The 56,778-nt window shown below is 63.4% G+C and carries 48 protein-coding genes (1 of these 48 cut by a window edge); 24 read left to right on the forward strand and 24 right to left on the reverse strand.

All coding sequences use genetic code 11. The features are described from left to right. Positions 1 to 380, reverse strand: partial view of a Bug family tripartite tricarboxylate transporter substrate binding protein gene (locus ACP92_RS22610; RefSeq protein ID WP_013236454.1) — the beginning only. The gene continues 583 nt to the left of window position 1, outside the view; the window shows 380 of its 963 coding nt (coding positions 1–380); the start codon lies at positions 378 to 380; its stop codon lies off the left edge, out of view. Between the two features lie 263 nt (positions 381 to 643). On the opposite strand from ACP92_RS22610, the gene ACP92_RS22615 reads away from it, so the two are divergent. After that, the gene (locus ACP92_RS22615; RefSeq protein WP_013236455.1) at positions 644 to 1,318 is read left to right on the forward strand and encodes a response regulator; all 675 of its coding nucleotides are present in this window, start codon (positions 644 to 646) and stop codon (positions 1,316 to 1,318) included. Then, entirely contained in the window at positions 1,318 to 2,775 is a 1,458-nt protein-coding gene (locus ACP92_RS22620) for a sensor histidine kinase (protein WP_013236456.1), read from the forward strand. The genes ACP92_RS22615 and ACP92_RS22620 overlap by 1 nt, the downstream gene beginning before the upstream one ends. Positions 2,776 to 2,837: 62 nt before the next feature. On the opposite strand, the gene ACP92_RS22625 is transcribed toward ACP92_RS22620, so the two are convergent. From ACP92_RS22625 to ACP92_RS22635, 3 genes are all read right to left on the reverse strand, one after another. Continuing rightward, positions 2,838 to 4,631, reverse strand: coding sequence for a methyl-accepting chemotaxis protein (locus ACP92_RS22625; RefSeq protein ID WP_013236457.1), 1,794 nt, complete (start codon positions 4,629 to 4,631; stop codon positions 2,838 to 2,840). Positions 4,632 to 4,832: 201 nt separating this feature from the next. After that, the gene (locus ACP92_RS22630) at positions 4,833 to 6,461 is read right to left on the reverse strand and encodes an HAL/PAL/TAL family ammonia-lyase (protein ID WP_013236458.1); all 1,629 of its coding nucleotides are present in this window, start codon (positions 6,459 to 6,461) and stop codon (positions 4,833 to 4,835) included. Positions 6,462 to 6,518: 57 nt separating this feature from the next. Next, positions 6,519 to 7,772: an allantoate amidohydrolase gene (locus ACP92_RS22635; protein WP_013236459.1), complete on the reverse strand. Its 1,254-nt coding sequence runs from the start codon at positions 7,770 to 7,772 to the stop codon at positions 6,519 to 6,521. A gap of 166 nt (positions 7,773 to 7,938) precedes the next feature. Between ACP92_RS22635 and dctA the strand changes: the two genes are divergently transcribed. The 5 genes from dctA to ACP92_RS22660 all read left to right on the forward strand — a co-directional run bounded on the left by dctA (position 7,939) and on the right by ACP92_RS22660 (position 13,357). Beyond that, positions 7,939 to 9,273 (forward strand): C4-dicarboxylate transporter DctA, encoded by a 1,335-nt coding sequence (gene dctA / locus ACP92_RS22640; protein ID WP_041311342.1) that lies wholly within the window; start codon positions 7,939 to 7,941, stop codon positions 9,271 to 9,273. 100 nt (positions 9,274 to 9,373) lie between these two features. Next, a complete protein-coding gene (locus tag ACP92_RS22645) occupies positions 9,374 to 10,060 on the forward strand; it encodes a GntR family transcriptional regulator (protein WP_013236461.1) in 687 nt (228 codons plus the stop codon). Between the two features lie 259 nt (positions 10,061 to 10,319). Further along, complete coding sequence (locus ACP92_RS22650) at positions 10,320 to 12,116, forward strand: methyl-accepting chemotaxis protein (protein WP_013236462.1); 1,797 nt, start codon at positions 10,320 to 10,322, stop codon at positions 12,114 to 12,116. 202 nt (positions 12,117 to 12,318) lie between these two features. Beyond that, positions 12,319 to 12,909, forward strand: coding sequence for a biliverdin-producing heme oxygenase (locus tag ACP92_RS22655; RefSeq protein ID WP_013236463.1), 591 nt, complete (start codon positions 12,319 to 12,321; stop codon positions 12,907 to 12,909). 7 nt (positions 12,910 to 12,916) lie between these two features. Then, positions 12,917 to 13,357 carry a YbaN family protein gene (locus tag ACP92_RS22660; RefSeq protein WP_013236464.1) on the forward strand — a complete coding sequence of 147 codons (441 nt, stop codon included), beginning with the start codon at positions 12,917 to 12,919 and terminating at the stop codon, positions 13,355 to 13,357. 61 nt (positions 13,358 to 13,418) lie between these two features. Here the strand turns inward: ACP92_RS22660 and mgrA are convergent, their stop codons facing one another. The 4 genes from mgrA to ACP92_RS22680 form a co-directional block, all read right to left on the reverse strand. Beyond that, entirely contained in the window at positions 13,419 to 14,453 is a 1,035-nt protein-coding gene (gene mgrA / locus ACP92_RS22665; RefSeq protein WP_013236465.1) for an L-glyceraldehyde 3-phosphate reductase, read from the reverse strand. A gap of 165 nt (positions 14,454 to 14,618) precedes the next feature. Further along, positions 14,619 to 16,148 (reverse strand): ATP-binding protein, encoded by a 1,530-nt coding sequence (locus tag ACP92_RS22670; protein ID WP_041311344.1) that lies wholly within the window; start codon positions 16,146 to 16,148, stop codon positions 14,619 to 14,621. Beyond that, positions 16,132 to 16,845, reverse strand: coding sequence for a response regulator (locus tag ACP92_RS22675; protein ID WP_013236467.1), 714 nt, complete (start codon positions 16,843 to 16,845; stop codon positions 16,132 to 16,134). Before ACP92_RS22675 ends, ACP92_RS22670 begins: the two co-directional genes overlap by 17 nt. A 24-nt stretch (positions 16,846 to 16,869) precedes the next feature. Further along, positions 16,870 to 18,210, reverse strand: a complete 1,341-nt coding sequence (locus ACP92_RS22680) for an ABC transporter substrate-binding protein (protein ID WP_013236468.1) — start codon at positions 18,208 to 18,210, stop codon at positions 16,870 to 16,872. A 421-nt stretch (positions 18,211 to 18,631) separates the two neighbouring features. Between ACP92_RS22680 and ACP92_RS22685 the strand changes: the two genes are divergently transcribed. The 7 genes from ACP92_RS22685 to ACP92_RS22715 all read left to right on the forward strand — a co-directional run bounded on the left by ACP92_RS22685 (position 18,632) and on the right by ACP92_RS22715 (position 26,185). Next, positions 18,632 to 19,951 carry an ABC transporter substrate-binding protein gene (locus ACP92_RS22685; protein ID WP_013236469.1) on the forward strand — a complete coding sequence of 440 codons (1,320 nt, stop codon included), beginning with the start codon at positions 18,632 to 18,634 and terminating at the stop codon, positions 19,949 to 19,951. 186 nt (positions 19,952 to 20,137) lie between these two features. After that, entirely contained in the window at positions 20,138 to 21,052 is a 915-nt protein-coding gene (locus tag ACP92_RS22690) for a carbohydrate ABC transporter permease (protein WP_013236470.1), read from the forward strand. A gap of 16 nt (positions 21,053 to 21,068) precedes the next feature. Then, a complete protein-coding gene (locus ACP92_RS22695) occupies positions 21,069 to 21,971 on the forward strand; it encodes a carbohydrate ABC transporter permease (protein ID WP_013236471.1) in 903 nt (300 codons plus the stop codon). 24 nt (positions 21,972 to 21,995) lie between these two features. After that, positions 21,996 to 23,129 carry an ABC transporter ATP-binding protein gene (locus ACP92_RS22700; protein ID WP_013236472.1) on the forward strand — a complete coding sequence of 378 codons (1,134 nt, stop codon included), beginning with the start codon at positions 21,996 to 21,998 and terminating at the stop codon, positions 23,127 to 23,129. A gap of 2 nt (positions 23,130 to 23,131) precedes the next feature. Then, positions 23,132 to 24,058, forward strand: coding sequence for a glucosamine kinase nucleotide-binding domain-containing protein (locus ACP92_RS22705; RefSeq protein WP_013236473.1), 927 nt, complete (start codon positions 23,132 to 23,134; stop codon positions 24,056 to 24,058). Beyond that, positions 24,055 to 25,182, forward strand: a complete 1,128-nt coding sequence (nagA, locus tag ACP92_RS22710) for an N-acetylglucosamine-6-phosphate deacetylase (RefSeq protein ID WP_013236474.1) — start codon at positions 24,055 to 24,057, stop codon at positions 25,180 to 25,182. Before ACP92_RS22705 ends, nagA begins: the two co-directional genes overlap by 4 nt. Further along, positions 25,175 to 26,185, forward strand: coding sequence for an SIS domain-containing protein (locus ACP92_RS22715; protein WP_013236475.1), 1,011 nt, complete (start codon positions 25,175 to 25,177; stop codon positions 26,183 to 26,185). The genes nagA and ACP92_RS22715 overlap by 8 nt, the downstream gene beginning before the upstream one ends. A 184-nt stretch (positions 26,186 to 26,369) precedes the next feature. On the opposite strand, the gene ACP92_RS22720 is transcribed toward ACP92_RS22715, so the two are convergent. Further along, entirely contained in the window at positions 26,370 to 27,257 is an 888-nt protein-coding gene (locus tag ACP92_RS22720; RefSeq protein ID WP_013236476.1) for a LysR family transcriptional regulator, read from the reverse strand. A 478-nt stretch (positions 27,258 to 27,735) separates the two neighbouring features. Between ACP92_RS22720 and ACP92_RS22725 the strand changes: the two genes are divergently transcribed. After that, positions 27,736 to 29,403: a DUF3300 domain-containing protein gene (locus ACP92_RS22725; protein ID WP_013236477.1), complete on the forward strand. Its 1,668-nt coding sequence runs from the start codon at positions 27,736 to 27,738 to the stop codon at positions 29,401 to 29,403. A gap of 66 nt (positions 29,404 to 29,469) precedes the next feature. Then, positions 29,470 to 29,724, forward strand: coding sequence for a hypothetical protein (locus tag ACP92_RS24780; RefSeq protein WP_156181825.1), 255 nt, complete (start codon positions 29,470 to 29,472; stop codon positions 29,722 to 29,724). 28 nt (positions 29,725 to 29,752) lie between these two features. Here the strand turns inward: ACP92_RS24780 and ACP92_RS22730 are convergent, their stop codons facing one another. The 4 genes from ACP92_RS22730 to ACP92_RS22745 all read right to left on the reverse strand — a co-directional run bounded on the left by ACP92_RS22730 (position 29,753) and on the right by ACP92_RS22745 (position 37,483). Further along, positions 29,753 to 32,902, reverse strand: a complete 3,150-nt coding sequence (locus ACP92_RS22730) for a type I restriction endonuclease subunit R (protein ID WP_013236478.1) — start codon at positions 32,900 to 32,902, stop codon at positions 29,753 to 29,755. Between the two features lie 18 nt (positions 32,903 to 32,920). Then, complete coding sequence (locus ACP92_RS22735; protein ID WP_013236479.1) at positions 32,921 to 34,186, reverse strand: restriction endonuclease subunit S; 1,266 nt, start codon at positions 34,184 to 34,186, stop codon at positions 32,921 to 32,923. Position 34,187: 1 nt separating this feature from the next. Further along, positions 34,188 to 36,869 (reverse strand): type I restriction-modification system subunit M, encoded by a 2,682-nt coding sequence (locus ACP92_RS22740; protein WP_208857377.1) that lies wholly within the window; start codon positions 36,867 to 36,869, stop codon positions 34,188 to 34,190. A gap of 92 nt (positions 36,870 to 36,961) precedes the next feature. Further along, on the reverse strand, positions 36,962 to 37,483 hold the full coding sequence (locus ACP92_RS22745) for a GNAT family N-acetyltransferase (protein WP_013236481.1): 522 nt from the start codon (positions 37,481 to 37,483) through the stop codon (positions 36,962 to 36,964). A gap of 367 nt (positions 37,484 to 37,850) precedes the next feature. Here ACP92_RS22745 and ACP92_RS22750 point away from each other — a divergent pair, with 367 nt between their 5' ends. The 4 genes from ACP92_RS22750 (at position 37,851) to ACP92_RS22765 (ending at position 42,252) form a co-directional block, all read left to right on the forward strand. Next, positions 37,851 to 38,564 (forward strand): gluconate 2-dehydrogenase subunit 3 family protein, encoded by a 714-nt coding sequence (locus ACP92_RS22750; RefSeq protein WP_013236482.1) that lies wholly within the window; start codon positions 37,851 to 37,853, stop codon positions 38,562 to 38,564. 51 nt (positions 38,565 to 38,615) lie between these two features. Further along, positions 38,616 to 40,388 carry a GMC family oxidoreductase gene (locus ACP92_RS22755; RefSeq protein WP_013236483.1) on the forward strand — a complete coding sequence of 591 codons (1,773 nt, stop codon included), beginning with the start codon at positions 38,616 to 38,618 and terminating at the stop codon, positions 40,386 to 40,388. Positions 40,389 to 40,399: 11 nt separating this feature from the next. Continuing rightward, entirely contained in the window at positions 40,400 to 41,671 is a 1,272-nt protein-coding gene (locus tag ACP92_RS22760; RefSeq protein ID WP_013236484.1) for a cytochrome c, read from the forward strand. Between the two features lie 149 nt (positions 41,672 to 41,820). Next, positions 41,821 to 42,252 (forward strand): hypothetical protein, encoded by a 432-nt coding sequence (locus ACP92_RS22765; protein ID WP_013236485.1) that lies wholly within the window; start codon positions 41,821 to 41,823, stop codon positions 42,250 to 42,252. Between the two features lie 23 nt (positions 42,253 to 42,275). Here ACP92_RS22765 and ACP92_RS22770 read toward each other — a convergent pair whose 3' ends face one another. Further along, positions 42,276 to 42,608: an ArsR/SmtB family transcription factor gene (locus tag ACP92_RS22770; protein WP_041311346.1), complete on the reverse strand. Its 333-nt coding sequence runs from the start codon at positions 42,606 to 42,608 to the stop codon at positions 42,276 to 42,278. A gap of 125 nt (positions 42,609 to 42,733) precedes the next feature. Here ACP92_RS22770 and ACP92_RS22775 point away from each other — a divergent pair, with 125 nt between their 5' ends. Beyond that, positions 42,734 to 43,822, forward strand: a complete 1,089-nt coding sequence (locus tag ACP92_RS22775; RefSeq protein WP_013236487.1) for an NADH:flavin oxidoreductase/NADH oxidase — start codon at positions 42,734 to 42,736, stop codon at positions 43,820 to 43,822. 137 nt (positions 43,823 to 43,959) lie between these two features. Next, positions 43,960 to 44,112, forward strand: a complete 153-nt coding sequence (locus ACP92_RS24945; RefSeq protein ID WP_167578399.1) for a hypothetical protein — start codon at positions 43,960 to 43,962, stop codon at positions 44,110 to 44,112. Between the two features lie 243 nt (positions 44,113 to 44,355). Here ACP92_RS24945 and ACP92_RS22780 read toward each other — a convergent pair whose 3' ends face one another. After that, a complete protein-coding gene (locus ACP92_RS22780) occupies positions 44,356 to 44,979 on the reverse strand; it encodes a glutathione S-transferase family protein (RefSeq protein WP_013236488.1) in 624 nt (207 codons plus the stop codon). A gap of 220 nt (positions 44,980 to 45,199) precedes the next feature. Here ACP92_RS22780 and ACP92_RS22785 point away from each other — a divergent pair, with 220 nt between their 5' ends. Continuing rightward, positions 45,200 to 46,096, forward strand: a complete 897-nt coding sequence (locus ACP92_RS22785) for a DMT family transporter (RefSeq protein ID WP_013236489.1) — start codon at positions 45,200 to 45,202, stop codon at positions 46,094 to 46,096. Between the two features lie 111 nt (positions 46,097 to 46,207). On the opposite strand, the gene ACP92_RS22790 is transcribed toward ACP92_RS22785, so the two are convergent. From ACP92_RS22790 to ACP92_RS22825, 8 genes are all read right to left on the reverse strand, one after another. Continuing rightward, a complete protein-coding gene (locus ACP92_RS22790; RefSeq protein ID WP_013236490.1) occupies positions 46,208 to 47,128 on the reverse strand; it encodes an ornithine cyclodeaminase family protein in 921 nt (306 codons plus the stop codon). Between the two features lie 39 nt (positions 47,129 to 47,167). Beyond that, positions 47,168 to 48,100 carry a LysR family transcriptional regulator gene (locus ACP92_RS22795; RefSeq protein WP_013236491.1) on the reverse strand — a complete coding sequence of 311 codons (933 nt, stop codon included), beginning with the start codon at positions 48,098 to 48,100 and terminating at the stop codon, positions 47,168 to 47,170. A 192-nt stretch (positions 48,101 to 48,292) separates the two neighbouring features. After that, a complete protein-coding gene (locus ACP92_RS22800) occupies positions 48,293 to 49,453 on the reverse strand; it encodes a TRM11 family SAM-dependent methyltransferase (RefSeq protein ID WP_013236492.1) in 1,161 nt (386 codons plus the stop codon). Next, positions 49,450 to 50,592 carry a hypothetical protein gene (locus ACP92_RS22805; RefSeq protein WP_013236493.1) on the reverse strand — a complete coding sequence of 381 codons (1,143 nt, stop codon included), beginning with the start codon at positions 50,590 to 50,592 and terminating at the stop codon, positions 49,450 to 49,452. Before ACP92_RS22805 ends, ACP92_RS22800 begins: the two co-directional genes overlap by 4 nt. Positions 50,593 to 50,596: 4 nt before the next feature. Next, positions 50,597 to 51,646 (reverse strand): bifunctional nicotinamide-nucleotide adenylyltransferase/Nudix hydroxylase, encoded by a 1,050-nt coding sequence (locus ACP92_RS22810; RefSeq protein ID WP_013236494.1) that lies wholly within the window; start codon positions 51,644 to 51,646, stop codon positions 50,597 to 50,599. 65 nt (positions 51,647 to 51,711) lie between these two features. After that, positions 51,712 to 53,409: an NAD+ synthase gene (locus ACP92_RS22815; protein WP_013236495.1), complete on the reverse strand. Its 1,698-nt coding sequence runs from the start codon at positions 53,407 to 53,409 to the stop codon at positions 51,712 to 51,714. Between the two features lie 28 nt (positions 53,410 to 53,437). Beyond that, positions 53,438 to 54,640 carry a nicotinate phosphoribosyltransferase gene (gene pncB / locus ACP92_RS22820; RefSeq protein WP_013236496.1) on the reverse strand — a complete coding sequence of 401 codons (1,203 nt, stop codon included), beginning with the start codon at positions 54,638 to 54,640 and terminating at the stop codon, positions 53,438 to 53,440. Positions 54,641 to 54,670: 30 nt separating this feature from the next. Further along, on the reverse strand, positions 54,671 to 55,534 hold the full coding sequence (locus ACP92_RS22825) for a cysteine hydrolase family protein (protein ID WP_013236497.1): 864 nt from the start codon (positions 55,532 to 55,534) through the stop codon (positions 54,671 to 54,673). A 200-nt stretch (positions 55,535 to 55,734) separates the two neighbouring features. Between ACP92_RS22825 and ACP92_RS22830 the strand changes: the two genes are divergently transcribed. Then, positions 55,735 to 56,400, forward strand: a complete 666-nt coding sequence (locus tag ACP92_RS22830; RefSeq protein ID WP_013236498.1) for an NUDIX hydrolase — start codon at positions 55,735 to 55,737, stop codon at positions 56,398 to 56,400. 110 nt (positions 56,401 to 56,510) lie between these two features. Here the strand turns inward: ACP92_RS22830 and ACP92_RS22835 are convergent, their stop codons facing one another. After that, on the reverse strand, positions 56,511 to 56,735 hold the full coding sequence (locus ACP92_RS22835; protein WP_041311347.1) for a hypothetical protein: 225 nt from the start codon (positions 56,733 to 56,735) through the stop codon (positions 56,511 to 56,513). Positions 56,736 to 56,778: the final 43 nt, after the last annotated feature.

A 56,778-nucleotide genomic window follows, 5' to 3' on the forward strand; every position in this document is an offset into this window, starting at 1 on the left:
TCGCTGCGCACGGCGATCATGCCGTGATCGATACCGATGCCGGCGACCCAGCGCACATCATCGGGAACAGCCTTGCCATACTTGCCCTGCGCCAGTCCCAACAGCGATCCGCCGGAAAAGGCCACCAGTGTGTCCGGTCCGCCACGGCGCTGCGAGACCACCGAACTCCAGGCCACCGCGCCGATGCCGCCGGGCAGGTAGCTCAGCTTGAGCGAACGCGGCTCGCCCTCTTCCTGCATGACCCGCTGCAACAGCTTGCAGGAGGCGTCCATGCCGCCACCCGGCTTGGCCGGCACGATGCATTCGGCCGCCAGCGCGCACGGGCCCAGGCACGCCAGCAGGCATGCGGCCAACAGGCTGCGCCAACGCGAGGCCAGCATGGCGCTCAGGGCAGGCAAGAAAACGGTAGCGAGGGAATGAGGGTCATGATGCGTCTCCTACGTGATTTTTTTAATATGGGCGCATCGTACAAGAAAAGCCTTTCAGCCGGCTTTCAGCCAAGCTTTCAATGTCGGATCGCTGCTACGCAGTTTCCGCAGTCGCCGATGTTACCGTGCGCGGGCAGTTCAAAGCACCACGCCCATCTGTTAGCATCCGCGCTGGAGACCAAGGCAACACCCTGACAACGACAAAAGGCCGCAACATGCGCATCCTGCTGGTCGAAGACCATATCGAACTTTCCCGCTGGCTGGCCAAGGCCATGCGCGACGCCCACCTGACAGTGGAGTGCGCCCACAACGGCGCTGACGCCGACAGCCTGCTGCTCACGCAAGACTATGCGCTGGTGATCCTGGACCTGACCCTGCCGCGCATGGATGGCATGGAAGTCTTGAAGCGCATGCGCGCGCGCGGCAACCGCACGCCGGTGTTGATCCTCACCGCCCGGGGCGGCCTGGCCGACCGCGTCAGCGGCCTGAACATGGGGGCCGATGACTACCTGGCCAAACCCTTCGAGCTGGAAGAGCTGGAGGCGCGCGTGAAGGCCTTGCTGCGCCGCTCGCAGAACAATGAAGCGGTCACCGTCAGTTGCGGCGCACTGAGTTTCGATACCGTATCGCGCACCTTCACCTATGGCGGTGAACTGCTGGCGCTCACGCCCCGTGAGCATGCGGTGCTGGAAGCGCTGATCGTGCGCCATGGCCATACGGTCCCCAAGGAAAAGCTGTTCCAGCAGGTCTTTACGCTGGAAGACAACGCCAGCATGGACGCCATCGAAATCTACATCCATCGCCTGCGCAAGAAGCTGGAACACGAAGGCCCTGGACGGGTGGGCATCACCACCCTGCGCGGCCTGGGCTATCTGCTGCAGGCGACGTGATGGCGGGCACGCCGCGCCGCCTGGGCAGCCTGCGCAGCCAGCTGGTGCGCTGGCTGCTCATTCCGCTGACCCTGCTGGTGGCGGTGGATGCAGTCTCGGTCTACTACAACGCGCTGGAAGTGGCCGACCTGGCCTATGACCGTTCGCTGCTGGCCTCCACCCGCGCGCTGGCCGAGCGGGTCTCGGTGGTCGATGGCCACGTCACGGCCGATGTGCCCTATGTGGCGCTGGACAGCTTCGAGACCGACAACCTGGGCCGCATCTACTACAAGGTCACTGGCCTGAACGGCGAGCTGGTGTCCGGCTACGACGACCTGCCGCCGGTGCCGCCCGATGTCAAGCGCTCGGAAGTCTATCCAGCCCTGGTGCGCTTCTACCAGGCCGACTATCACGACCAGCCGGTGCGCATCGCCGCGCTCTTGCAACCGGTGTATGACGACAGCATACGCGGCATCGCCTTGATCCAGGTCGGCGAGACCATGGAAGGGCGCAATGGCATGACCCGCAAGATCCTGTTCGACACGCTATGGCGGCAAGGCACGCTGGTGACGGTGGCGGCCTTGCTGGTGTGGTTCGCGGTGCGCTTCGTGCTGCGTCCGCTGATGCAGTTGAAGGGCGAGGTGGAGTCACGCGCGCCGACCGACCTGTCCGGTTTCGATACGGCGCTGGTGCACAAGGAAATGCGTCCGCTGGTGCAGGCCATGAATGGCTACATGGGACGGTTGCAAGCCTTGATCAGCGCGCAGCGACGCTTCATCGCCGACGCCTCGCACCAGCTGCGCACGCCGCTGACGGTATTGAAGACGCAATCCGAACTGACCCTGCGCGAACTGCGCCGCGAGCAGGTGGACGCCGCCGAACTGCGCGATCTGGTCGAGGGCATGGCGCGCACTACCGACGCCGCCGTGCACCTGGCCAACCGCCTGCTCACGCTGGCGCGCGCCGAACATGGCGCGGCCGAAGGCGGGACCATGCCGCTCTCGCTCAGCGATGCGGCGCGCCAGGTGGCGCTGGAGCTGTCGCAGCAGGCGGTCTCACGCGAGATCGGGCTGGCCTTCGAGGAAGAGGGAGATGTCAGCATAGAGGCCAATGCCCTGCTGCTGCATGAACTGATGGTGAACCTGCTGGACAATGCGATCCGCTATACCCCGGCTGGCGGCCACGTGACCTTGCGGGTACGCGCCCAGAGCAGTCCGGGGCAGCCCACCGTGGCATTGCTGGAAGTGGAAGACAGCGGCCCCGGCATCCCCGCGGCCGAGCGCGAGAAGGTGTTCGAACCCTTCTACCGAGCCGGCGCGACCCAGCACGTCAATCCGGGCGGCACCGGCCTGGGCTTGTCCATCGTGCGCGAGATCGCTGCCATGCACCGGGCCAGCGTGACGCTGGATGCACCGGCGCAGGGATCAGGACTGGTGGTGAGAATCGTCTTTCAGGGTGTGGTGCAGTTGCGGGTGTGACGGGGTGGCAGGATGACGGGGATGAGCTCGCGGCACTGCGGCGAGTTCATCCCCTGCCGGCCTCAGAACTGTTCCCAATCCCCATCGTCCGCCGCCATGGCCTTGCTGCCGGCCTTGGCGCTGGCTGGCGCGGCTGGCTTGGACGGCAGCGCCTTGGGCGTAGTGGAAGCCGGGGAAGCCGGGGAAGCCGAGGAAGCCAGGACAGCGGCCGGCTTGGACGGCGCGGTGCGCACGGTAGCGGCGGCTGCCGGCCTGGACGCAGCCTGCGCCGGCGCAGGCTTGCGCGGTGCGGCCGCATGCGGGGTGTCGTGGCTGCTGAGCTTGAACACGCTGACGGTCGCCGACAGGCGCGTCGATTGTTCCTGCAGCGATTGGGCTGCCGCAGCGGCCTCTTCGACCAGGGCGGCGTTCTGCTGCGTCACCTGATCCATCTGCGTGATGGCGTGGTTGATCTGCTCGATGCCGTCGCTCTGTTCGTTGCTGGCCGCCGAAATCTCGGCCACCACATCGGTGACGCGCCGCACGCTGGCCACCACTTCGGTCATGGTCGTGCCGGCCTGTTCCACCAGGCGGCTGCCATTGTCCACGCGGCTGACCGAATCATCGATGAGGGCCTTGATCTCCTTGGCGGCCGAGGCGCTGCGCTGGGCCAGCGTACGCACTTCGGAGGCCACCACTGCGAAGCCGCGCCCTTGTTCACCGGCGCGCGCTGCTTCCACGGCGGCGTTCAGGGCCAGGATGTTGGTCTGGAAGGCAATGCCGTCGATGACGCTGATGATGTCCACGATCTTGCGCGAAGCGTCGTTGATCTCTCCCATGGTCTGCACCACCTGTCCCACCACGCTGCCGCCCTGCACCGCCACTTCCGAAGCGGTGGCGGCGAGGCTGTTGGCCTGGCGGGCGTTGTCGGCGTTCTGCTTGACGGTGGAGGTCAGCTCTTCCATGGCCGAGGCGGTTTCTTCCAGCGCGCCGGCCTGTTCTTCGGTGCGCGAGGACAGGTCGAGGTTGCCGGTGGCAATCTCGGCCGAAGCGGTATTGATGGTATCGCTGCCCTGGCGCACTTCGCTGACGATGCGGTGCAGGCTGTCATTCATGGACTTGAGGGCGGCCAGGAGCGCACCGGTCTCATCCTTGGAGGTGGCGCCGATCTGCACGGTCAGGTCGCCCGCCGCGACCGCGCTGGCCACACTGACAGCCTCGTTGAGCGGACGGGTGATGGAACGCGTGACCAGCCAGGCGGCGATGACGCACAAGGCGATGGCCACGGCCGACAGGCCCAGCATCATGGCGATGGCGGACTGGGTGGTGTCGCGGCCTTCGGTCACGCTCTGCTCCATCAGCGATTTCTGGAAGGCCACGAATTGGTCGAGCACCTGGAAATACTTGTCCTGGGCCGGGATCACCTGGGTAAACAGCAACTCGACGGCCTCTTCCTTCTTCTGCTGCTTGATCAGCTCGCGCAGCTTGTCGCGCGGCGTGTTGTAGGCCGAGCGCGCCTCCTGGATGGACTGGAACAGCTCGCGACCACGCGCGGTCGACAATATCTTCTCCATCTTGCCCAGCGCCTCGGTCGTCTTGGCGCTGTTGGCGGCGCTGCGATCGAGGTAGCGGGTCGCCTCTTCCAGGTTGCGGCCCAGCAGGGCGTTACGCAGGTTGCGCGCCGCGCCATTGACGTTGTCGCGGATTTCGACGGCCAGGGCGATCTTCTCGTAGCGGTCTTCCACTATCAGCGCAGAGGACTTGCTGATGCTGGAGAGGCTTTTCATCCCCACGCCGGTGATCAGACACATCACCCCAATCAATACCGCAAAGCAAACCGCCAGCCTCACGCTGATCTTGATGTCCTTGAGTTTCATTGCATTCCCCCCGTTGAAATAGAAATAGAAATAGTTGGTCAGTAGTGTCCTCTTCCCTTCGCGTCGTTGGTATCAGGCATATCCTGATGCCTGGCAGCAACATGGCCAGGCAAAACAAAACCGCCGGCCAGCACATGCTGAACGGCGGTTTTTGGAGTGGACTTTAGTTTTTGTTAACCAAGAATCACTGCATGAGAAAGTTCAGACGAATTCCCCTATCGCGGCGAGCACGGCATTGCGCACCGACCCGCTGACCACGAAGCCATGGGCGGCCTGCACATCGTCGTGGAACCAGCGGTCGCCGTCCAGGCAGGCCGGGATCTGGCGGCGGATCTCTGCATAGGCGGCCTGGGTGCCCTGGCCCAGCACGAAGTCCTTGAGCAGCGCTTCAGTCATGGTCAGCGCCTGCGCGGCCAGCAGCATTTCCACGCCAACGATGTACTGGGTGTTCTGCACCACCGTCATGGCCTTGCGGGCGCACCAGGTGGAATTGGAGATGTGGTCTTCGCTATTGCCCTTGGAAGGGATGCTGTCGACGCTGCCCGGCATGCACAGGGTGCGGTTTTCCATCACCAGCGAACTCATGGAGCACTGCACCACCGGGTAACCGGTGTTGACGCCGCGCACGCCGCTCATCAGGTTGCGCGGCAGGCCCCAGGACAGGGTCGGGTCGATCAGGCGCGCAATGCGGCGCTCGCAGATGCTGCCGAGATCGGTGATGGCCATGGCCAGCAGGTCCATGGCCTGCGCCAGGTACTGGCCGTGGAAGTTGCCGCCGGAAATGATTTCGAAACCCTCGCCCTCTTCCTTGTGGAAGATCAGCGGATTGTCGGTGGCGGAGTTGGTCTCCTTCTCGATGATGGTGTCGATATAGTCCAGCGCATCGAAGACCGGGCCATACACCTGCGGCGCGCAGCGCAGCGAATAGACGTCCTGGATGCGCGCGGTGTAAGCAATATCGGTGCGGCGCAGCTCATCGGGCAGCTGCACGGCGCGCGCCGCATGGGTGGTGCGGGTGGAACCCTGCAGGAGCGTGCGGATCACCTCGGCTGTCTTGATCTGCCCCGCATGCGGACGCGCCTGCTGGATGCGCGGATCGAAGGCCGACATCTCGGCGCGCATCGCTTCCAGCGTCAGGCCCAGCGACAGGCACGCGTCGGTCAGCAGGTGGCGGGCGTCATGCGCGGCCAGGATGGCCACGGCCAGCGAGGCCGTGCAGCCATTGATGAGGGCCGAGGCATCCTTGGCCTTGAGGTCGAACTTCACCGGGCCGATGCCGGCCTGTTCGATGGCCTCTGTGGCGCGCATGCGCTGGCCCTGGTACATCACCTCGGCCTCGTCGAAGCCGGCGATGGCGGCCGCCAGATAGGCCAGCGGTGCGAGGTCGCCGGACGCGCCCACCGAGCCCTTCTGCGGCATGATGGGGTGGATGCCGGCATTGATGAAGGCCAACAGGCGGTCCACCACTTCCACGCGCGGGGCCGAGTAGTTCGAGGCGAAGGCGTTGGCGCGCAGGAGCATGGTGGCGCGGCTGACTTCTTCGGAGAAAGCTTCGCCGATGCCGGCGCTGTGGGCGCGGATCAGCTGGGTCTGGAACAGCTCGATGTGCTCGACCTTGATGCGGGTGTCCTTCAACAGGCCCACGCCGGTGTTGAAGCTGTACATCATGGGCGCTTCATCGTGCATCCAGGTGCTTTCGATGTAGTCGCGGCTTTGCTTCAAGGCGGCGCGGGAGGAGTCGGCCAGCGCGACCTTCAGGTGGGGAGCGCGGGCCACGCTGACGACTTGCGCGGCGGTGAGGTTGAATCCGTCGATGGTGATGGTAGACATGTGTGGGAGCTCGCAGGTAGGGACTGGTTCTGTTCTTGGTGATCCTGGGCGCCGGGCTCAGGGCTGGAACTGCTCGACCAGGTGGCTGAAGACCTGGGCCGCAATGGCGGCGTCGGCTTCGGTCATGGTCTCGTCGGGGTGATGGCTGATGCCGCCGTTGCCGCAGCGCACGAACAGCATGGCCACGTCGGCCAGGCCGGCCAGGGCCATGGCGTCGTGGCCCGCGCCGGATGGCAGGTGGCGCACCGGCCAGCCGGCTGCGGCAATGGATTGCGCCAGCGCGGCCTGCAGACGCGGCGCGCACGGCACGCTGGCGGCCTCATGGGTCTGGCGCAATGCAAGCTGCACCTGGCGGCGCGCGGCGATACGGTCGATCTCGGCCTTGACGTCGGCCACCGCGGCCAGGCGGTCGCTATCGTCCTCGGCGCGGATGTCGATGGAAAAGCTGGCCAGTCCCGGCACCACGTTGGCCGCGCCCTGCACCACCTCCAAGAGGCCCATGGTGCCCACCAGCTCCGGCTTGATGCTGCAGCGGCGTTCGATGTAGAGGCCGATCTCGGCGGCGGCCATGGCGGCGTCGCGGCGCAGGTGCATGGGCACGGTGCCGGCATGGCCGGCCAGGCCATGCACCTCGGCCATGAAGCGGCTGGCGCCGGAGATGGCGGTGACCACGCCCACCGGCAGGTCTTCATTGAGCAGCAAGGGACCTTGCTCGATATGCACTTCCACGAAGGCCGCCATGGAACCGGGCTGCCAGGCATCGGCGGCAATCCCGTCAGGGTCCAGCCCGGCGGCGCGGATGGCCGCGCGCATGGTGACGCCGTCGCTGTCGCGGTTCTCCAGCACCGCCTGGTCGAAGGTGCCGGCCACGGTGCGGCTGCCCAGGAGCGTGGCCTTGAAGCGCACGCCCTCTTCCTCGGCAAAGCCGATCACCTCGATGGGAAAGGCAAAGCGCTGACCCTGGCGATGCCAGCGGGCAATACACGCCAGGGGCAGGACGATGCCCAGGTTGCCGTCGTACCAACCGCCATTGCGCACCGTGTCGAAGTGCGAGCCGGTGACGAAGGAGGGAGCGCTTTCATGGCCGGGCGCGGCCTCGTAGCGGCCGATGACATTGCCGGCGTTGTCGCGCCGCACGCGCATGCCGGCCTCTTCCATCCAGCGCGCCAGCGCGGCGGCGGCGGCCTGGTGCTGCGGGGTCAGGTAGGTCCGGGTCAGCATGCCGGGGCTTTCGGTGTGCTGGGCCAATTGCTGCGCCCACTGCATGGCCTGGCGGCCAGCCTGCTGGAACGGCTCTGGAACGGCTTTCATCGCGTCTCCTGGTGACGGCCCGGACCGGAAAGGCTGGGCCTCGAAAATTTCTGATTTTTTGATTGTATTCAAAAATTGTATGCAATATAGTCGCTTCGTGCCAACGCGAATCAAAAAATCACCTGCGCTGGCCATACTTTCCAAGAAAACAAGCCAGGAGACAGTGGTGAGCAAACTATTCAAATCCTTGTTCGGGCAGGTGGTCCTTGCCCTGATCGGCGGGATCATCATCGGGCTCTTCTGGCCGGACTTCGGCCAGAACCTCAAACCCCTGGGCGATGGCTTCATCAAGCTGATCAAGATGATCATCCCGGTGATCGTGTTCTGCGTGGTGGTGCAGGGCATCTGCGGCGCCAGTGACCTGAAGAAGGTCGGCAGCGTGGGCGTGAAGGCCATCATCTACTTCGAAGTGGTGACCACCATCGCCTTGCTGCTGGGCCTGGTGCTGGCGCTGGTGGTGCAGCCGGGCGCGGGCATGAACATCGACCCCAGCAACCTGGACGCCAGCAGCCTCTCGGGCTACATGGCCAATGCCGGCAAGGTCAAGGAAACCGGCTTTGCCGAATTCATCATGAAGCTGATCCCGGCCACCGCCGTGAGCGCCTTCACCTCCGGCGACGTGCTGCAGGTGCTGCTGATCTCGGTGACCTTCGGCTGCGCATTGCTGCTCATCGGTGAAAAAGGCGCGCCCGTGGTGGCGCTGGTGGCGTCGCTGTCGGACGCCTTCTTCAAGTGCATGTCCTTCTTCATCCGCCTGGCGCCCCTGGGCGTGCTGGGGGCGATTGCCTTCACGGTCGGCAAGTACGGCATCGGTTCGTTGAAGCAGCTGGCGCTCTTGGTGCTGCTGTTCTACGGTGCGGTGATCTTCTTCGTGCTGGTGGTGCTGGGCGGCATCCTGCGCGCCAGCGGGCTGTCCATCTTCAAGCTGATCCGCTACCTGCGCGAAGAGCTGGTGGTGGTGCTGGCCACCACTTCCTCGGACAGCGTGCTGCCGCAGATCATGAAGAAGCTGGAGCACATGGGCATCAAGAAATCCACCGTGGGCCTGGTGATCCCGACCGGCTATTCCTTCAACCTGGACGCCTTCTCGATCTACCTGACCATGGCGGCGCTGTTCATCGCCCAGGCCACCAATACCCACCTGTCCATGGGCGACCTGGCCGCCATCCTGGCCATCGCCCTGGTGACCTCCAAGGGTGCGCACGGCGTGCCGGGCTCGGCCATCGTGATCCTGGCGGCCACGCTGACCACCATCCCGGCCATTCCCGTGGTGGGCCTGGTGCTGGTGCTGTCCATCGACTGGTTCATCGGCATCGCCCGCGCGCTGGGCAACCTGCTGGGCAATTGCGTGGCCACCGTGGTCATCGCCAGCTGGGAAAGGGATATCGACAAGGTGCGCGCCCGCGCCGTGCTCAATGGTGAGAGCGTGGCGCCGCTGGTGGAGGAAAACCCGGTCATCGAACTCATGGGCGTGACCGTCAAGCCGGCCCAGCTGGGATGATCGCGAGCCGGGCGGCGGGGATGGTTGCGGCCAGTTGCAATGGTTACAATGTGCTGCGCCGCCCCTGCGCGCCCGTCCTATCTACCCACCCCTGCCAGCCATGACTGATTCCGCGCCCGCTCCCGACAGTTCCGACGCCATCGCCAGCGACATCGCCGCCAATATCGCGGCGCAACGCCTGCCGCCCGGCGCCAAGCTGCCCGAGGAAGCGCTGGCGCGGGTCTACCAGGTCAGCCGCACCAAGATCCGCGCCGCCCTGGTCATGCTGGCCAAGGACAAGCTGGTGGACCTGATCCCCGACAAGGGGGCCTTTGTCAGCAAGCCCACGGTGGAAGAAACACGCAACATCTTCTTCGTGCGACGCACGCTGGAATCGGCCATGGTGCGCGAGTTCGTCGCGCGCGCTACGCCCGAGGACTATGCCCGGCTGGAAGCCCACCTGGAGCTGGAACGCCAGGCTGTCTCGGATGACAACATGCAGGTGCGCTCCACCCTCCTGAGCGACTTCCATATCCTCTTGGCGCGCATCGTGGGCAACGACGTGCTCACCGACATCCTCGAAAAGCTGGCCGGCCGCAGCGCCCTCATCACCATGTTGTACCAGTCCACCCGCGACGCCGCCTGCTCCAGCGAGGAGCACCGCGCCTTCATCGCCGCCGCCCGCGCCGGCGACACCGAGCGCGCCATGGAACTGATGGAACACCACCTGCTGCATGTGGAACAGGCCCTGGCCTTCGAGCCCAAGGCCGGTCCGCGCAAGGATCTGCTGCGCGAACTGCTGTCCTGAGAGTGGAAACGATATCAGGCTGTTACGGATAGATGACTGCAACGGCACGCATCGTGCCGCGATCCCGCGCCGCACAAGGCTTTGCGGGCGATGCAAGGCGTCCGCGCCGGCCCCGGCAAGCCTTTATTAGACGGTGAAATCCCGCTGTATTCGACCATTTCGGCCTTGCGCGCCAGGGCCACACTCATGCACCGGCCCCATCACGTCAACACAACAATTAGCCGGCGCAGCACAACGACACAGTCATCAGGGACTCCACATGTTCAACTCCATCAAAGCACGCATCCTGTTCTATACGATCACCCTGCTCATCGCCAGCCTGGCCGTGGTCGGAACGGTCTCGTTCTTCATCATCAAGCTCGATAACGATCGCGCCATCGAACGCAATGCGGAGTCGGTGGCCAGCGGCTTCGGCTCCACCATCAATGAATGGGTCGCCGCCCGCACCGCCATGACGGTGGCCGCCGCCGATGGGGTGTTGAACGCCGATCCGGTGTTTGTCATCAAGACGCTGCAAAAGAGCGGCGGCTTCTACGTCACCACCCTGGGCAAGGAAGACAAGACCGCTTTCACCTCGGCCGCCGAAGGCCTGCCGGCAGGCTATGATCCGACCGCCCGCCCCTGGTACAAGCAGGCCGTGGCGGCGGGCAAGCCGGTGCTGACCAAGCCCTACACCGACGTTGCGACCAAGAAGCCGATGGTGTCCTTCACCGCACCGGTGATGCAGAACGGCCAGCGCGCCGGCGTGGTGGCGGCGGCCATGTTCCTGGATGGCGTCTCCGATGTGGTGCGCTCGATCCACCCGACGCCGGCCAGCTTCGCCTTCCTGGTGGACCGCGACGGCCTGATGCTGGCCCACCCCGATGGCCAGTGGGTCAACAAGCCGGCCAAGGAATGGAATGCCGAACTCACCCCCGAGCGACTCAACGCCCTGGCCGCGGATGACAAGGCCAGCGAAGTGATGCTCGAAGGCGCAGCCAAGCTGGTCAAGGGCGTGCCCATCAAGGGCACCGAATGGACCCTCATGCTGGCCATGGACAAGGCCGACGTCACCGCCGGCCTGCGCAATGCCTCGCGCTCGGCGCTCATCGCCCTGGTGCTGGTGGCCCTGGTGGCAGCCGGCATCATGAGCCTGATCACCACCGCCGTGTTCCAGCGCCTCTCGCGCGTGCGCCGCGCCATGGACAACCTGTCTTCCGGCAATGGCGACCTGACATTGCGCCTGACCGAAGACGGCAGCGATGAAGTCACGCAGATCTCGCGCTCCTTCAACACCTTCGTCAACCAGATCACCGGCATCCTGCAGGACGTGCGGCGCAGCAGCGACACCGTCAAGATCTCCTCCACCGAGATCGCCACCGGCAACCAGGATCTCTCGGCGCGCACCGAGCAACAGGCCGGCGCGCTGGAAGAAACCGCCTCGGCCATGGAAGAGCTGACCTCGACTGTGCAGCAGAACTCCGAAAACGCCCGCCGCGCCAACGAGCTGGCCGGCAATGCCTCCAAGATCGCCGCCCAGGGCGGTGAAGTGGTCGGCAACGTGGTCTCGACCATGGAAGCCATCAATGCTTCCTCGCGCCAGATCGCCGACATCATCACGGTCATCGACGGCATCGCCTTCCAGACCAACATCCTGGCCCTGAACGCCGCCGTGGAAGCGGCGCGCGCCGGTGAACAGGGACGCGGCTTCGCCGTGGTGGCCTCGGAAGTGCGCTCGCTGGCCCAGCGCAGCGCCCAGGCGGCCAAGGAAATCAAGGTGCTCATCGACAGCTCGGTCTCCAAGGTGGCCGATGGCGGCGTGCTGGTGACCCAGGCGGGCCAGACCATGGAACAGATCGTGGCCAGCATCCGTGACGTCAGCGTGATCGTCAGCGAGATCGCCCATGCCAGCGCCGAGCAGAACGGCGGCATCCAGGAAGTGAACCTGGCCATCACCCACATCGACGAAGGCACGCAGCAGAACGCGGCGCTGGTGGAACAGGCTGCAGCCGCGGCGCGCTCGCTGCAGGATGAAGCGCACCGGCTGTCGGTGCTGGTGGGCGGCTTCAAGATGTAAGGCCCAGGCACATCCCGGCATCCCCGCATTCCCGCATTACGCCAGCGGCCTGGCCTCGCGCAAGCGGGCCGGGCCGTTTGCGTTAAAATGCCCGCTGCAGTCAGCCACCTCCGTCCTGCTTGCAGGCCGGGTCCGCCAGCCGCCACGTCATTGCGCCTTCGTGGCCGCTGACGCCTGTCTGATGACCCGCCCAGGACCACCGATGAAACCAGTCGCCACACCCGCCCCTTCCCTGTCGGCCCGCCTCAAGGCCGATACCGCCGCGCTGCACGAGCAGATGCATGCGCTGATGGAACAGGCCCAGCCCTTCGCCGACCGCGCGCGCTATGCGCAATTCGTGGCCGCGCAATACCATTTCCAGCGCGATGTCGAACATCTCTTCGACGATCCTGCCCTGCAGGCCGCCGTTCCCGACCTGCAGGTGCGCGGTCGCGAGGCCGACGCGCTGGCCGACCTGGCCGACCTGGGTGCCGTGCCCGGCCAGATCGATATCGCCACGGCCACGGTGCGCATGCCCGAGGCGCTGGGCTGGCTGTATGTCTCCGAAGGCTCGACCCTGGGCGCGGCCTTCCTGCTCAAGCAGGTGCAGCAACGCCTGGGCCTGGATGAGCAGTTCGGCGCGCGCAACCTGGCGGCCTATGCAGAAGGCCGCGCGGTGGTGTGGCGTCGCTTTGTCGGTTTCCTCGACCAGGCCGGGGACTCGCCGCAGGTGCAGGAGGCCGTGCTGGCCGGCGCTCGCGCCGCCTTCGAACGCTTCGGCGCCTTGCTGCGCCGCCACTTCGCGCTGGCCTGATCGCGCCATGGAAGCTCCCGAGCAGCGCGCCAGCTCCGCGCCCAGCACCCTGGCCCCGGCGCGCACGCGCTGGCTGTGGCTGCTGCTGGCCTATGCCAGCCTGGGCGTGGGCATCGTGGCGATCTTCATTCCCGGCATTCCCACCACCGAATTCGTGCTGCTCTCCGCCTGGGCGGCCGGCAAGGGATCGCCGCGCCTGCAGCGCTGGCTGGAACAGCATCGCCTGTTCGGCCCGATGATCCACAACTGGCGCCATGGCCGGGTGGTGGCGCGGCGCGCCAAGATCAGCGCCTCGCTGATGATGAGCCTGTGCCTGGTCATCATGCTCTTTACCGTCAAGCGCCACTGGGTGATCGTGCTGGCCACGCTGGGCATGGCGCTGGGGGCGGCCTGGATGTGGTCGCGGCCCGAGCGGGCGGAAGACGCCGAACCCGGCGAGCGTTCATGAAAAAAGCCTGTACCGCGACTGACGGTACAGGCTTGCCAAACGATGCCGCTGCCGCTCGGCTTCAGGTGATCGACGAGGACACCTTCCACAGATCGACATCGCCATCGGTGGCGTGCTTGTCGATGCTGGCCAGTTCTTCCTGGGTGAAATCGAGCTTGTTGACCGCATCCAGCGAATCATCGAGCTGCTCGACCGTGCGTGCGCCGATCAGGGCCGAGGTCACGCGGGCATCGCGCAGCACCCAGGCGATGGCCATCTGGGCCAGCGTCTGGCCGCGCTTGCTGGCGATCTCGTTGAGCGCACGGATGCGCGCCAGGTTGTCCTCCGACAGCATGCGCTGCGGCAGCGAGGGTGCGCGCGTCACGCGTGCGCCTTCCGGCACGCCGCCCAGGTACTTGCTGGTCAACAGACCCTGCGCCAGCGGCGAGAAGCCGATGCAGCCCACGCCCAGTTCTTCCAGCGCCGGCAGCAGGCCGCCTTCGATGGCGCGATTGAGCATGGAATAGTTGGGCTGGTGGATCAACAGCGGCACGCCCTCGCTCTTGAGGATGGCGGCGGCCTTGCGGGTCAGCTCGGGCGAATAGGACGAGATGCCCACGTAGAGCGCCTTGCCCTGGCGATGCAGGTGAGCCAGCGCGCCCATGGTTTCTTCCAGCGGCGTGTCGGCATCGACGCGGTGCGAATAGAAGATGTCCACATAGTCCAGCCCCATGCGCTTCAGGCTCTGTTCGCAACTGGCGATCAAGTGCTTGCGCGCGCCGCTGGGGCCGCCATAGGGACCGGGCCACATCTGCCAGCCAGCCTTGCTGGAGATGACCAGCTCATCACGGTAGGGCAGGAAATCCTTGGCCATCCAGCGGCCGAAGTTTTCCTCGGCCGAGCCGGCTGGCGGACCATAGTTGTTGGCCAGGTCGAAGTGGGTGACGCCACGGTCGAAGGCGCGGCGCAGCACGGCGCGGCCGGTCTCGAAGTTGTCGACGCCACCGAAGTTCTGCCACAGGCCCAGCGAAATGGCGGGCAGCAAGAGGCCGCTGCGGCCAGTGCGGCGATAGGGCATGCGGCCATCGTAGCGGGAGGGTTCGGCGATATAGCTCATGGGTCTCCTTGGAGAAATGTTCTGCGGAAAGAATCGAGGGGGACTGCCACTTCCTGGGTGGTCTGCAGAAGTCTACGCTTCTGGTAGTTATAGGTTCAACGCCAGATTTTGATGCGATTGATCGGTCTGACCGATGAATCTTCTTGCCCGTTCCCGTGGATTTTTTTATCGCGCCGGCAGGATGATGGTGGCCATCAGACCGCCTTCCGGATGATTGCGCAACAACAACTCGCCGCCGTGCGCCTGCACGATGTTGCGCGAGATGCCCAGGCCCAGCCCCATGCCGCCGCTGTTCTGGGCGCGTCCATGCTCCAGCCGCACATAGGGCTGGAAGAGCGTGCCCATGGCGTCTTCCGGCACGCCGGGGCCGTGGTCGCGGATCTCGATTTCCACCAGGTCGCCCTCGGCGCCGGGCGAGGGGCGGATGCTGATCTCCACCTTCTGGCCGTAGTACAGGGCATTGTCGAACAGGTTGCCGATGGCGCGCTTCAAGGCCAGCGGCTTGGCGATGACATTGATGCCGGAAGGCGTGAAGGCGATCTCGTGACCGGCCAGACGGGCGTCGCGGATCATGCGTAGCACCAGCGCATCGAGGCGCACTTCGGTGCGGTTCTCGTGGATATCGCTGTCCTTGACCGATTGCAGGGCACCCTTGACCATCATGTCCAGCTCATCGAGATCGTCATGGAAATCGGTGCGCATGGCGTCGTCATCCATCAGCTCGGTGCGCAGCTTCAGCCGCGTGATGGGCGTGCGCAGGTCATGCGAGATGGAGACGAAGAGACGCTCGCGGTCTTCCAGGTAGCGCTTGATGCGCTCGCGCATGCCGGAGAAGGCGCGCGCGGTCTTGACGTATTCGCGGCTGCCGGTCTCGGGCAGGCTGGGCACGGTCTCGCCCTTGCCGAAGGCTTCGGCGGCATCGGCCAGCGCGGCCAGCGGACGGGTGGTCCAGCGCACCACCAGGATGGTCAGCAAAAGGATTGCCGCCAGCGACAAACCCTGCAGCACCAGCCGGTCCAGCCAGAGCGGATTATCGCTGTCCAGGAAGTAGGGATTGGGCATCAGCGCGGCCAGGTAGATCCAGCGTCCACTCTCGACCTGCATCTGGATCACCAGCACCGGCGCCGAGTTGGGCTTGGTCATCAGGATGTGCTGTACCCAGTTGTCGGGCAGGTCGTTGACGGTGAGGCCATCACTGGCCACCGGCAAGCCATCCGGCCAGGCGAAGGCCAGGCGCGCTTCCGGCAGGAAGGGCAAGTCTTCGCGCAGGGTCTGTGCAGCCACGTCGATGGCCAGCTTGGCCAGGCGACTGTCACCGATCGACTTGACCGCCACGGCGCTGCTGTTGGCGTTGATGAAGAAGCGTGTACCCCCCATTTCGCGCAGCTGCTGGATCATCAGCGGGCGATAGTTGGGCGGCAGCGTCATGAAGTAGCGGATGGCCGAGGCGGCGCTATGGGCCAGGTGCTGCGCGGCGGTGCGGGTCTCGGCCTCGGACTTGCTGCGCAGTTGCACGGCCCAGATCAGGCCGCCGGCCACCTGCGTGACCAGCACGCCGAAGATCATCACCACCGACAGACGGCCCAGCAGGGAATCCGGCAGCAGCCAGTCCAGCAAGGCCGCCAGCCGCCCGCGCGGGCTGGGCGCAGCGGGCTGGGCGGCCGGCTGGGCGAAGGCCTCAGGCGGCTGCGGCACTGACGTCAGCCGAGAAGACATAGCCGGCGCCACGCACGGTCTTGATCAGGTGCGGTTGCCGTCCGCCATCGTTGAGGCGCAGGCGCAGCTTGCTGATCTGCACATCCAGCGAGCGGTCCAGCGGGCCGGCGTCGCGCCCACGGGTTTCTTCGCACAACACATTGCGGTCCAGCACGTCGCCGGGATGCTCGACGAAATACTTCAGCAGCTGGTAGTCCATGCCGGTCAGCGGCACGATATCGCCCTGGCTGTCCACCAGGGTGCGTTCCACGGTATCGAGCGAGAAGCCGGCAAAGCGGTAGTAGCGCGGTGCGGCGCTGCTGTCGATGCCGATGCGGCGGTGGATGGCCTTGATGCGCGCCAGCAGCTCGCGCGGGCTGTAGGGCTTGGCGATGTAGTCATCGGCGCCCAGCTCCAGGCCGACCACGCGGTCGGTCTCATCCGAGCTGGCGGTGAGCATGATGACCGGCACATTGGATTTGCGCCGCACCGCCTTGCACAGCGCAAAGCCGTCCGTGTCGGGCAGCATCACATCCAGGATCACCAGCGAGAGCTCATCGGCCAGGCGCTGGAATTCGGCGAGGAAGGTGGCGCCGTCGTGCGCCAGCCGCACCTCGTACTGGTTCTTTTCCAGATAGGCCTTCAAGAGGGTGCGGGTCTTCTGGTCATCGTCGACGATCAATATCTTGCGCGTCATCTTGCTGCTCCATCTCCGTATTTCTTAATCATTGCGATTGCGCGACAGAGTACGCGCAATCGTGGCAAGCCGTTTCTGCGCCTGTTCCTCGCTGATGCTGCGATCCATGAAGAAGCGCTGCACCTCGGCCACGATGGCGTCCTTGGTGGTGTCGTCGGTGGCCATGCGGTGCACCAGGCTGGGCGCCTGCCACATCGGCCCCTTGCTGAAGGTGCGCCAGGAATCGCGCGCACAGCGGTCCATGTGCGGGTCGGCTGCGCGCAGCACGGGAATCGAACCCTTGATCCTATTGTATTCGGACTGCACGGCCGGCGACATGGTCAGCCGCGCCAGCGTTTCCTGCATCGGCTGGTGCGCGTAGTTGCCGGCGAACATGGCCAGGGTGTCGGTACTGTAGAGGTGGTACTCGCCGGTGCCGGGCGCGGGGGCGCAGCCGAACTGCTGGTCCACTTCCATGCCCCAGGCATTGAGTTCGCCCTTGGCCCAGTCGCCCATGATGAGCATGGCCGCTTCGCCGCTGACCATGCTGCGCGCCACTTCGGTCCAGGGACGCTCGCGCACCGGCTGGGCCATCGCCCCCGCCAGAGCGCGCAGGCGCTTGAGGATGTGCAGCATGCGCGCATCCAGATAGGCGGCCGGGCTCATCTCCACGAACAGCTTGCGGTAATACGCCGGACCGCTCTCGGCCAGCGCCAGGTTCTCGAACAGGGTGGCCAGTTGCCAGGCCTCGGCGCTCTGCGCCAGCGGGACCACGCCGCTGCCTTGCAGCTTCTTGACGATCTGGTCGAACTCGTCCCAGGTCTTGGGCGGGCTGAGGTTGTAGCGCTTGAAGACGGCGACGTTGTAGTACAGCGAATTGATGCGGTGGATGCCCAGCGGGGCGGCCACGACATGACCATGATTGTTGAGCAGCGACCAGACCGTGGGGAACATCTGCTTTTCCCAGTTGCCCTGTACGGCCACATTGTCCAGCTCCAGCAGCAGGCCCAGATCGGCCCATTCGCCGAAGACCACGCCATTCAACTGGGTCACTTCCGGTGCGCGGTTGGCCAGCACCATGCTCTTCAAGACCTTGGCCGCACCCATGCCGGCGCCGCCGGGAATGGCCACGTCGCGCCACTGGATGTCCTGTTTGGCCAGCTGGTTGACCACTACGTTGATGGCCTGCCGTTCGCTGGCCGAGGTCCACCAGTGCAGCACCTGCAGGGAACCCGTAGCGGTCGCCGGCGGGACAGGTGAGGACGGCGACTGCGCCTGCGCCGGCAGTCCGCCCAGCCACAGCGTCAGCGCGCACAGGCAGACCGCCGCCAGCCCGCAGCGGGCCGGGCCGGTGCGTGCATTCGCGGGCCGTTTCGTTCTTGTCATGGGGGTGCCTGTCTCCAAACCGGAACAGACTATAGCCGGGTGCCTGCCAATGCGCAATTTGCAGCTTGCACTGCTGAGCTGTCGAAGCTGTCCCGGACTTCCTTAAAACGATGAACCCGGTTTAGCTCTTGTTAAGAAGTGTAAGACTGGCTCTGCTTATCTTATCCACAGGCCAGCCCGCATGCTGCGCCACCAGCTCCCCCGGTCACGAAGGAAAACGGCCCGCCCGATGCTGCAGGGCCTGTAAGGATATGTAATGGCCGGGCCGCTAGCAGATCCCTGTTTTTCCTTTTGAATCAACAACTTGCAGGAATACGCCAGGTCCGCATGGCCAGGCTCGCATCACATGGGCGGCGCTGCTAATGTCACGGCGTTTCGTCGCGCTCCGCCGTCGGCGATCCCCACAACACCAAGGAGACCCATGATGCAGACCGAACAAAAGGCTGGTGGTTTTTCCCTCTTCTCTGCCCTGCCTGCCCTGCCTGCCTTCCCACGCCGTCCCCTGCTGGCCGCCTGCGCCCTGGCCCTGAGCCTGGGCTCCCTGGCCGCCGCGCCCAGCCAGGCCGGTACGCTGACCATCGAAAGCTGGCGCGTGGATGACCTGCCGCTCTGGCAAGAAGTGCTGATCCCGGCCTTCCAGCGCAGCAATCCGGGCATCACCGTCAAGTTCTCGCCCACCGCCCCCACCGAATACGACTCCAGCCTGGCCGCGCGCATGGCCGGCGGCACGGCGGGCGACCTGGTGGCTTGCCGCCCGTTCGACGTCTCGCTCTCGCTCTACAACAAGGGCCATCTGGAAAAGCTGGACGGCAAGCCCGGCATGGAATTCTTCGCCCCTGCCGCCAAGGCCGCCTGGCAGACCGACGACGGCCGCGATACCTTCTGCATGCCGATGGCCTCGGTGATCCATGGATTCTTCTACAACACCAAGATCTTCAAGGAACTGAACCTGGAGCCGCCCAAGACCGAGGCGGAATTCTTCAAGCTGCTCGACACCGTCAAGGCCAACGGCAAGTATGCGCCACTGGTGATGGGCACCGCCGAGCAGTGGGAATCGCACCAGGTGCTCTTCACCAGCATCGGCCCCAACTACTGGAAGGGTGAAGAAGGCCGCAAGGCGCTCATCGCCGGCAAAGCCAAGTTCACCGATCCGCAATTCGTGGCTGCCTGGAACTATGAAGCCAAGCTCGGCAAGTACCTGCCCAAGGGCGCTTCGGCCCAGACCTACAGCGACAGCCAGAACATGTTCGCCCTCGGCAAGGGCGCGGTCTATCCGGCTGGCTCCTGGGATATCGCCTACTTCAACGGCAAGATGGACTTTGCCGCCTTCCCGCCGCCGGTGCCCAAGAATGGCGATGCCTGCTACATCTCCGACCATAACGACATCGGCATGGGCATCAACAAGAAGTCCAAGAACAAGGAAGACGCCTACAAGTTCCTGGCCTGGCTGGGCTCGCAGGAGTTTGCCGATCTCTATACCAACAAGGTCACCGGTTTCTTCTCGCTGTCCAATCACCTGATCTCGGTGAAGGACCCGATTGCCAAGCAGATGATGGGCTGGCGCAAGAACTGCGCTTCCACCATCCGCGTCAATTCGCAGATCCTCAACCGTGGCACGCCCAGCATGGAAAACGAGATGTGGAACGTCAATGCCCAGGTACTGAACGGCAAGATGACTCCGCAGGATGCGGCGGCCAAGATCCAGAGCGGTTTTGCCAAGTGGTACAAGCCGCAGCAGTAAGGCCGTTTGACTGCGGCACGTCATATTCACCCGTTCGGACTGAGTAGCGGCAATGCCGCGTATCGAAACCTGACCTGAGCCCGTCGAAGGGCGCTCCGTCCGCGCGCCTTCGATACGGCCCTCGCGGGCCTACTCAGTCCGAACGGGAGTAGATGTCCGCGCTCCCCCTTCAGGAACAGGAGACCCATGAAAACCATCCGCGCCTGGCAACTGGCGGTGCTGCTCGCCCCCGCCGTGCTGATCTACGCCCTCTTCAGCGCCCTGCCCCTGCTCGATACCCTGCGCCTCGGTTTCTACACCGCCAATGATGCGGGCGTGCGCAGCTTCGTGGGCCTGGACAACTATCGCACCATCCTCTTCGACCCCGACTGGTCGGCGGCCTTCTGGAATGCGATGTGGAACAACGTCAAGTTCTTCTGCATCCACATGGCCCTGCAGAATCCCATCGGCCTGTTGCTGGCCACGCTATTCAGCCTCAAGGGCCTGCGCGGCGCGCGTACCTACCGCACGCTGATCTTCCTGCCCACGCTACTGTCGGTGGTGATCATCGGTTTCATCTGGCAATTGATCCTCTCGCCGCTGTGGGGCGTGGGCGAGAAGCTGCTGGGCACAGTCGGCCTGGCCGACTGGTTCGCGCCCTGGCTGGGGCAGGAATCCACGGCGCTGCTGACGCTGTCGCTGATCTCGGTGTGGCAGTACGTGGGCATCCCCATGATGCTGATCTACGCTGCCCTGCTGGCCGTGCCCGAAGAAGTGCTGGAGGCGGCCCATGCCGAGGGCGCCAGCGCCATGCGCATCTTCTGGCAGATCAAGCTGCCGCTGATCTATCCGACCCTGGGACTGGTGACCATCCTCACCTTCGTGGCCAACTTCAATGCCTTCGACCTGATCTATTCGGTCAAGGGAGCGCTGGCCGGTCCCAACTATGCCTCCGACCTGCTGGGCACCTATTTCTATCGCACCTTCTTCGGCTACCAGGCGCAGATCGGCAGCCCGACCATGGGCGCGGCGGTGGCGACCCTCATGTTCCTGGTGATCCTGGGCGGCGTGGGCGCCTACTTCGTCCTGGTGCAGCGGCGCTTGACGCGCTACGCCATGTGAGCGGCGGGAGGACGACATGCTGGCCTCTTCTCCCCTCTCGACTTCTTCCACTTCCGCCACCATCATGCGCAAACCTACGCTGATCCAACGCAGCTTCGGCCAGGCCGGCCATCTCTGGGTGCATACGGTGCTGTGCCTGTATGCAGTCATCGCGCTGTTTCCGATTGCGCTCATCCTCATCAATTCGGTCAAGACCCGCAACGCCATCTTCGAAGGCCCGATGGCCTTGCCCACTGCCGAGACGCTGACCTTCGCCGGCTTCCAGAAGGTGCTGGCCGGCACGCACTTCCTGCTCTACTTCGGCAACAGCCTGGCGGTCACAGTGGCGGCGCTTTTCCTGATCGTGCTGTTCGGCGCCATGGCGGCCTGGGCGCTGACCGAGTACCGTTTCTTCGGCAACCGCGCGCTCAATTTCTTCATCGCCATCGGCATCATGATCCCGATCCGGCTGGGCACGGTCTCCATCCTGCAACTGGTGGTGGCGCTGGATCTCATCAATACGCGCACCGCGCTGGTGCTGGTCTATACCGCGCAAGGGCTGCCGCTGGCGGTGATGATCCTGTCCGAGTTCATGCGCCAGATTCCCGGTGAATTGAAGGACGCGGCGCGCTGCGATGGCGTGGGCGAGCTCAGCATCTTCTTCCGCGTGATCCTGCCGCTGCTGCGCCCGGCCATTGCCACGGTGGCGGTGTTCACCATGATCCCGGCCTGGAACGACCTGTGGTTCCCGCTCATCCTCGCCCCCGGCGAAGACACCCGCACCGTGACGCTGGGCGTGCAGCAATTCATCGGGCAATACGCCACCGACTGGAATTCGGTGCTGGCCGCCTTGTCGATGGCGGTCATCCCGGTGCTGCTGCTGTACATGGCCTTCTCGCGCCAGCTCATCCGCGGCCTGACCTCCGGCGCCGTCAAATAATCCCCCGCATCCAAAGGAGACTTCATGGCACACGTCAACATCAAGCAATTGCGCAAGACCTACGATGGCCGCGCCGATGTGCTGGCCGGGCTCAACCTCGATATCCGCGATGGCGAATTCTGCGTGCTGGTCGGTCCTTCCGGCTGCGGCAAATCGACCCTGCTGCGCATGCTGTGCGGACTGGAAGAGATCAGCGGCGGCGAGCTGGCCATCGGCGGCCAGGTGGTCAATCATCTGCCGCCCGCCGAGCGCGGCATCGCCATGGTGTTCCAGAGCTATGCGCTGTATCCGCACATGAACGTGTACAAGAACATGGCCTTTGGCCTCAAGGTGGCAGGCAACAGCAAGAGCGACATCGATGCGCGCATCCGCCATGCCGCCGCCATCCTCAAGATCGACCATCTGCTGCAGCGCCTGCCGCGTGAACTCTCGGGCGGACAACGCCAGCGCGTGGCGATCGGCCGCGCCATCGTGCGCCAGCCGCGCCTGTTCCTGTTCGACGAGCCGCTCTCCAACCTGGATGCGGCGCTGCGTGTGCAGACCCGGCTGGAGATCGCCAAGCTGCACCGGCAACTGGCCGCCACCATCGTCTATGTCACCCACGACCAGGTCGAAGCCATGACCCTGGGCGACAAGATCGTGGTCATGCACGAAGGCCGCATCCAGCAGGCCGGCACGCCGCTGGAGCTGTACCAGCAGCCGCAGAACCTGTTCGTGGCCGGCTTCATCGGTTCGCCGAAGATGAATTTCTTCCAGGGCGTGGTCACCCGCTGCGATGACAGCGGCGTACAGGTCGAGATCGCCGGCGGCCTGCGTCTGCTGGCCGATGTCGATCCGCTGGGCGTGACGCCCGGCGCTGCGGTCACGTTGGGCCTGCGCGCCGAACAGATCCGCGAAGGCCTGGGCGATGGCCAGCCGCTGCACGGCGTGGTCAATCTGGTGGAACACCTGGGCGAGGCCAATTTCCTCTACGTGACACTCGATGGCGGCCACGACATCGTGGTGCGCGGCGATGGTAACCGCAATGTCGATATCGGCCAGCCGATCGCCCTGTCGGTACACAGCCACGCCTTCCACCTCTTCGATGCGCAAGGCCAGGCGCTGCGCCGGCGCACGCCCGGCAACCTGCAGGCGGCGCGCCGCCACGGTCAGGCCTGATCATGGACGGCATCGCCTATCTGGTCGGCGTGGATGGCGGCGGCACCAAGACCCTGGTGCGGCTGGCCAGCCTGCACGGCAAGACGCTGGGGCAGGCCAGCGGTCCCGGCTCGGCGCTGCGCAACGGTGCGGCGCACGCCTGGCGCGTGATCGGCCGGACCATCGAAGCAAGCTTCGCCGCCGCTGGACTCAAGCGTCCCGCCGATCAGGCATTGGCCGTGGGCATCGGCATCGCCGGCGAGAACGTGGCGCAGTGGTCCGCCGATTTCCGCACCATGGCCCCGGCCTTCGGCGCGCTGGACATCGTCAACGATGGCGTGGCCACGCTGCTGGGCGCGCATGGCGGCGCACCCGGCGCCATCGTGGCGGTGGGCACTGGCACCATCGGCCTGGCCCTGGATATCGACGGCAGCCGCCGCGTGGTCGATGGCTGGGGTTTCCCCAGCGGTGACGATGGCAGCGGCGGCTGGATGGGCCTGCGCGCCCTGCATCACGCCCAGCTGGCGCTGGATGGCCGCAGCCCGCGCGGCCCGCTGGCCGACGCCGTGCTGGCGCTGTGCCGCGCCGAACTGCCCGCCCATCCAGGCCAGCCCGCCCGTGACGAGCGTGCTACCCTGCTGGACTGGCTGTCCCAGGCCGACCAGGCCGCCTTTGCCCGCGCCGCCCGGCCCGTGGTGGCGCAGGCCGCCAACGACGAAGCCGCGCGCGCCATCCTGCAAGCGGCGGCGGCCGAGATCAGCCTGATGATCGCCACCCTCGACCCCGCGCAGCGCCTGCCGCTGGCCCTGTGCGGCGGACTGGCGGCGGCCCTGCAAGCCTACCTGGACCCACGCCAGCAGGCGCGCATCGTAGCGCCCCAGGCCGATGCGGTCGACGGCGCCCTGCTGCTGGCGCAGCGCGCCCTGCAAGCAAAGGAAACCCCGGCATGAACACACCGACCGAACTGCACGGCAACGTGCTGACCCCGCAAGGCTGGACCCATGGCAGCATGGTGTTCGACCAGCGCATCCGCTCCATCGACGGCAGGCCGCTGCGGCGCGAACCGCGCCTGATCGACGAGGGCGACTACATCCTGCCCGGCTTCATCGATTTGCACGTGCATGGCGGCGGCGGGCGCGACGTCATGGAAGGCGGCGACGCGGTGCAGGTACTGGCGCGCCTGCATGCGCGGCACGGCACCACCAGCCTGCTGGCCACCACCATGACGGCGCCGCTGGCAGAACTCGAAGTCGCCCTCAAGGCCATCCGCACCTCCACCGATACGCGCCCGCCCGGCCATGCACGGGTGCTGGGCGTGCATCTGGAAGGACCCTACATCAACCCCGGCAAGCTGGGCGCACAGCCCGACTTCGCCATCGAGGCTTCGCTCGAGCAGGTCGATCATCTCAACAGCCTGGCCCCGATCCGGCTCATCACCATCGCCCCGGAAGTGGACGGTCACCTGAAGCTGGTCTGCAAGCTGGCCCATCGCGGCATGAAGGTGCAGATCGGCCACACCGACGGCAGCTATGACGACGGCGTGGCGGCGCTGGCGCATGGGGCTTCGGGCTTCACGCATCTCTTCAACGCCATGAGCGGCTTTCATCACCGCGCACCCGGCATGGTCGGCGCAGCATTGGCCCATGCCCAGTATGCCGAGCTGATCCCCGACCTGCTGCACGTCCACCCCGGCGCGATCCGCGCGGCGCTGCGTTCCATCCCGCGCCTGTTCTGCGTGACCGATTCGACGGCGGCCGCCGGCATGCCCGATGGCGACTATGCGCTGGGCCGGCAAGTGGTCCACAAGTGCGCCGGCGGCGTGCGCCTGGACGACGGCACCCTGGCCGGCAGCATCCTGACCATGGACCAGGCCCTGCGCAACCTCATCTCGCTGGGCATGGACGTGGCCGAGGCATCGCTACGCACCTCGACCTATGCCGCCGATTACCTGGGCCTGGCCGACCGTGGCCGGCTGGCCACTGGCTGCCATGCCGACGTGGTGGTGCTGGACCGGCAGTTCGCCCTCAAGGCTGTCTATGTGGAAGGAGAAGAGATTGACCTCGCTGATGCTTAAGGAAGCCCGCTCCGCCGCCGATTACGTGGCCGTGCAGCTGACCCGCGACCAGGATCGCTATGCCGCGCTGGGAGCGCGCCTGCGCGCCGCGCCACCCGCCAACATCGTCACGGTGGCGCGCGGCAGTTCGGACCATGCGGCGACCTATTGCGCCTATCTCATCATGGCGCGCCTGGGCCGTATCGTGGCCTCGCTGCCGATGTCGCTGGTCACGCTGAACCATGCACCCTTGCAAGTGCGCGATGCACTGGCCATCGCCGTCTCGCAATCAGGCCAGAGCCCGGACGTGGTGGAGCCGATCCGCTACTTCCACGCCCAGGGCGCAACCACGGTGGCGCTGGTCAACCAGGCCGATTCGCCACTGGCCAGCGCGGCGCAATGGAGCCTGCCATTGCATGCCGGGGTGGAGTCCAGCGTAGCGGCCACCAAGAGCTTCATTGCCAGCCTGGTCGCCAGCGCCTTGCTGACGGCGCACTGGCAGGATGACGCCGCGCTGCTGAACGCCCTGGCGCAGTTGCCCGACGCCTTGCGCGCCGCCTGCGCATGTGACTGGTCCGATGCGGTACAGGCGTTGACGCCTGCCGACCGGATCATGGTCGTGGGACGCGGCATCGGCTTCCCGCTGGCGCTGGAAGCGGCCTTGAAGTGCAAGGAGACCTGCGCCATCCAGGCCGAGGCCTTCAGCGGCGCGGAAATCAAGCACGGACCGATAGCCTTGATCGAAGAGGGTTATCCCTTGCTCATGTTCGCCATCCGCGGCCCCTCGCAGGCGGGCATGCTGGCCTTGGCCGCCGAGATGCGGGTACGCGGCGCCAAGGTCTTGCTGGCCGCGCCCGAGGATGTGGTGGAACGCGACCTCACCTTGCCGGTGGCGGCCACGCCGGACCTCGACCCCATCGTGGCGATCCAGGCCTTCTACGTGATGGCGGCGCAATTGTCGGCGGCGCGCGGGATGGATGCGGACCGGCCACGGCATCTCAACAAAGTCACAAAGACGAACTAAGTGCAAACCGGTCACGTTTCGCTCAGACACCCTGACTACCGTTCGGCCTGAGTAGGCCCGCAGGGCCGTATCGAAGGTTCTCAAACCCTTGCACGCAGGCGCGCCCCATCAACAGACTCAGGACAAGCTTCGATACGCTACTGCGCAGCTACTCCGTCCGAACGGAAGGCGAACCGCCCGACGCTCACGCCTGCGCCTGCCGCGCCTCGTCGATAAAGGCGCGCAGGTAATCGATCTCCACATCACTCTCGCGCGCGCCCAGGTAGATGTGCTTGGCAATGCCCTGCTTGCCCAGCCGCACCGGCACCACCTCCATCTGCTCGGCATATTCCAGCACCAGCCAGCGCGGCAGGGCGGCCACACCACGCCCGCTGGCCACCATCTGCAGCATGATGTCGGTGGTCTCTATGGTCTTGTGACGGCGCGGCACGATGCCCGCCGGGGCCAGGAACTGGGTGTAGATGTCGAGCCGGTCCACCGGCACCGGATAGGTCACCAGCACCTCGTTGCTCAACTGCCTGGGCTTGACGTAATCGACATCGGCCAGCGGATGATCGCTTGCCACCACCAGCACCTGTTCATAATCGAACACCGGCTCGAACACCAGGCCCGGCTTGTCCAGCGGATCGGGCGTGACCAGCAGGTCGATCTCGTAGCCGAACAGCGCACCGATGCCGCCGAACTGGAATTTCTGCTTCACGTCCACATCCACATCCGGCCACGCCGCCAGATAGGGCGAGACCACCTTCAACAGCCATTGGTAACAGGGGTGACATTCCATGCCGATACGCAATGCGCCGCGCTCGCCCTGGGCGAACTGGCGCAAGCGCTCCTCGGCCAGGCTCAGTTGCGGCAGCACGCGATTGGCCACGGCCAGCAGGTATTGGCCAGCTTGCGTGAGGCGCAGATGGCGTCCTTCACGCAGCCAGATATCGGTGCCGAGCTGCTGCTCCAGCTTCTTCATGCTGTGGCTCAGCGCAGATTGCGTGACATGCAGCACGCCGGCGGCGGCAGTGAGCGAGCCCTGGCGTTCGACTTCCTGCACGATGGAGAGGTGGATGCGGTCCAGCATAGGATGAATGGAACTCATGAAAGGAGGAGATTGCATCATTTTATGTCATACACCTCACTAGCGGAATCACGTCAATTCCAGAGCGATTCCAGCTAGAAAATCACACCGCTGTTTGCTTTTAAAAACTTAGTTTTCTTTCTTCTCCCTTCTTTCTTCATTGCCGATTGCTACCCACGTCCTTTCTCCCTTCCTTGCAAATCGCTGACAACATCGATTTTCCGCTAGAGCGCTTCTGGTGCGGCTTTGCAGTCAGCGCTCTGTCAGTTTCCCGCACGGCGCGATCCTCGATTTCGAAAAGGCGAGATTCAGAACCTTTCACCAATGCCGTGCTCGAATCCTAACAATGCCCCGCAGCGCCCAGCCAGCGGCGCTGTTACATCCCATCACAATTGCAAGGTCAACTGGGCGTCACCGCGTGCCGTTAGCCAGCTTATCGCAAGCTCATTTCCGGGCTTTGCCTTGGATCGAGGACTTCATCATGACAACAAGAAACAGATCTTCCGCCATCATCGTCTCGGCCTCGCTGCTCGGTGCAGTGCTGGCGCTCTCGGCCTGCCAGAAGCAGGATGCGCCGCCGCCCACGGCCGCCGGTGCGCCGACCGCCCCCACCGCCGCCGCCACGCCGCCTTACACGCCGCCGACCGCCGAGCAGCTTTCGCAGATGGTCGCGCCCATCGCCCTGTTCCCCGACAAGCTGGTGGCGCAGGTACTGGCCGGAGCCACCTATCCGGACCAGGTGGTCGCCGCCAACCAGTGGCTGGGACAGAACAGCGCGCTCAAGGGCGACATCCTCCAGGCCGCCGAAGACAAGCAACCCTGGGACGTCAGCGTGAAGTCACTGACGATGTTCCCGGCAGTGCTCTCGCAGATGGCCGCCAATCCGGACTGGACGCGCGCCCTGGGCGATGCCTTCGTCAACGATCCCAACGACGTCATGAACGCCATCCAGGCATTGCGCCTGAAGGCGCAGCAAGCCGGCCACCTGAAGAGTTCGCCGCAGCTGCGCGTCTCCACCACCGAACGCAGCACCAGCACGGTCCGCTACGAAACACCGCAGCCGGTCTACGCCGGCGCACCAGTGATCGCCCCACCGCCCCAGACCATCGTCATCGAATCCAGCCAGCCCGATACCGTCTATGTACCGCGCTACGACCCGGCCGTGGTCTATGGCGCACCGGTGCCGGTCTATCCCGGCTATGTCTACCGCCCGCCCAGCCATGTGGCCGATGAAGTGGTGGTCGGCGCGCTGTCCTTTGGCGTGGGCGTATTCGTGGGCGAAGCCATCAGCCATCATTCCGACTGGGGCTGGCATGACTGGGGCATGCACTGGGGCGGACCGGTGCAACAGGACCAGCCGGCGGTGGTGTACAAGAACACCAGCTATGTGTCGCATTCGACCACGGTGATCAATCGCGTCACCAATAATGTCATCGTCAATAACAACAACCGCACGGTCAACAACATCAGCAACGTCAACAATGTTAGTAACGTTAATAACGTCAACAACACCCGCAATGTCGTCAACGAGAACCGCGTCGACCGTCGCGTCACCGTCAACAATGTCGACCAGCGCCGCGAAGCCGTGCAGGCAGCCCCGGCGGCCATGAGCATGCCGCACTTCACGGCGAGCGACGCCCGCATGGGCGCCACCCCGCACGCTCCGGCGCCACAGCAGATGGCGGCGCTGCACGAGCATGTTGCGCCGGCTGCGCCGGAACACGCCAGTGCGCAGCATGACGCCAGGGTGATGGCCGAGGAAAAGAAGATGGCGGAAGAGAGGAAGATGCCGCCGATGCAGCAGATGCAGAAGGAAGCGGCCAAGCCTGCCATGACGCGGATGGAGAACAAGGAAGCGCCCGCCGCACACATGACGCCGCCGGTCGCTCATGCGCAGCCAGCGCCGCAACGCGAAGAGAAGATGAGTATGCCTACGCATGCCGCGTCGATGCAACAGCATGAGGCGCAAGCACATGCACCGGCGCCGCATCCGCCTGCGCAGCACGCGGCCGAAGCGCATGAGGTGGAAAAACATGAGGCGCAACAGCACCAGGCGGAGAAGCACGAGGAACAGAAACACGCTGCTGACAAGCATGAGGCTGAAAAGCACGAAGGTGAGAAGCGTGAGGCGCAGCATCACAACGGTTGATGGCACTCAGGCTATCAGAGGGTTGAAAATCCTTGTGTCGGTGATTCGATTTCGCCCCGATCCATCATGAATTTAAGCTTCAATGGAAAATTCCGTAACGAATTCCTGGCGCTCGAGTGCTCCAGGAATCAATTAGAAGCCAACGTGGTGATTGAAGATTCAGACAGACGGGACAGACCGAGAAACCCGGCTGAGCCCCCAAACCTGGCTCAGCCGGCGGAAGGTATCCTGGGTGGCCAGGTCGCCTCGGTGATGTTGCTAAAAAAATGTGTGGGGGAGGAATGGCAGGGATGTCCGCTGGAGCGGGAGGCTATCTCTTAACCTGCACCGTCCCCGTTGCTATTTCGTCTCACGTTTTCTCATTAGACACATCCAGCGCAAAATCACCGTGAACGATAAACATGCGCAGCAAGTTTTCGGTCTTGATATTCACTTTAAAGGCAGGAATGCTTTTCCCTTCCTGCGCCTCAAAATAGGCCTTGGCCTTCTGCTTGTCCACCGTTGCCAACAGCGCATCAAAGCGGCCGAATTCGTTCAAATTGACGTCGGTCGTTTTTGCGTTCATCAAGGCCAGCAACTTGCTCGCATCAATTCCAAGGCCTTCAACGATGGCTTCGATTTCCTTGTTCTTTGCTTGCGCTTGGTAATCAGCAAGGTAATCGCGAAACGTACGATTGGGGTCGATCTGCACATCGCCACGCTGGATGTCGTGCAGAAAAATCTCGGCAATTCTCTGGTCTTCTTGGGAAAGTGACGTAAAGGAGCGGTGCAATTCGGCCAACGTGGCTTCCTTAGCCTGCTCGTCCCCGCCATGCAAAACTTTCAGAAACTTCGCAAAGCGCGAGTTCATGTAATCGGCGTCGATCTTGCCGGTGTCGATTTCGGTGATGTGGCTGTCAATGTCGAAGGGAATGCTCTCACCACTTCCGACGCTACCGCCACCAAGCTCTTTGTAGCGCTGCAACAGCGTCAGATATTGATGATGGCTGATAGTCAGCGTGACTTGCATCTTGGCGTCATCACCAAATTCATAAACTGATTTCTCCCACGTAAAGCCCTGGATTCTTGCCGCTTCCAAAATAGCGCTGAACCGATTGAATTGCTTGGCAAAGGCTGCGCGTGCAGCCAGATCGTCGGGTAGCTTAGAGAAATCCGTAATGCCCGCTGCACTGAAGATGGCGCAGATTTCGACAAAACAGGCGTTCATCCGCTCAAGGTTGATCGGCAAGCGATCAGCAAAGAGCCCAATCGGCTTGTCACCGGAATACAGCTTCACAGCGGCAGCGACGTTGCGCTTCATCGTATGGGGCTTGCGATAATAGCGGATAGTACCAAAAGGCTTATCCGGCCCGAACAGACGGTTTGTGCGTGAAAACGCCTGAATGATGTTTTCGTACGCCAACAGTTTGTCGAGGTAGAGCGTGTTAACCCATTTTGAATCGAAGCCAGTCAGCATCTGATTCACCACAATCAATAAATCGAGCCGCTTCTCGGGCTCAGCTTCAATTCGCTGATAGGGCCTTTTGTGCGCCAAGCGCGCGGCCAGGTCTTTCTTGAAGCCTGCGTGCGTGCCCAAGTCGAACGTCTGCCCATAAGTGGCGTTGTAGTCTCCGATGATTTCGACCAAACCCGCAGTCTTAAACTCAGGATCGCATCCCCCGTCGTCGTCATTGATATTCGGATCAAAGAGCGCAGTGACTTTTAATTGTGGGCACTGCGCCTTCATTAACCGGTAGTAGATTATCGCGTCTGGGATACTGCTGGTGGCCAAGATGGCGTGAAACTTATGACCCTGGCTCAGAGTGACCCAATTATTGGCAATGTCTTGAACGACCGCGTGCCGATGTTCGTCGCACTCATACTGAGAAATAGGCAGATGGTCTTCGATACCGCTTTGATAAACACCGGAGCTATCCCGGTGTCCTGCCATCGGTACCTCATTCATGTAGCGGTTGAAGACTTTCTTTTTCTTTGGGTCGGCAAAGGCTTCTGTGGGTGAAGCAGCTTTGGCCTTTACCAGCGCAACGGCCTGCCGTACATCCTTGTCGCGATAAGTCATCACCATATAGGGGTCGAAGCCCAGGACGTTTTTGTCGCGGATCCCGTCGGCAATGCTGTAACGGTGGAGTTCACCGCCGAAGACATCGATCGTGGTGTTGTCCTTGCGGATGTTTTCCTTATGAATCGGCGTGCCGCTGAAGCCGAAAAACACCGCGCCGGGAAAACTCTCTTTAATATCAATCAACATGTCGCCGAAGGTGGAGCGATGGCATTCATCCACGATGAACACGATGCGCTTGGCGCGCATCTTTTCCAGGTCATCTCCTTTCAGTCCATCCTCCTCATCCTTGAGGCGGCTCATCTTCTGAATGGAGGACACAATCAGCGTATCAGCAGGGTCAGCACTCTTGAGCTTCTTGACCAGTACTTCCGTGTATTCCGTGGCCTGCACCTCGTTGCTATCGCCAGCGAAGTTGCGGTAGTTCTGCAGCGTTTGCGTACCCAGTTCAATACGGTCGAGCAGGAACACTACCTTGTCCGCGTCTTTAGAATTTGCGATGAGCTGTGCCGACTTGAAGCTCGTCATGGTCTTGCCCGACCCCGTGGTGTGCCAGACGTGGCCGCCCAGGCGGTCCGGGTTTTTCCAATCGGTCTTGGCCACCTTGTCCGAGATGGCGTGCGCAGCGTAATACTGATAACTGCGCATTACCTTCAGCACACCGTCTGATTCATCGGCAACGGTGTAAAAGCCGATCAACTGATGCGCCATCGGGATAGAAAGCAGGCTGGCGGTGAAGGTCTTCCAGTCGTTGATAGGCTCGTTATTGTAGTCCGCCCAATGGAAGGCGTAATCCTTGTTGAACTTGCTGTCTGGCCCTGGATTGGCAAAGTAAAGCGCCTCGGCGGGCTCCATTGCCACGAAGATCTGTATGAGCGAAAAGAGCCCGCTGAAAATATTCTCGCGCGAATATTTTTCGATCTGGTTGTAAGCCTGGCTCACCGGCACACTGCTTTTCTTCAGCTCGATGTGAATCACCGGCATACCGTTAATGAGCAGCAGCAGATCGCCACGGCGGTCGTTGAGCAGCGGCGAGCCGCGCACATAGCGCGGTTGTTGCGCGATCTGGTAGCGGCTCTGCCCGGCCGCAATTTCCAACCGGTCGTATATCTTCAGGCTCACTTCCTTGCCCAAGTGCAGCGAATCCGCCGGGTTGTCGCGGGTGATCGATACCGTCTTGCCATTGATAAAGCCATTGAGCTTGAGCGGCGTGCGCAGTGCGGTGATCTGCTCCATGATCTGCTGCATCTCGCTATCCGTGAGCGGCACCTCATTGAGGCTATCCTTGGCGCGATTGTTCTCGAAAAGGATCTGCTTCCAGTTCGCCAGCAAGTCCGCTTCGGTCGGATTCTTGATGACATCCGCGTCGCCCCAGCCGCGCTGGCGCAGTACATCGATCAAGGCGACTTCAAAATCGGATTCTTTGGCAAAGGTAGTCATGGGTGATCAGTAAGCCTTTTAGACAAACATTTTTTCCAGGCAGGCGGATTTGATCTGCTGGAGTTTTTGGAGTTGGGAGGCGTGTTTGGAAATCAGCTCGTCTAGCGTGCGGAAATAGGTGCCGATTTTTTTCTGCTCTTCAAAATCAGGGACTTTGACGACAAATTTCCCAAGAGCACTTCGTGAAATGCGCTGCCTTGTACCGCCACCTAAAAAATCATTAACTGTTTCAAAATAACTATCCAGCGAGCAATGCTGCACTAAGAACGCAGGATCGCAGTTCTTTGCCGTTCGAACTATCGTGCAATCCACTGCCGTAATAACTCTGTGCAGAAGTTTAGGAACTATGCACGCCCGTCCAGCAGGCTCCGGCAATCTTGAGATCAGAATGTCGCCAGCAAACACTTCCTCGCACTTTAAACGCTCAAAAGTATCGATTGAAATCCATCGCGCTTTATCTGCCTTGTCGATGAATTCGTTAATGCCTACATTTCCAGTCTGCAGAAGTCGGATTCCACTTGGGCTTTGATCTTTTGACTCTATCCAGTCGCCGTCTGTAAATAGATCACAAAGCTCCGCCAGAGTCTTCTCTACCCAATCCCCCGAGAAGTTTTTGAAGCGAATTTCCGGAGTGGTCGCACCGGGCTGCGGGAACATCTTTTGCAGCATCGCTTTTTTCAGTGCCGCCAGCTTGTCATGCTTGCGCTGATGCAGCCCAATCAGACTATCCAGCTCGCGGAAATACTCGCCAATTTTCGTTTGCTCTTCTGGATAGCGGGGGAGCATGACAGGTGTACCTTTAGCTTGCTCAACTGTGTAGTGAGCAATTGTGCCAATGTGACTGATGCTTTTAAGGTACTGGCGAAATGGGGCCGAGGAAAGAAAGGTGAAGAGATAGTGGCTATCCACCGCCTCACGAATTTTGAACCAAAGAAGATCTGCGTCCTTGAAGTACAGCGGATCATCGTTTTTGACCAGAAAAGGAATACCGATTGAGCCACCACCAGTGATTAGGATGTCGCCTTTTTTAATACGCCCCACCTTCGCGGAAAGCTCCTCGTAAAGTTCAACGGAAACGAAAGCTTTGACATTGGCTTCGCCTTTGAAGTGAGAGACGACATCGCTAGATCGGAAGAATGGGACTCCCGATTTGGTCCATTCATTTTTATGGACACGTGCAGCAGATGTAATTGGGAACAGCTCACCCAGCTCTCTTTCATCCCAATCGTCACTGAACGCTCCAAACCGAATTCCAGGCAACTTGCGACCAGTTTGCGCCGTCATCTCAATTCCCTGCCAGCAAAGTTTTCAGTTCTGCAAGGCCTTTAAGGTCGAACTCGCTCCCGTCCAATTGTTCAATCATGCCCGCCAGCGTGGTTTCGACCTGTTGGATCTCGTGGGCATTGTCGGCGTAGGTGATGCGATACTTTTCCACGAGGACTTCGAGCTTGCGGACTAAGGTATCAATCTGCTGGTCGGGCAGGCCGTGGAGTTCATCAATGAAAGGAGTAATCCACTTGCGTTCTAGCAGAATGTGGACCTGCGCATCAGTCAGTCCTTCAATCGTTTTCTTGGTCTTGAGGTGCAGAGCTTCGGCCTCTTTCTTGATGGCTGCTTTCAGATTTTTCTCTTCGGCGAACCATTCGGCGACCTGGATGATTTTTGCCTCATAAGATTCAGGCTCGACATCGCCGGATTTCTTTACCTCGGCGAGCAAGAGCTTCGCTTCTTTGGCCACAGCAGCCGGGACGAACTTATCCCCGGCATCGTTGACGGTGTCGTTGGCCTTGTCTTCTTCGCTGAAACTCTCTAGGGTTTCTTCAAGAGAGGCAGTGATTTCGCTAAGACGGTTTTCCTTTTCGCGCAGCGCATCCAGTTCTCGCTTGTGGTGGATCATCTGCACCAGCTCGAAGGGCATGATGCGGCCCCGCCAGCCCTCTTGCACCTCAACTTCTTTGCCATCTTTCTTTTTGATGACGTAATGAGGGTCAACGACGCGAGTAGCCGCGAAACCCTCGGTCTGGATGATTTCCAGATCGACCGCAATCGGTTGCCAGTGATCGTCAAGGATCTGGTAGGCCTGATATTTGTCGATAAGCGGCAGCGGAGTGAGGCGGGCGAATATTTCTTCGCTGATGAGCGCCTCCTGCTGTGGAATCTGCAGGGCAAGCATTTTTTCAAGCAGCGCGCCGCGTAACCAGGGCGTAAAATCGGCAAAGGCGGTGTTGAATGCACCGCCGTAGCGTATTACGTCGGCATGTTCGCGGATGGCTTTGGCAAGCGCTTCCACCCGTGGCGCCACATAGGGCGTGCCATTGTCGATAAACAGAGCTGTGCGCAGAGCGGGGAAGGCGGTCCAGAAATCGGCCAGTGCATCCAGCTCGCTTTGTGGAATGCCCCCAAACATGGAGGCGTACAGGTCCCAGCTTTGCGCTGGCTCAGACGAATCCACATAGCGCGGAATATTAAGGTTGTAGTCCTTGGCTTGCAGCTCGGCCTTGGGAACGAGGCGGCTATAGCCCGGCACATTGAGGCGACCGGTCACGACGTCGGCGATTTTCTTGATATCGCAGGCGCGCAGTTTGTTGTTCTTGCCTTCCTTGGCAAAGCCCTTGGAGGCATCCACGATCAGCACATCACTGCTTTCACGCTTTTGCCTCAGCACGAGGATGATGGTGGGAATACCCGTGCCAAAGAAGATGTTGGACGGCAAACCGATGATGGTTTCGAGATGGTTGTTTTCGATCAGAGTCTTGCGAATCGCGCCTTCTTCACCGCCCCGGAACAGCACACCGTGCGGCAAGACAATGGCCATGATGCCGTCCGGCTTGAGGTGATAGAGATCGTGCAGCAGAAAGGCGTAGTCGGCCTTGGACTTGGGCGCAAGGCCGAAGCGGGCGTAGCGCGGATCAGCCTCTTTGTGCTCTGGGTCCCACTTTTGCGAGTACGGCGGATTGGAGACGACGGCATCGAGGTAGAGCGGGTTGTAGGAATTAACCGGGTCTTGATCGTCGAAGTACGGCCAATCGTCTTCCAGCGTGTCCGCATTGCGGGTAACGATATTGCTGGGCAGGATGCCGCGCATGACGAGGTTCATGCGGGTGAGGTTGTAGGTGTTCTCTTTCAGCTCTTGGGCAAAGTACTTGATGTTGTCCTTGTCCACCATGTGCTTGGCGATGGCTTGGCCGATATTGAGCAGCAACGAGCCTGAGCCGCTGGTGGAGTCGTAAATCTGGATGGTCTTGCGATCCTTGAGATGGTGCGCGATGATCTCGGACATGAGCACGGACACTTCATGCGGCGTGTAGAACTCGCCCGCTTTTTTGCCCGCATTGGCGGCAAACATGCTGATGAGATATTCGTAGATGAAGCCGAGCACATCGTAGCCCTGGCGGCCATCCATGGGGATGTCCTTGATGAGCTGCAGCAGCGCACTGATCGCCTTGGTCTGGCTGGCTGCGGACTCGCCCAGCTTGCTCAAGCCAGTTTCAAGCGTCTTGAAGATGCCGTCAAATAGCCGCTTGTGGTTCGGGTGAATGAGACGGCTAAAGGCAGACAGTGCCACTCGCACATTGGCGACTTCAAAATCGCCACCCAATGCCAGCCAAGTCGAAAACAGATTGGGATAAGAGATGAAGTAACCCAGGTTGCTCTTGAAGAAGTTGACGATTTCTTCGTCATCTTCGGAAAGCCCCTGAATATCCTCTTTGCTGAAATCTTGGCTGACTGCAAAACGCTCCAATTTGTCCGACAAGTACTTATAGAAAATGAAGCCCAGGATGTAGTCCTTGTATTCATTGGCTTCAATTTTGGATCGCATCTGGTTGGCGGATGCCCAGATTTTTGCCGCTAGTTGTTGCTTGTTCACAGTAAGTCCGATGTTTAGAAATTTTTCCCGATTATAAAGTTCTATATGGGGTTCTGACCAAACCGCTTTTTCAGGCTCCCGCCCTGCGTCTGCGGCCATCGGCCGATCTGCCTCTGGCAAGGTCTGGAGTATCTGAACGATCAGTTCCGCTTGATCGTTGGTCCTGGTTCAATCACATCGCCACGTCGCCATCACCCCCCAATACGATCCGGCTCCGTCCGCCCATCCAGCATCAGTTGCAGAAAAGCCAGATCCAGCCACTTGCCGAACTTGGTGCCGACCTGCGGCAGATAGCCCACCTGCTCAAAACCCAGCTTCTTGTGCAGGTTGATGGAGCCGCTATTGCTGGCGTCGATGCCGGCCACCATCACATGCTTGCCCAGCGCGCGGGCGCGGGCGATCAAGGCTTCCATCAGCGCCCGCCCCAGGCCTTCGCCACGATGATCCTTGTGCACGTAGACCGAATGCTCCACGGTGTGACGATAGCCATCGAAAGCGCGCCAGTCGCCAAAGCTGGCATAGCCCAGCACCTTGCCGTCGGCCACCGCTACCAGCACGGGATAGCCGCTCTGGCGGCGTGCGGTCAGCCAGTCTTCGCGGTTGCGGTCGTCAACCAGGGTCTCGTTCCAGATGGCCGTGGTGTTGGCCACCGCGTCGTTGTAAATCGGGGTGATGCCGGCAATGTCGGCCAGCTCGGCGTCGCGGATCTGCATGGTGTCGGGAATGTAGAAGATAGAAAGAAATAGAACGGCGTAGAAGAAAAGCGCAGCGGCACAGTGTAGCCGATGTGGAACAGTCGCATACGTTACCGCCCTTGTGTTAAGACATCTGACATATACATGTGTTACCATTCGGCAAGCCCGTCAGTGGCTTCCCGTGCATGCCTGGCCTGGCCGAGCACGACGGAGAACAAGCATGCCCTCGCATGTCTGCAAGACCGGAGACGAGTTGCGCTGTCTGAACTCCACGATCCCGGCACATGACCATTTCCCCATTGCCCGCCATTGACTTGCTGTCACGCATGACCTTGCGTCATGAGGCAGGCGCTGGTGTCTCCTATCCACCTCCACTGTATTGACCATGACCTCCAAGTTCAGTCCCTCGCGTCGTGCCGTCCTGGCCGCTACCGCAGCGGCCGTTCCTCTCGTCTCGATTCCCTTGCTCAAAGAGGCCCAGGCCGATGGCCTGGAAGGCATCGAGCTGCAGCACTACAAGCCGGTGTTCTTCAACCCTGCCCAATGGCTCTTCATCCTGGCCGCCTGTGATCGCCTGATCCCCGCCGAAGGGCGCGGACCGGGCGCGCTGGAAACCAATGTGCCGGTCTTCATCGACCAGCAGTTGCATGCCGGCCTGGGCAGCGATATCTACCAGCAGGGGCCGCATCAGCCGGATGCGCCGGCCACGCTGGGTTTCCAGATTCCCTATGCGCCGCAGGATGTCTATCGCATCGGTATCACCCTGACCCAGCAGATCAGCCAGCAACAGCATGGCAAGCCCTTCGAGCAGCTGGACGCCAAGGACAAGGACGCCTTGCTGACGGCGCTGCAAAAGAATGGCGTGGATTTCGCTGCGCTGGGCGAGAAGTCGATGCGGCCTTCGCAATTCTTCGGGCAGTTGCTGGGCGATACCAAGAATGGCTACCTGGCCGATCCCATGTACGGCGGCAACAAGGACATGAAGGCCTGGGTCGCCATCGGCTTCCCCGGTGCGCGTGCGGCCTACACCGAATGGGTGGACCAGCACAACGTGAAATACCCGCTCGGTCCGGTCAGCCTGTCGGGCAAACGCGCCTGAAGGGCGCTGCCTGGACTGCTTGCCTCCCTGTCACTCTCTGATTGAATACTCATGCCTGATATCACCAACGACGACGTCGATGTCGTCATCGTCGGCCTCGGTTGGGCCGGCTCCCTCATGGCCATCGAACTGGCCCAGGCCGGCCTGAAGGTGCGCGCCCTGGAGCGCGGCCCGGACCGTCCGCCCGAAGACTTCGCCTATCCCAAGCCGGCCGACCAGTACGGTTACGCGACCCGCAACAAGGTCTTCGCCACGCCGCGCGACGCCGCCCTGACGGTGCGCTACAACACGGCGCAACAGGCGCTGCCCACCCGCAAATGGGGCGCCTTTGCGCCCGGCACCGGCGTGGGCGGCTCGGGCCTGCACTGGACTGCCGTGCTCATCCGCGCTACGCCCACCGACCTCAAGCTCAAGACCTACGCGGATCAAGCCTACAAGCACAGCAATCTCGATCCGGAGATGCGCATCAAGGATTTCCCGTTCACCTGGAACGAGATCGAGCCGCACTACGATTTCTTCGACAAGGTCTGCGGTCTGTCGGGCACCACCGGCAACCTGCGCGGCCAGATCCAGCCGGGCGGCGATCCCTTCGAAGGTCCGCGCTCGAACCCCTATCCGCTGCCGGCGCTGCACGATACCTACAACAACACCTTGTTCGCTGACGTGGCGCGCAAGCTGGGCTACCATCCCTTCCCCAATCCCTCGGCCAATGTCTCGCAGGCCTGGACCAATCCGTATGGCGCGCAGATCGCGCCTTGCAACTACTGCGGTTTCTGCAGCAAGTATCCTTGCCTGAACTACTCCAAGGCCTCGCCGCAGACCACCATCCTGGATGTGGTCAAGCGCCTGCCCAACTTCGACTACAAGGTCAACGCCAATGTCATCCGTGTGGACCTGCACGCCGACAAGAAGACCGCGCGCGGCGTGACCTATGTCGATGAGAACATGAAGGAGGTGTTCCAGCCGGCCAAGATCGTGATCCTCTCCAGCTTCCAGTTCGCCAATGTGCGGCTGATGCTGCTCTCGGGGATCGGCAAGCCCTATGACCCGATCACCGAGACCGGCGTCATCGGCCGCAACTACGCCTTCCTCTCCAATGGCGGGGCGACGCTGTTCTTCAAGGACAAGCACTTCAATTCCTTCGCCACCGCAGGGGCCACGGGCGAAATGTTCAACGATATCTCGCCGGGCAACTTCGACGATGGCGTCAAGCTGGGCTTCATCGGCGGCGCCAAGATCCACAGCTCGCAGGCGTCGGGCGCACCGATCGGCACCGCGCTGCCGCCGGGCACGCCGAGCTGGGGCCGGGGCTGGAAGGAAGGCATGATCGACTGGTACGACCATTCCATGAAGATCAGCATCACCACCACTTGCATGTCCTATCGCGGGCACTTCCTGGACCTGGACCCGAACTACAAGGACCCCTGGGGCCAGCCGCTGTTGCGCATGACCTTCGACTGGCGTCAGAACGAGCTGAAGCTGCAGCGCTACCTGCGCGACATCGTGCTGAAGATTTCCAAGGAGCTTAATCCCGACCACATGTCGGAAAGCTTCCTGGCCCTGGATTCGCACTGGGACATCACCAAGTACGTCTCCACCCACAACGTCGGTGGCGCGATCATGGGCGATTCGCCGCGTGACTCGGCGTTGAACAAGTACCTGCAATCCTGGGATGTGCACAACGTCTTCGTCCCTGGTGGCAATGCCTTCCCGCAGAACTTCCAGGCCAACCCGACGGCCACCATCGGCGCCATCACGCTCATGGCTGCGCACGCCATCAAGACGCAGTATCTGAAGAACCCCGGCCCGCTGGTCCAGGCATAAGGGGAGAGGACATGAAAAAACTGACTTCATTGTTTGCCGCCCTGGCCTGGTCGCTGGGTGCTCTGGGTACGTTGACCACAGCGCAGGCGGCCGACCAGGACCTGGTGGCGCGCGGCCAATACCTGGCGCGCGCGGGCGACTGCATGGCCTGCCACAGCGCTGCCGGCAAGCCGGCCTATTCAGGCGGGCTGGCCATCGACAGCGGCCACGGCATCATCTATTCCACCAACATCACGCCGGACAAGGAACACGGTATCGGCAACTACAGCGAGGCGCAGTTCTCCGCTGCCGTACGCCATGGCGTGCGCGCCGATGGTACGCAACTCTATCCGGCCATGCCCTACCCCAGCTATGCCAAGGTCAGTGACGAGGACATCCACGCCCTCTACACCTACTTCATGCAAGGGGTCCAACCGGTGGCCAGCACGCCGCCGGCCAGCAGCATGAGCTTCCCCTTCAATATCCGCTGGGGGATGAAGCTGTGGAATGTCTTCTTCGCCAATGACAAACCCTTCAGGGAGCAGGATGGCTGGAGCGCCGAGATCAAGCGCGGCGCCTATCTGGTCGAGGGCCTGGGCCATTGCGGCAGCTGTCACACGCCGCGCGGCGTTGCGATGAACGAGAAGGCCAGCGACAGCAGCCAGGCGCAGTTCCTCTCGGGCGGCGACCTCAACGGCTGGGCCGTGCCTTCGCTGCGCGGCATGCCGCACTGGAGCGCGCAGGACATCGTCGACTACCTGCAGACCGGTCGCAACAAGACCGCATCGGTGGCCGGCGAGATGAGCCTGGTGGTGGAGCACAGCACCTCGCATCTGAAACGGGAAGATCTGCAGGCCATGGCGGCCTACCTGAAGACACTCTCGCCGGTGGCTTCCAGCGGCAGTGGCCGTGTCATCCCCCAGGGTGTCGACGCGACGGTCAGCAAGCTCACCGCAGCCAAGGACCTGACGCTGGGCGAGCGGCTCTACCTCGACAATTGCGCGGCCTGCCACTTCGTCACTGGGCGGGGTGCGCCGGGCATCTTCCCGGTGCTCGATGGCGCCACCGTGGTCAATGCCGAGAATCCCAGCGCCTTGCTGCATGTGATCCTGGCAGGCGCGCGCACGCCGTCCACCGAGAAGGCGCCGTCGATCCTGGTCATGCCGGGCTTCGCCCATCGCCTCTCCGACGAGGAAGCAGCCGCGCTGGCCACCTTCGTGCGCCAGGGCTGGGGCAACCATGCCGGCAAGGTGTCCGAGCGCGAAGTGGGCAAGCTGCGGGCAGGCATGGACAAGCAGCACTGACGACGATCCGCCTGAGGGCAGCAGGCAACAAGGAAAGGACCGGCATGGAAACATGCCGGTCCTTTTTACGTGACTGACATGCAAGGATAGTTGACCCGGCAGCACGATGGCCGCACTATCGCAGCTGATACCGACTTCCTCCCAGCCCCATGACCCACCACTACGGCGCCACCTATCGCGGCAAGCAGATCAGCGTAGAGAGCATCGAGCAGCGCAACGGCGATGTCCTCTGCAAGGTCAGCATCGATGATGAGCCTGCGCCGCACCTGCGCGGCAATCCCTTCTCGTCGCTGGCGGCGGCGCAGGTGACGGCGGTGGGCTACGCCCGCGCCGTCATCGATACCCTGCTCGACAATGACGTGGCCGAGCATCACGGCTACTTCATCCGGGTCAGCAGCACGGAACAGATCGACGGCACCTGGGTCGGCAATTACCAGCTGCATCGCAATGACAATCCAGTGGCCTTCCGGCGCGTGGTGTGCGAGGATTTTCGCGGCAATACCTCGGTGGAGGCGGAACAGTATGCGATGGCGACGGCCTTCGTGGCGGTCGATGCCGACATTGCCGCCGGCAAGCTCTGAACCTCAGCCTTGCTCAGTGTTTCTCAGGCGGCCTTCTTGCGACGGCTGGGCAGCTTGTCCTGCTGGGCCAGGATGGCCGACAGCAGGCCGGGGAAGCGCTGTTCGATATCGGCGCTGCGCAAGGTGTTGATGTGGGCGGTGCCGTTGCTCTCGGTACGCACCAGCCCGGCTTCGCGCAAGACCTTGAAGTGATGCGAGACGGTGGACTTGGGGCGTCCGCCATCGAGTTCGCCACAGGTCGCACATTCCACGCGCGCCAGATGGCGCACGATCTCCAGGCGGATCGAATCGCTCAAGGCATAGAGCACGCGCTCGAGCACGAACTCATCAGTGGCGGGGTGTTTATAGGGACGCATCTGCAGGATGATACACCCTGGGTTATACTCCCTTCCATTGTTCGAATATATTCGAACCAACGAAGCAGCCGTTGGCCATGAACCGGCGCGCTGCATGCCTTTTCACTCTGACAAGAAAACTGATCATGTCCGCACTGTTCCAACCCTTCAAGCTCAAGGACGTGAGCTTGCGCAACCGTATCGCCGTCCCGCCGATGTGCCAGTACATGGCCGTGGAGGGCAAGGTCAACGACTGGCACCTGTCGCATTACGCCAGCATCGCCCGTGGCGGCGCTGGCCTGGTCATCGTCGAGGCCACCGCAGTCTCGCCGGAAGGCCGCATCACGCCGGGCTGCACCGGCATCTGGTCTGATGCACTGGGGCAGGCCTTCGTGCCGGTGGTGCAGGCCATCAAGGCCGCCGGCGCCGTGCCTGGCATCCAGATCGGCCACGCCGGCCGCAAGGCCAGCGCCAATCGTCCCTGGGAAGGCGACGACCACATCGCCGCCGATGACGCGCGCGGCTGGGACACCCTCTCGCCCTCGGCCATCGCCTATGGCCGTGGCCTGCCCAAGGTCCCCAAGGCCATGAGCCTGGACGACATCGCCCGGGTTCGCCAGGACTTCGTGAATGCGGCCGTGCGTGCGCGTGAGGCCGGCTTCGAATGGCTGGAACTGCATTTCGCCCATGGCTACCTGGGGCAGAGCTTCTTCTCGGCGCATGCCAACCAGCGTGACGACCTCTACGGCGGCAGCGTGGAAAACCGCGCCCGCTTCCTGCTCGAAACCCTGCGCGCGGTGCGCGAGGTGTGGCCGGAACACCTGGCCCTGACGGTGCGTTTCGGCGTGCTCGAATACGATGGCCGCGATGAAGAAACGCTGATGGAATCCATCGGCGTGGTGCGCCAGTTCAAGGACAGTGGCATGGACATGATCAGCGTGACCATCGGCTTCACCATCCCCGAGGTGCAGATCCCCTGGGGCCCGGCCTTCCTCGGTCCGATCGCCAAGCGGGTGCGCGAAGAAGCCGCCGTGCCGGTGTCCTCGGCCTGGGGCTTCGGCACGCCGGCGCTGGCTGAGCAGGCGGTCAAGGATGGCCAGCTCGACCTGGTGATGGTGGGCCGTTCGCACTTGGTCAATCCGCACTGGACCTACCAGGCAGCCAAGGAGCTGGGCGTGGAGCGTCCGTCGTGGACGCTGCCGGCGCCGTATGCGCACTGGCTGGAACGTTATTGAAGCAGCATTGAAACAGCATTGAAGGCGGGGAGGGCCGCTCAGGAATTCCCTGAGCGGGCCGCCCGCTTTCTAGGGAAAATCACTAAAGCCAACGCCGGGGAGATTTCCTAAGATGGAATCATCTTGAGGAGATCACCATGTTCACCACCTTCCTGTTGACCGTCGTTGTCTCTGTCCTGATGACTGTCGTGCTTTCTTCGCTGGGGATCTATCTGTTCGCTGAAGCGAAATGGCGTCATCACCCGCTGGCCTGCGATACCCGCCTGCCTGGACAGCGCCTGCCGATCTGATGTCTCCCTGAATCCTGGTGGATTTGGTGTTGGCCCCACGGTCTTTGACCGCGGGGCTTTTTTTTATGCGGCCAGGTGTGATCAGTAGAACAGCAAGGACACCAGCGGCACGCTGGCCAGCAACAGACAGCCCAGGAAGGCGGCAAGGAAGAGCAGTTTTTTCTTACGGGTGGCCATGATGAACCTGCAGGACGGGAATGGGCGCGGCATGCGCAAGGCGGCAGTGTACCGCGCCCAGGGCGATCAGGCCATGCCGTTGCGTCCGTAGCGGCGGAAGCCATCGCGCTCGGTCAGGCGATCATAGTAGGCGGCGACGGCCGGCAGGGGCGGATGCTCAAAGGGCGTGCCGAACCAGCGGTTCACCGACAGGCCCACGGAAATATCGGCCAGCGTGAACTCGGCCCCGGCCACATACCCACCACTGTGCTGCAACTGCTGCTCCAGCACTTCCATGAAACGGGTCCAGTCGGCGATGGAGGCCGCCACCTGCTGGGCATTGCCATGCGCGGGCGACTTGCGCACCAGGGTCAGGTAGGCATAGCTCCAGGCACGGTTGAGGTCGCTGGCCTGCCAGTCTATCCACTGGTCCACCCGGGCGCGCGCCTGCGCCTGCAGCGGATAGAGCGCCGCGCCGCCGTGGCGGTTGGCCAGGTAGCGGATGATCGCGTTCGATTCCCACAGCACGAAGCCGTCCTCCTCGATCACCGGCACCATGGCATTGGGATTCATGGCCAGGAAGGCGGGCTCGCTGGTGGGCCTAAAGCCCGCGCCCCAATCTTCGCGTTCGAAGGCAATGCCCAGCTCGGCGCAGGCCCACAGCACCTTGCGTACGTTGATGGAACTGTCCCGGCCATAGATCTTCAGCATGCGCGTTCTCCTGATGTCCTGATGAAATGACTGTACAGGCTAGCAGCAGCTCACTGTCTGCGCCATGTACAGTTGGCCCGTCAGCAAGCGTATGACTGTTGCGTCCGGCAACTGGCCCGGTCCAGTAACAGCAACTGTACCGGGACGGCCTGCCCAAGTGGGTTTAGACTCATGGTCCGACTGGTTCTGCCTGGCTGCGCCTGGGGCGCGCCCTGCCCTCATGTCCTCATCCAATCTCTGCAAGCTGCTCCTGCTGGCCGCCATCTGGGGCACCAGCTTCATGCTCATGCGCATTGCCGCGCCGGTCTTCGGTCCCATGCTGACCACCTTTGGCCGGGCCTCCCTGGCCACGCTGGCGCTGCTGGCCTTTGCGCGCGTGCGCGGCGTGCCCATGCAATGGCGCAGCAACTGGCTGCCCTACCTGGTGATCGGCATCTTCAACACGGCCCTGCCCTTTGCGCTGTTTGCCTGGTCGGCGCTGCACATCCCCTCGGCCTACATGGCCACGATGAATTCGCTGGCGCCGGTGTTTACGGCCATGTTCGGTTTCCTGCTGATGGGCGAACGGCTGAGCCTGGTGCGCTGCGCCGCCTTCGTGCTGGGCCTGGTGGGAGTGGCGGTGCTGGTGGGCATCGGCCCTGCCCCGGCCGATGCGATGGTGATTGCCGGCGTGCTGGCGGCCATGGGCGCAGCGGTCAGCTATGGCTTTGCGGCCACCTTCACGCGCCTGCGCGCCGGCGGCATCTCTCCCATTGCGCTGGCCACCGGCAGTCAGTTCGCCGCCGCCCTGTGCCTGCTGCCCCTGGCCGCGCCATCGATGCCGCATGCGCTGCAGGCCGGTACGCTGCCGGCGCTGTTGGCGGTGCTGGTGCTGGGAGTGGTCTGCACGGGTATCGCCTATGCGCTGTTCTTCCAGCTCATCGCTGCCGAAGGGGCCACCAAGGCCATCACGGTGACCTTCCTGGTGCCGATGACGGCCTCGCTGTGGGCCTGGCTGTTGCTGGATGAACCGGTGACGCTGGGGACCGTGACCGGCATCGCCATCGTGCTGGTAGCCACGGCCACGGCCTTGCGGGCCAAGCCGGCGGTGGCTGCGCGGACAAAGGCGACGGCCTAGCTCGGCAACGGCGGTGGATAAGACAAGAAGAGAAGAAGAGAAGAAGAGAATGAGACAAAGGCGCTGCAGAAGCTGTGCAGCGCCTTTGTCATCAGGGCATGCGGCCGACGCTTACCAGCCGTATCGCGCACACGCCTTGCGATAGGCCAGGCCCGCCAGCGCCACATCTTCCAGGCCGATGCCGATGCCCTTGTAGATGACGATGTCGTCGGGACGGCGCTGGTAGGGCATGCTGCCATCGACGGCCTGGGCCAGTTCCATCACCTGGGCCCAGTCGAACACTCCGGGCGCGCATTGGACCAGGTCGCCGGCCTCCTGCTGGGCCTGCGGCTTCCACTCCACGAACAGCGCGGCAGCGCGGCCGATGGCGGTATCGTCGAGCTCGCGCACATTGGCCTTGGACGCGCCCACGGCGGCCACGAAGGCGCCGGGGCGCAAGAGTTCGCCGTCGAACAGCGGCGTGGCCGAGCGCGTCACGGTGACCAGCACGTCGGCCTGGGCGGCGGCCTCGTCGATGCTGACCATGCGCGCCGGCACGCCCAGGGTGCGGGTGACTTCCTCGGCCAGCGCCTGTTGGCCGGAACGGCCGGCGATCAGCACTTCCTTGAAGGGCCGCACCTGCAGCAGCGCCGGGATGTGCGAACGCGCCTGCACGCCCGTGCCGATCACGGCCAGGACGCCGGCGTCGGGGCGCGCCAGCGCATCGCAGGCCACAGCGGTGGCGGCGGCGGTGCGCAGGCCGGTCATGGCGTCGCCTTCCATGGTGCACAGCGGTGCGCCGGTCTCGGTCGAGAAGAGCTGGATGACGAAGCGGAACTGTCCCTTGATGGTGGTATAGACCTTGGCGCCGGCAATGCCGGCTGCGGGGATCACCGCGCCCATCATGGAGAGCATCACGCCATTGGAAGCGCTGGTGCGCACGCGCCCCTGGTGCGCGCCCTCGGCCGCGCCGGCGAAGGCCTCGCGCATGGCGGCGATGGCGTCTTCGGTGGTCAGCAGTTCGCTGATCTGCTGGTTGCTCAGGAATTTCATTGCTACATCCTTCATGGGTTCACTGGGTACGAAAACCGGCTAGCCGTGTTCGGCCTTGAGATAGTTCCAGATGCGGTCGATGTCGGGATTGGCGCCATCCAGGCGGCGATAGACGCGGATGTCCATCTCGTCGCACCACAGGCCCTGCTCCAGCGCTTCGCTGTCGGTGGGGGCGATGGCCAGGGTCAGCTTGCCTTCGGCGATCTCGCGCGCCACGGCGCTGGCGGGCAGCCAGGCGATGCCATGGCCTTCGACAGCCATGCTCTTCAGGCCCTCGGCCAGGTCGGTCTCGAAGCGGCGGAACAGATGTACCTGGCGCGGGCTGGAATGCAGGGCCTTCTCGACGATGCGCGAGAGCGACGAATACGGCGAATAGCTCAGGAAAGGCTGGGGATCATTGGGCGCGCCGGGCAGCACATACTTGGGCAGGCCATTGGGCAAGGTCTTCACGTAGGGCCGCAAGGGCTCCTTGCCCAGCGAGAGCACGTCATAGCGCTCGGTATCGAGGGCGATGCCCTGCTGGCGGTGGTCATAGCACAGCAGCAGGTCGCAGTTGCGCTCCACCAGGGCCATGACGGCGTCATGCACATTGCCGGCCATCACGGTAGTGGAGATGGCGCCGATGGATTTCTCGATCTCGGAGAGCAGCTTGGGAAACACCGTCAGCAGCAGCGTATGCGGCATGGCCAGGCGCACCGCCGATTGGGCCCCGGCCAGCTGGCCGCGCAGCACCAGCCGCGCCTGCATGGACTGGTTCAGCATTTCCTTGGCGATGGGGACGAAGGATTCGCCGGCCTGGGTCAGCGTACAGGGATAGGAAGAGCGGTCGAACAGCTCTGCGCCCAGCCAGGTTTCCAGCGAACGGATGCGGCGTCCGAAGGCCGGCTGCGTCACATTGCGCAGCTTGGCCGAGCGGCTGAAGTTGAGCGTCTCGACCACGGAGAGGAAGTCCTCTACCCATTTGATTTCCATTGTTGCCCTGCCCCTGTTGTCTTGCCGCGCTGGTTCGGCGGCTTTGTCTCTGGCGCCGGCCACGTTGTGCCTGGCGGCGACCTTCTCTTGGAACGTCAGCCACTATACCGAAACGGCATGGGCAGCACCCCATGCCATTTTGGCATAGGGAGCACCGGCAGAGGTAGACAGTCGGCGGCAAAACCGTGGAGATCAGGAGGCGTCCTGGACCAACTCGGCTGGCATCAGCGGCAGGCCCGCCTGCATGACGGCCTGCGGGAGAAGCTGGGCGGCGTCATGGCGCTGGTCGCGCAGGCACAGGTCCAGCCGGACCAGCCGGCCGTCACGGTCGAGCCGGACGGCGCGCAGGTAGTGCCGCTGCGGCAACAGGGCGGCGCCGGCGGCGGCCATGGCGGCCGAAAACGGTGCTCCCCAGCAAGTGAGCGCAAAGCCCTGCTGCTCCAGCCAATGGCAGAGCGCCACCAGCAGTTGCGGGTCATCCGGCAGCAGCAGATCGGCATCGGCTGGTGCATGCGCCAGCGGCAGGCCCTGCAACCAGCGCGCAAAGCTGCCATAGACCACAAAGCCAGGATGAGCGCTCTGCATGGCCTGCAGCACGGCCAGGGTCTGCGCCGTGTCGATGGGCGGGGGCAGATGACGCGCCAGCAACGCATATTCATGGGCGCGGTTGCTGCGCATCTGGCCGGGGGCTGCAGGCTGGCTGGCGCGGTCGTAGAGGAGGATGCGCTCTTCGACGAAGCTGAAGCGGTCGGCCATCAGCCGCGCCAGGTCCCAGGCCAGCGGCACGAAATGTTCGCCCACCCGCAGGTTCTCGGCGCACAGCACCAGCCAGCCGCCGGGGCGCAGGCAACAGCGCAGGCCGGCCAGCAGGCGCTCCAGCATGCCCAGGAAACCTGCATAGGTCTGCATGGCGTAGAGCTGGCCGGATTGCGCCGCTGTGGCTTGCTCGGGCCAGCGGCAGCCGAAGTAAGGGATGTTGCTCAACACCAGATCCACCGGCGGCAGCTGCGGCAGGAGGGTGATGGCGTCGCCGTGGATGAGCTGCTGCGCAGGCTCCGCCGCCTCCGGTGACAGGCGCTGCAGGCGCTGGCGCGTCAATGCCACGCGGCTGCCATCGACCTCGATGCCGATACCCGCGCGGCCCTGGCTGTGCGCCGCCACCAGGGTGCTGCCAAAGCCGCAGAACGGGTCCAGCACCCGACCCTCGGGCGGGCACAGGTGGGCGATAAAGGGTTGCATCTGCTCCACCCAGCCGCAATCGCGCGCGCCAAAGCGGTCGACGCCGGCCAGGTCGGCGGGCAGGGTCCATGCCGGGTCTTGCGCTGTGAGGTGCAGCCAGCTGTTGTCGTTCATGACGGGCTCCACGGTGAGGGCATGAGCGGCAGCACGGCGCGGCTACGCGCGGTCACGGAAGTCCCGGTCTCCAGCAGGACATGCTCATCGGGATTCCAGCCGCCGCACAGGCGGCCATTGGCATGAAACACCAGCTTGTAGACCCGGCCGCTGGCGTGACGCTGGTGCATACGCAGGTAGTCCGAGGCTTCGAAGGTGAGCTGCATGCCGCGCCAGTGCAGCAATACATTCCAGAAGTAATAGCCGGAGGTGGCGTGCATCAACTGCGCCTCGGCGCTGAATTCGGGATCGGCCAGGCAGGCCGCCAGCAACTCAGCGACATCGATCCGGGCGGCGCCGATATAGCGGGCGGTGACGTTGTCGCGATACTGCGGACCCAGCTGCGAGAACTCGCGCAGGATCACGGCCGTCACGCCCTGTTGCTGCGCCCAGCGCAGATAGGCCTTGAGCGCCGGCAAGCCGTCGATGCCGCCTTGCTGCACGATGCACACCAGCTTGACCGGCAGCTGCGGCGCCAGTTGCGCCAGCACCCCTTCGACGCCCTCTTGCGTGGCCACTGCCTGCCCACTGCGAAAGCGCATGATGGCCTGGTTGGCGGCGGCCTCGTGATGATGGCGCGACAGCTCCACCCAGCCGAGACCAAAGTCCTGCAGGCGCGCTACCAGCGCCGCGCCCGGTGACCCGACCAGGCCGGCGCCATTGGTATAGAGCACGCTGCCCTGCACCGGCGAATGACGGGCGTGCTCCTGCAGCACATCGAGCATGGACAGCATCCAGCCTGCATCATCGGTGGTCTCCAGGCCCGAGAGCGACCACGACAGCGGCAGGCCCTGCAAGGCCGCCAGCGCCTGGCGCAATTGCGCGCTGTAGCGCAGGCCGGGACGCAGCGCCGCCGCATGCGGTCCGCCATCGTTGAGCGTCTCGGAACAGAAACGGCAGCGCGCCGAGCAGGGCCGCGCCGAGGCATAGGGTGTGAAGGTCACCGGCTGGGCGATCTGCACGGTGCGCCCGCCCAGCTCCCAATGCCGCCAGCGGCTGGCGTCGTCCTCATCGGGCTCGCGCTGGATCACGCGGGGCAGTCGCGCCTGCAGCCGTCGCTGCAGGCTGGCCGGCATCAGGGCGGGCAATGCGGTGGCCATGGACTCAGTCGGTGCCGGTGAGATTGAGGAAGGTATCGAGGATGTGGAAATGGTCATCGAAGAAACTCGCTTCCATGGCGGCCAACTGGTCGATGGGGGTCCAGACGGCCTGGGCGGCGTCATCGGCGGCCTCGACCTCGGGCAGGTGTTCCAGGCGCAGGTCGAAATAATAGGCATGGGTGATGGTGCGCCCGCGCGCGCTGCGGTCGGGGTGATCGAAGATCTTGACGTCCACCAGCGCCTCTTCCAGGGTGACGTCGAGCACGGCCAGGTTGGTTTCCTCGGCCAGTTCGCGCAGGGCGGCCTGCATCAGCCGCTCGCGCTGGTCCAGGAAGCCGCCGGGGATGGCCCACAGGCCGCGCCCCGGAAAGCCCTTGCGTTGCACCAGCAGCACGTGGTCCGCGGCGCGGATGACCGCATCCACGGTGGTGAACACCGGTGGATACGGGGCGGCGGCCCAGGCCGCCTGATACTTGCGCAACTGGCGATGTTCTTCCACCAGCGCGGCGTAATGCGGCAGCAGCGACCAGGCGCGCAGGTAGTGGCGCACGCTGGGCGGGACCATGGGGGCCAGCACGTCCAGGCTCACTTCCAGATCGTCGGCCTCGAACCAGACCTGGCGGATGTCGGTGGCGTCGATGTCACCGGCGCGCTCCAGGGTTTCCAGCTGCCATTGCGGGAAGTGGCGCAGGTAGTAGCTGGAGGCATCCTTGAAATGGCCCACCAGCAGGACCCGCGCCTGGCTGCCCGCTTCGGCGGCGACCTGGCGGCGCACTTCGGCTGACCAGCGGCGGTCGTCGTAGTAATCGCGGGTGGCGACGAAGCGCAGGCGCTCGCGCTGGCCCGGCGGCATGGCGCCGGCGATCATGGCGGCGCGCTCTTCCCAGGTGAAGGGGTTCTTGGTGTTGCGGGCGTGGAAGGCCGAACCCAGCACCACGATCACCATGGCCGCGCGTTCCAGCGCGTGATGCAAGAGGTGCAGGTGACCGTTGTGGACGGGCTGGAAGCGGCCGATCACCACGGCGGCATCGTATTGCGGAGTCAAGATGGGCATGCGCCTTCCTTTATTTTTTCAACAGGGTTCAATGGCAATCGGGTCCGGGAGCGCTACGCCGCGCCTCAGTAGCGCACCGCAATGGGAATCTGCCGCCCGCTGCCGAAGGCGCGCGAGCGCAGGCGGATCACGGGCGGCGACTGGCGGCGCTTGTATTCATTGCGCGCCACCATGCGGCAAATGCGTTCGACCAGGGCAGCCCCGGTATCGGTTCCGCTGAGCTGTTCCACCGTACGCGCTGCGGCCTGCGCTTCATCGGCGGGCAGGCGGCTGCCTTCGATGTGCCACTTGAGAATCTCGTCGAGCACCTCGTAGGGTGGCAGGCTGTCGGTATCGCGCTGGTCGGGCGCCAGTTCGGCGGAGGGCGCCTTGTCAATGATGGCGGCGGGGATGATCTCGCGACCTGCCTGCGCATTGAGATGGCGCGCCAGTGCATAGACCTCGGTCTTGTAGAGATCGCCGATCAGGCCCAGTCCGCCATTGGTGTCGCCATACAGGGTGCAATAGCCCACCGAGATCTCGCTCTTGTTGCCGGTGGTCAGCAGCAGGGCGTCATAGCCGTTGGAATATTCCATCAGGATGGCGCCGCGCACCCGCGCCTGCAGGTTTTCCAGCGGCAGTCCGCGCAGGGGTGCGCCGAAGGCGGTGGCAAAGCCATCCTCGAATTCGCGCACCAGGTCGGCGATGGGGTGGCGGAACAGCGTCACGCCCAGGGCCTGGCACAGCGTCTCTGAATCAGAGACCGAACCGGCGCTGGAAAACACCGACGGCATGGTCACCGCCACCACGTTCTGTGCACCGAGCGCCTCGGCGGCCAGGGCGATGGTCACGGCCGAATCGATGCCGCCCGAGGAGCCCACCACCACCTTGCCGAAACCGCAGCGGCGCGCATAGTCGCGCAGGCCCAGCAAGATCTGGCGGCGATGGAATTCGGGCGTGGCCATGGTCTGGTCGATGCACTGCGGCGCGCCCACGCCATCGCTGCGCAGGAAGCGTCCGCCTTCGAAAGCCAGCACCTGGAAGTCCTCGGCCAGGCGCGCGGCTTCGAAGGCCAGCCCTTGCAAGGGCGACATGGCGAAGGAGCCGCCGTCATAGACCAGCTGGTCCTGGCCGCCGACCTGGTTGACGTAGAGCAGCGCCATCTGGCGGCGCAGGCAGGCGGCCTGGAACAGGGCGTGGCGCTGGCTGCGCTTGCCTACGTCGGAGGGGCTGGCGTTGATGGAGACCACCAGTTGCGCATCGGCCTGGGCCAGCTTCTCGAAGGGATTGACGCGGTAGCTGCGCAGGTCGTCGTTCCAGCCATCCTCGCAGATCAGGAAGCCCACGCGCATGCCCTTGAGCGGCAAGACGCAGGCGGTTTCCGGGCCGGCCTCGAAGTGACGGCCATCATCGAAGACGCCATACACCGGCAGCAATTGCTTGTGGTATTCGGCCACGATGCGGCCCTCGCGCACGGCCAGCAGGGCATTGAAGAGCGGCTTGCCCGGACCGGGATTGCGGCGCGGTGCGCCGATCACGGCGGTCAGACCCGGCAGGCGGCGGGTGGCGTCGATCACGTCTTGCAGGGTCGCTTCGGCGCGGTCCAGGAAACGGGCTTCTTCCAGCAGATCGCCGGGGTAATAACCGCAGATCGACAGTTCAGGGAAGACCACCAGGTCGGCCCCGGCCTGGGCGGCGCGTTGCAGGCCATCGAGGTGCAGCGCGAGATTGCCCTCGAAGTCGCCGATGGTGGGGTTGCATTGGGCGATGGCGATGCGAAGCATGATGCATCCTTTCTGCCGCCGCAGCGGCTCAAGCAGGGAGGGCCGGCGCGGCGATGCCGAACAGCTGGCGCAGGTAGGCCAGGAAGGTTTCGTCCTTGCACAAGGTCTTGCCCGGCGAATCGGACAGCTTGGCCACGGCCTGGCCATTGCAGGACGACAGCTTCATGACGATGTTCAGCGGCGTGATGCCGGTGTCGTTGCTCAGGTTGGTGCCGATGCCGAAGCCGGTCATGGCGCGGTCGGAAAAATGGCGATAGAGGCGCAGCGCCTGCGGCAGGTCCAGTCCATCGGAAAACACCAGGCGCTTGGTGTTGGCGTCCAGCCTGAGCTTGCGGTAATGCGCCAGGGCCTTCTCGCCCCATTCGAAGGGGTCGCCGGAGTCGTGGCGCAGGCCGTCGAAGAGCTTGGCGAAGTACAGGTCGAAGTCGGCCAGGAAGGCGTCCATGCCGACCACGTCGGTGAGCGCCACGCCGAGGTCGCCCCGGTATTCCTGCACCCAGGCTTCCAGCGCGGCCTTCTGGAAATCGCGCAGGCGCACGCCGAAGGACTGGTAGGACTGCAGGTATTCGTGGGCCATGGTGCCGATGGGCACCAGTTGGTACTGCATGGCCAGCCACACATTGGAGCTGCCCTTGAAATACTGCGGCACTTCGCGCGCCAGCGTGGCCACCACTTCTTCCTGCCAGGCGCCGCTGTAGCGACGACGCACGCCAAAGTCGAAGAATTCGAAGGGATGGCGGCCCGCAGGCTCGCTGGCAAAGGACTTCAGCAGCGCGATCTTGTCCTGCAGGCGGCGCCTTGCCTCGTCGAGGGCGCCGGCATGGCCGACACGGCGGAAGTACAGTTCATTGACGATGTAGAGCACGAAGATCTCGAAGCCCATCACATGCACCTGCGGCCCTCGCGCCACGATGCACAGGCGGTCACCGTCGGTGCTCACTTCGATGAACTTGCGCTGGAAGCGGAACAGCGCCAGGAAATCGATGAAGTCGCTCTTCATGTAGCGCAGCTGGGCCAGGTAGTCCAATTCTTCGGGGCGCAGGCGCAGGCAGCACAGGTGGTCCAGTTCGCGCTCCACGTCCTCCTTGAGTTCGGCCAGCGGGAAGGCCGGCTGATTGCGGCAGACGAAGGTGTATTCGGCCTGGGCGCCGGGGTGGCTGTGCAGCAGGGCCTGCCACATGGTGAACTTGTAGAGATCGGTTTCCAGCAGACTACGGACGACGGGCGCCATGATGGGCACTCCTTGCAGAGGTTGAACGGTTCAGGCGTTGGCTTGCAGTTCCTGCAGCACCTGCGCCGAGGTGGCCAGGCGCACGCCGGCCTGCGACATGGCGGCCAGGAAGTCCTGGTACTGCGCCTCGAAGCCGGCTACCGGGCTCATGCAGTCGGTCACCAATACCAGCCGGGCGCGGCCGGCAGCGTCGAGATTGGCGGCGATGTGCTCGGTGGTAGCGCGCACGCAGTGGCTGCCAGCTTCGCCGGTGATGTAGACCGTGTCGGCCTGGGCCAGGGTGGCGATGAAGCCACGGTTGAGCTGGGTGGCCGGATCATCGTCGTCCGGCACTTCGGCCATGACCGCCGAATAGTGCTCGGTCCAGGGATTGCTGCCCTTGCCCAGCTTGGTGACCACGCCCAGCGTACGTTCTTCCCAGCGGTTGTAGGCGGCGCGCACATCGGCATGGACCGCTGCGCCCCAGCTGCCGATCTCGCAGTGCACCGGCCAGACCATGAGGCGATAGCGCCCGGCGGCTTCCAGCGCATCGAGATAGGCCAGCGCGCGCGGCAGCGATTGCGGATCGCGCGGCAGGTAGAGGCCGGCGCGCACTTGCGCGGCCTCGATCTGGGTGAAGGGGGTGACTGCCGATCCGTCGCCCTGCCGCCAGAAGGTGGGATGGGCGATGTCCAGCCTATGGTGGGCATCCAGGGTGATGCTGATGGCCGACAGGCCTGCGCCGCCCTGGTCGATCAGGCCGGCCACCCGTTGCAGGTCGGCATGGCTGCCCGCCACCGGCAAGGCCGGTTGCAGCGCGCCACCGCTGGCCGGGTCCACGGGCAGCCAGGACGCCGGCAGGTCGCAGAAATCGTTTTGCGGATCGATCACGAGGAGATGCAGGGAGCGCTTCATGGTGTCCACCTTTCGGAGTGCGTCGGGTTACGGTGAAGCCAGTGTAGACCACTTAATTTCATTTTGCAACTAACAAACCCGTGAGGAATTCTTTTAATCAGGCCCGCTGTTGCGCATGTATTTAGAAAATTGCAACAAATAGATTCACAATGACACTAAGTACCATTAGACTTCCAGACTTGGACAAGGCGAGGAGAAAAATGGATCCGGTGATCTGTACGGTCGATGTGGTATTGCTCACGCTCACAGCCGAGGGACTGGAAGTGGCGCTGCTCAAGCGCGAACACGCGCCCTTCAAGGGTGTGGCGGCATTGCCCGGCGGCTACATCCATGCGCGCACCGATACCGATGCCCGCGATGCGGCGCGCCGCGTGCTGCTGGACAAGACCGGCATCGCCGCGCCCTATCTGGAACAGCTGGCCACCTTCTCCGGCGCGGCCCGCGATCCACGTGGCTGGTCGGTGTCGATTGCCTATTACGCCCTGGTGCCGGCGGCCACCATTGCCCAGGCCGAGCGCCATGAAGTGCGCCTCTACAGCGTGGACCGCCTGCCGCCCCTGCCCTTCGACCATGGCGACATCATCGAGACGGCGGTCTCACGCCTGCGCAGCAAGAGCCAGTATTCTTCCCTGCCCTGCCATCTGCTGGGCGAGGTCTTTACCCTGCCGCAGTTGCAGCGGGTCTATGAGGTGTTGATGGGCGAGAGCATCAACAAGGTGAGCTTTCGCCGCAAGATGACCGAGATGGACATGCTGGACCCGGTCGATGGCCAGTTCGACAGCAGCGGCGCGCATCGTCCGGCGCAGTTGTATCGCTTGAAGCCCGCCTTCCGCGAACAGTTGCAGTTGCTGGAGCGTGGGCTCTGAGCTGAGCTGAAGTGAGGTGCGCCACGCGCATTGATCGGCCACATAAGAAAGCGGCGCACCCCGGTGGGTGCGCCGCTTTCTTGTTGAGGCATCAACTACTTGTGCGAAATTCAGGCGCAGCAATTACCGCTGGTGTCAGCATCGCGTTGGCGACGCTGGACTTCACGGCGGCGGCGCACGCCTTGCGAGACGCGATGGACGGCGCGCTGGGTCAGCATCATGGACAGGGTGCTCAAACTGAACTCGGCGGCAATGAGCAAACCGACCAGAGCGGCAAATTGCAGGTAGACCCGTGGATAGACGGACAGGCTACGCGAGAACAGTTGATGCAGCATGATGAATTCCTCTTTCTTGCTTTCTTGTTTTACGTGCTTGGGG

The sequence above is a fragment of the Herbaspirillum seropedicae genome, assembly GCF_001040945.1.
In the GTDB taxonomy this organism is placed as follows: domain Bacteria; phylum Pseudomonadota; class Gammaproteobacteria; order Burkholderiales; family Burkholderiaceae_D; genus Herbaspirillum; species Herbaspirillum seropedicae.

What these genes read in the sequence shown, in the direction of transcription:
- ACP92_RS22615 (WP_013236455.1), top strand. Translation starts at nt 644, where the DNA reads ATGCGCATCCTGCTGGTCGAAGACCATATCGAACTTTCCCGCTGGCTG.
- ACP92_RS22620 (WP_013236456.1), top strand. Translation starts at nt 1,318, where the DNA reads ATGGCGGGCACGCCGCGCCGCCTGGGCAGCCTGCGCAGCCAGCTGGTG.
- ACP92_RS22625 (WP_013236457.1), bottom strand. Translation starts at nt 4,631, where the DNA reads ATGAAACTCAAGGACATCAAGATCAGCGTGAGGCTGGCGGTTTGCTTT.
- ACP92_RS22630 (WP_013236458.1), bottom strand. Translation starts at nt 6,461, where the DNA reads ATGTCTACCATCACCATCGACGGATTCAACCTCACCGCCGCGCAAGTC.
- ACP92_RS22635 (WP_013236459.1), bottom strand. Translation starts at nt 7,772, where the DNA reads ATGAAAGCCGTTCCAGAGCCGTTCCAGCAGGCTGGCCGCCAGGCCATG.
- ACP92_RS22645 (WP_013236461.1), top strand. Translation starts at nt 9,374, where the DNA reads ATGACTGATTCCGCGCCCGCTCCCGACAGTTCCGACGCCATCGCCAGC.
- ACP92_RS22650 (WP_013236462.1), top strand. Translation starts at nt 10,320, where the DNA reads ATGTTCAACTCCATCAAAGCACGCATCCTGTTCTATACGATCACCCTG.
- ACP92_RS22655 (WP_013236463.1), top strand. Translation starts at nt 12,319, where the DNA reads ATGAAACCAGTCGCCACACCCGCCCCTTCCCTGTCGGCCCGCCTCAAG.
- ACP92_RS22660 (WP_013236464.1), top strand. Translation starts at nt 12,917, where the DNA reads ATGGAAGCTCCCGAGCAGCGCGCCAGCTCCGCGCCCAGCACCCTGGCC.
- mgrA (WP_013236465.1), bottom strand. Translation starts at nt 14,453, where the DNA reads ATGAGCTATATCGCCGAACCCTCCCGCTACGATGGCCGCATGCCCTAT.
- ACP92_RS22675 (WP_013236467.1), bottom strand. Translation starts at nt 16,845, where the DNA reads ATGACGCGCAAGATATTGATCGTCGACGATGACCAGAAGACCCGCACC.
- ACP92_RS22680 (WP_013236468.1), bottom strand. Translation starts at nt 18,210, where the DNA reads ATGACAAGAACGAAACGGCCCGCGAATGCACGCACCGGCCCGGCCCGC.
- ACP92_RS22685 (WP_013236469.1), top strand. Translation starts at nt 18,632, where the DNA reads ATGATGCAGACCGAACAAAAGGCTGGTGGTTTTTCCCTCTTCTCTGCC.
- ACP92_RS22690 (WP_013236470.1), top strand. Translation starts at nt 20,138, where the DNA reads ATGAAAACCATCCGCGCCTGGCAACTGGCGGTGCTGCTCGCCCCCGCC.
- ACP92_RS22695 (WP_013236471.1), top strand. Translation starts at nt 21,069, where the DNA reads ATGCTGGCCTCTTCTCCCCTCTCGACTTCTTCCACTTCCGCCACCATC.
- ACP92_RS22700 (WP_013236472.1), top strand. Translation starts at nt 21,996, where the DNA reads ATGGCACACGTCAACATCAAGCAATTGCGCAAGACCTACGATGGCCGC.
- ACP92_RS22705 (WP_013236473.1), top strand. Translation starts at nt 23,132, where the DNA reads ATGGACGGCATCGCCTATCTGGTCGGCGTGGATGGCGGCGGCACCAAG.
- nagA (WP_013236474.1), top strand. Translation starts at nt 24,055, where the DNA reads ATGAACACACCGACCGAACTGCACGGCAACGTGCTGACCCCGCAAGGC.
- ACP92_RS22715 (WP_013236475.1), top strand. Translation starts at nt 25,175, where the DNA reads ATGCTTAAGGAAGCCCGCTCCGCCGCCGATTACGTGGCCGTGCAGCTG.
- ACP92_RS22720 (WP_013236476.1), bottom strand. Translation starts at nt 27,257, where the DNA reads ATGCTGGACCGCATCCACCTCTCCATCGTGCAGGAAGTCGAACGCCAG.
- ACP92_RS22725 (WP_013236477.1), top strand. Translation starts at nt 27,736, where the DNA reads ATGACAACAAGAAACAGATCTTCCGCCATCATCGTCTCGGCCTCGCTG.
- ACP92_RS24780 (WP_156181825.1), top strand. Translation starts at nt 29,470, where the DNA reads ATGAATTTAAGCTTCAATGGAAAATTCCGTAACGAATTCCTGGCGCTC.
- ACP92_RS22730 (WP_013236478.1), bottom strand. Translation starts at nt 32,902, where the DNA reads ATGACTACCTTTGCCAAAGAATCCGATTTTGAAGTCGCCTTGATCGAT.
- ACP92_RS22735 (WP_013236479.1), bottom strand. Translation starts at nt 34,186, where the DNA reads ATGACGGCGCAAACTGGTCGCAAGTTGCCTGGAATTCGGTTTGGAGCG.
- ACP92_RS22740 (WP_208857377.1), bottom strand. Translation starts at nt 36,869, where the DNA reads ATGGCCGCAGACGCAGGGCGGGAGCCTGAAAAAGCGGTTTGGTCAGAA.
- ACP92_RS22745 (WP_013236481.1), bottom strand. Translation starts at nt 37,483, where the DNA reads ATGCAGATCCGCGACGCCGAGCTGGCCGACATTGCCGGCATCACCCCG.
- ACP92_RS22750 (WP_013236482.1), top strand. Translation starts at nt 37,851, where the DNA reads ATGACCTCCAAGTTCAGTCCCTCGCGTCGTGCCGTCCTGGCCGCTACC.
- ACP92_RS22755 (WP_013236483.1), top strand. Translation starts at nt 38,616, where the DNA reads ATGCCTGATATCACCAACGACGACGTCGATGTCGTCATCGTCGGCCTC.
- ACP92_RS22760 (WP_013236484.1), top strand. Translation starts at nt 40,400, where the DNA reads ATGAAAAAACTGACTTCATTGTTTGCCGCCCTGGCCTGGTCGCTGGGT.
- ACP92_RS22765 (WP_013236485.1), top strand. Translation starts at nt 41,821, where the DNA reads ATGACCCACCACTACGGCGCCACCTATCGCGGCAAGCAGATCAGCGTA.
- ACP92_RS22770 (WP_041311346.1), bottom strand. Translation starts at nt 42,608, where the DNA reads ATGCGTCCCTATAAACACCCCGCCACTGATGAGTTCGTGCTCGAGCGC.
- ACP92_RS22775 (WP_013236487.1), top strand. Translation starts at nt 42,734, where the DNA reads ATGTCCGCACTGTTCCAACCCTTCAAGCTCAAGGACGTGAGCTTGCGC.
- ACP92_RS24945 (WP_167578399.1), top strand. Translation starts at nt 43,960, where the DNA reads ATGTTCACCACCTTCCTGTTGACCGTCGTTGTCTCTGTCCTGATGACT.
- ACP92_RS22780 (WP_013236488.1), bottom strand. Translation starts at nt 44,979, where the DNA reads ATGCTGAAGATCTATGGCCGGGACAGTTCCATCAACGTACGCAAGGTG.
- ACP92_RS22785 (WP_013236489.1), top strand. Translation starts at nt 45,200, where the DNA reads ATGTCCTCATCCAATCTCTGCAAGCTGCTCCTGCTGGCCGCCATCTGG.
- ACP92_RS22790 (WP_013236490.1), bottom strand. Translation starts at nt 47,128, where the DNA reads ATGAAATTCCTGAGCAACCAGCAGATCAGCGAACTGCTGACCACCGAA.
- ACP92_RS22795 (WP_013236491.1), bottom strand. Translation starts at nt 48,100, where the DNA reads ATGGAAATCAAATGGGTAGAGGACTTCCTCTCCGTGGTCGAGACGCTC.
- ACP92_RS22800 (WP_013236492.1), bottom strand. Translation starts at nt 49,453, where the DNA reads ATGAACGACAACAGCTGGCTGCACCTCACAGCGCAAGACCCGGCATGG.
- ACP92_RS22805 (WP_013236493.1), bottom strand. Translation starts at nt 50,592, where the DNA reads ATGGCCACCGCATTGCCCGCCCTGATGCCGGCCAGCCTGCAGCGACGG.
- ACP92_RS22810 (WP_013236494.1), bottom strand. Translation starts at nt 51,646, where the DNA reads ATGCCCATCTTGACTCCGCAATACGATGCCGCCGTGGTGATCGGCCGC.
- ACP92_RS22815 (WP_013236495.1), bottom strand. Translation starts at nt 53,409, where the DNA reads ATGCTTCGCATCGCCATCGCCCAATGCAACCCCACCATCGGCGACTTC.
- pncB (WP_013236496.1), bottom strand. Translation starts at nt 54,640, where the DNA reads ATGGCGCCCGTCGTCCGTAGTCTGCTGGAAACCGATCTCTACAAGTTC.
- ACP92_RS22825 (WP_013236497.1), bottom strand. Translation starts at nt 55,534, where the DNA reads ATGAAGCGCTCCCTGCATCTCCTCGTGATCGATCCGCAAAACGATTTC.
- ACP92_RS22830 (WP_013236498.1), top strand. Translation starts at nt 55,735, where the DNA reads ATGGATCCGGTGATCTGTACGGTCGATGTGGTATTGCTCACGCTCACA.
- ACP92_RS22835 (WP_041311347.1), bottom strand. Translation starts at nt 56,735, where the DNA reads ATGCTGCATCAACTGTTCTCGCGTAGCCTGTCCGTCTATCCACGGGTC.